The 54,517-nt window shown below is 66.2% G+C and carries 67 protein-coding genes (2 of these 67 running past the window's edge); 16 read left to right on the top strand and 51 right to left on the bottom strand.

Annotation, left to right across the window (positions count from 1 at the left end; all coding sequences use genetic code 11):
• Both ACIA48_RS05605 and ACIA48_RS05600 read right to left on the bottom strand, forming a co-directional pair.
• Positions 1-522, bottom strand: part of the annotated coding region (locus ACIA48_RS05605) for an amino acid adenylation domain-containing protein (protein WP_396728397.1) (this coding region is incomplete at its 3' end). Its footprint begins 8,367 nt before the window's first position; 522 of its 8,889 annotated nt are in view.
• A gap of 243 nt (positions 523-765) precedes the next feature.
• On the bottom strand, positions 766-1,704 hold the full coding sequence (locus ACIA48_RS05600; RefSeq protein WP_396728395.1) for a methionyl-tRNA formyltransferase: 939 nt from the start codon (positions 1,702-1,704) through the stop codon (positions 766-768).
• A 188-nt stretch (positions 1,705-1,892) separates the two neighbouring features.
• On the opposite strand from ACIA48_RS05600, the gene ACIA48_RS05595 reads away from it, so the two are divergent.
• From ACIA48_RS05595 to ACIA48_RS05580, 4 genes are all read left to right on the top strand, one after another.
• Complete coding sequence (locus tag ACIA48_RS05595; RefSeq protein WP_396728393.1) at positions 1,893-3,179, top strand: sensor histidine kinase; 1,287 nt, start codon at positions 1,893-1,895, stop codon at positions 3,177-3,179.
• Positions 3,176-3,820, top strand: a complete 645-nt coding sequence (locus tag ACIA48_RS05590; RefSeq protein WP_396728544.1) for a LuxR C-terminal-related transcriptional regulator — start codon at positions 3,176-3,178, stop codon at positions 3,818-3,820. The genes ACIA48_RS05595 and ACIA48_RS05590 overlap by 4 nt, the downstream gene beginning before the upstream one ends.
• Before the next feature lie 58 nt (positions 3,821-3,878).
• Positions 3,879-4,325: a nitroreductase/quinone reductase family protein gene (locus ACIA48_RS05585; protein ID WP_396728391.1), complete on the top strand. Its 447-nt coding sequence runs from the start codon at positions 3,879-3,881 to the stop codon at positions 4,323-4,325.
• 69 nt (positions 4,326-4,394) lie between these two features.
• Positions 4,395-4,826, top strand: coding sequence for a hypothetical protein (locus tag ACIA48_RS05580; protein ID WP_396728389.1), 432 nt, complete (start codon positions 4,395-4,397; stop codon positions 4,824-4,826).
• Between the two features lie 18 nt (positions 4,827-4,844).
• On the opposite strand, the gene ACIA48_RS05575 is transcribed toward ACIA48_RS05580, so the two are convergent.
• Genes ACIA48_RS05575 through ACIA48_RS05555 form a run of 5 tightly spaced genes read right to left on the bottom strand, consistent with a single transcriptional unit; the run spans position 4,845 to position 8,822 of the window.
• A complete protein-coding gene (locus ACIA48_RS05575; RefSeq protein WP_396728387.1) occupies positions 4,845-5,963 on the bottom strand; it encodes an NAD(P)H-dependent flavin oxidoreductase in 1,119 nt (372 codons plus the stop codon).
• 13 nt (positions 5,964-5,976) lie between these two features.
• Positions 5,977-6,789, bottom strand: a complete 813-nt coding sequence (locus ACIA48_RS05570) for an alpha/beta hydrolase (protein ID WP_396728386.1) — start codon at positions 6,787-6,789, stop codon at positions 5,977-5,979.
• Positions 6,790-7,821 carry an NAD-dependent epimerase/dehydratase family protein gene (locus tag ACIA48_RS05565; RefSeq protein WP_396728384.1) on the bottom strand — a complete coding sequence of 344 codons (1,032 nt, stop codon included), beginning with the start codon at positions 7,819-7,821 and terminating at the stop codon, positions 6,790-6,792.
• Complete coding sequence (locus ACIA48_RS05560) at positions 7,818-8,594, bottom strand: S-methyl-5'-thioadenosine phosphorylase (RefSeq protein ID WP_396728382.1); 777 nt, start codon at positions 8,592-8,594, stop codon at positions 7,818-7,820. The genes ACIA48_RS05565 and ACIA48_RS05560 overlap by 4 nt, the downstream gene beginning before the upstream one ends.
• A gap of 3 nt (positions 8,595-8,597) precedes the next feature.
• Positions 8,598-8,822, bottom strand: a complete 225-nt coding sequence (locus tag ACIA48_RS05555) for a hypothetical protein (RefSeq protein WP_396728380.1) — start codon at positions 8,820-8,822, stop codon at positions 8,598-8,600.
• Between the two features lie 69 nt (positions 8,823-8,891).
• Between ACIA48_RS05555 and ACIA48_RS05550 the strand changes: the two genes are divergently transcribed.
• The gene (locus ACIA48_RS05550; protein ID WP_396728542.1) at positions 8,892-9,761 is read left to right on the top strand and encodes a 1,4-dihydroxy-2-naphthoate polyprenyltransferase; all 870 of its coding nucleotides are present in this window, start codon (positions 8,892-8,894) and stop codon (positions 9,759-9,761) included.
• An 11-nt stretch (positions 9,762-9,772) separates the two neighbouring features.
• Here the strand turns inward: ACIA48_RS05550 and ACIA48_RS05545 are convergent, their stop codons facing one another.
• A complete protein-coding gene (locus tag ACIA48_RS05545) occupies positions 9,773-10,879 on the bottom strand; it encodes a DUF1214 domain-containing protein (RefSeq protein ID WP_396728378.1) in 1,107 nt (368 codons plus the stop codon).
• Complete coding sequence (locus ACIA48_RS05540; RefSeq protein ID WP_396728376.1) at positions 10,876-11,451, bottom strand: TetR/AcrR family transcriptional regulator; 576 nt, start codon at positions 11,449-11,451, stop codon at positions 10,876-10,878. Before ACIA48_RS05540 ends, ACIA48_RS05545 begins: the two co-directional genes overlap by 4 nt.
• A gap of 28 nt (positions 11,452-11,479) precedes the next feature.
• Here ACIA48_RS05540 and ACIA48_RS05535 point away from each other — a divergent pair, with 28 nt between their 5' ends.
• Positions 11,480-12,739, top strand: a complete 1,260-nt coding sequence (locus ACIA48_RS05535) for a sulfotransferase family protein (RefSeq protein WP_396728374.1) — start codon at positions 11,480-11,482, stop codon at positions 12,737-12,739.
• A gap of 12 nt (positions 12,740-12,751) precedes the next feature.
• Here ACIA48_RS05535 and ACIA48_RS05530 read toward each other — a convergent pair whose 3' ends face one another.
• Positions 12,752-13,117 carry an ester cyclase gene (locus ACIA48_RS05530; protein ID WP_396728372.1) on the bottom strand — a complete coding sequence of 122 codons (366 nt, stop codon included), beginning with the start codon at positions 13,115-13,117 and terminating at the stop codon, positions 12,752-12,754.
• A 54-nt stretch (positions 13,118-13,171) separates the two neighbouring features.
• Complete coding sequence (locus ACIA48_RS05525; protein ID WP_396728370.1) at positions 13,172-13,879, bottom strand: aquaporin; 708 nt, start codon at positions 13,877-13,879, stop codon at positions 13,172-13,174.
• Positions 13,880-13,918: 39 nt separating this feature from the next.
• On the opposite strand from ACIA48_RS05525, the gene ACIA48_RS05520 reads away from it, so the two are divergent.
• On the top strand, positions 13,919-14,689 hold the full coding sequence (locus tag ACIA48_RS05520) for a response regulator (protein WP_396728368.1): 771 nt from the start codon (positions 13,919-13,921) through the stop codon (positions 14,687-14,689).
• Here ACIA48_RS05520 and ACIA48_RS05515 read toward each other — a convergent pair.
• The gene (locus tag ACIA48_RS05515) at positions 14,667-15,077 is read right to left on the bottom strand and encodes a response regulator (RefSeq protein WP_396728366.1); all 411 of its coding nucleotides are present in this window, start codon (positions 15,075-15,077) and stop codon (positions 14,667-14,669) included. The genes ACIA48_RS05520 and ACIA48_RS05515 overlap by 23 nt on opposite strands.
• Before the next feature lie 116 nt (positions 15,078-15,193).
• On the opposite strand from ACIA48_RS05515, the gene ACIA48_RS05510 reads away from it, so the two are divergent.
• Entirely contained in the window at positions 15,194-16,783 is a 1,590-nt protein-coding gene (locus tag ACIA48_RS05510) for a DUF4118 domain-containing protein (protein WP_396728540.1), read from the top strand.
• Here the strand turns inward: ACIA48_RS05510 and ACIA48_RS05505 are convergent.
• Positions 16,772-17,806, bottom strand: coding sequence for an aminotransferase class V-fold PLP-dependent enzyme (locus ACIA48_RS05505; protein WP_396728364.1), 1,035 nt, complete (start codon positions 17,804-17,806; stop codon positions 16,772-16,774). The two genes, ACIA48_RS05510 and ACIA48_RS05505, sit on opposite strands and share 12 nt — an antisense overlap.
• Positions 17,803-18,111: a DUF4229 domain-containing protein gene (locus ACIA48_RS05500; protein WP_396728362.1), complete on the bottom strand. Its 309-nt coding sequence runs from the start codon at positions 18,109-18,111 to the stop codon at positions 17,803-17,805. Before ACIA48_RS05500 ends, ACIA48_RS05505 begins: the two co-directional genes overlap by 4 nt.
• A 48-nt stretch (positions 18,112-18,159) precedes the next feature.
• On the opposite strand from ACIA48_RS05500, the gene ACIA48_RS05495 reads away from it, so the two are divergent.
• Entirely contained in the window at positions 18,160-18,318 is a 159-nt protein-coding gene (locus ACIA48_RS05495; protein ID WP_396728360.1) for a hypothetical protein, read from the top strand.
• Here ACIA48_RS05495 and ACIA48_RS05490 read toward each other — a convergent pair.
• The 9 genes from ACIA48_RS05490 to ACIA48_RS05450 all read right to left on the bottom strand — a co-directional run bounded on the left by ACIA48_RS05490 (position 18,315) and on the right by ACIA48_RS05450 (position 26,799).
• Positions 18,315-19,451: a MinD/ParA family protein gene (locus ACIA48_RS05490; RefSeq protein WP_396728538.1), complete on the bottom strand. Its 1,137-nt coding sequence runs from the start codon at positions 19,449-19,451 to the stop codon at positions 18,315-18,317. The genes ACIA48_RS05495 and ACIA48_RS05490 overlap by 4 nt on opposite strands.
• A 14-nt stretch (positions 19,452-19,465) precedes the next feature.
• Positions 19,466-20,440 carry a c-type cytochrome biogenesis protein CcsB gene (ccsB, locus tag ACIA48_RS05485; RefSeq protein ID WP_396728358.1) on the bottom strand — a complete coding sequence of 325 codons (975 nt, stop codon included), beginning with the start codon at positions 20,438-20,440 and terminating at the stop codon, positions 19,466-19,468.
• Complete coding sequence (locus ACIA48_RS05480; protein WP_396728536.1) at positions 20,437-22,005, bottom strand: cytochrome c biogenesis protein ResB; 1,569 nt, start codon at positions 22,003-22,005, stop codon at positions 20,437-20,439. Before ACIA48_RS05480 ends, ccsB begins: the two co-directional genes overlap by 4 nt.
• Before the next feature lie 77 nt (positions 22,006-22,082).
• On the bottom strand, positions 22,083-22,832 hold the full coding sequence (locus ACIA48_RS05475) for a cytochrome c biogenesis CcdA family protein (RefSeq protein WP_396728534.1): 750 nt from the start codon (positions 22,830-22,832) through the stop codon (positions 22,083-22,085).
• 23 nt (positions 22,833-22,855) lie between these two features.
• Positions 22,856-23,449: a TlpA disulfide reductase family protein gene (locus ACIA48_RS05470; RefSeq protein ID WP_396728532.1), complete on the bottom strand. Its 594-nt coding sequence runs from the start codon at positions 23,447-23,449 to the stop codon at positions 22,856-22,858.
• Between the two features lie 14 nt (positions 23,450-23,463).
• Entirely contained in the window at positions 23,464-24,072 is a 609-nt protein-coding gene (locus ACIA48_RS05465) for a histidine phosphatase family protein (RefSeq protein ID WP_396728357.1), read from the bottom strand.
• Positions 24,069-25,385: a glutamate-1-semialdehyde 2,1-aminomutase gene (gene hemL / locus ACIA48_RS05460; protein ID WP_396728355.1), complete on the bottom strand. Its 1,317-nt coding sequence runs from the start codon at positions 25,383-25,385 to the stop codon at positions 24,069-24,071. Before hemL ends, ACIA48_RS05465 begins: the two co-directional genes overlap by 4 nt.
• Before the next feature lie 80 nt (positions 25,386-25,465).
• A complete protein-coding gene (locus tag ACIA48_RS05455; RefSeq protein WP_396728353.1) occupies positions 25,466-26,341 on the bottom strand; it encodes a DivIVA domain-containing protein in 876 nt (291 codons plus the stop codon).
• Positions 26,342-26,412: 71 nt separating this feature from the next.
• Complete coding sequence (locus tag ACIA48_RS05450; RefSeq protein ID WP_396728351.1) at positions 26,413-26,799, bottom strand: nitroreductase family deazaflavin-dependent oxidoreductase; 387 nt, start codon at positions 26,797-26,799, stop codon at positions 26,413-26,415.
• A 23-nt stretch (positions 26,800-26,822) separates the two neighbouring features.
• Here ACIA48_RS05450 and ACIA48_RS05445 point away from each other — a divergent pair, with 23 nt between their 5' ends.
• Complete coding sequence (locus tag ACIA48_RS05445; protein ID WP_396728530.1) at positions 26,823-27,203, top strand: nitroreductase family deazaflavin-dependent oxidoreductase; 381 nt, start codon at positions 26,823-26,825, stop codon at positions 27,201-27,203.
• Here the strand turns inward: ACIA48_RS05445 and ACIA48_RS05440 are convergent.
• Genes ACIA48_RS05440 through ACIA48_RS05420 form a run of 5 tightly spaced genes read right to left on the bottom strand, consistent with a single transcriptional unit; the run spans position 27,190 to position 30,850 of the window.
• Positions 27,190-28,551, bottom strand: a complete 1,362-nt coding sequence (locus ACIA48_RS05440; RefSeq protein WP_396728349.1) for a cytochrome P450 — start codon at positions 28,549-28,551, stop codon at positions 27,190-27,192. The genes ACIA48_RS05445 and ACIA48_RS05440 overlap by 14 nt on opposite strands.
• Positions 28,548-29,033: a pyridoxamine 5'-phosphate oxidase family protein gene (locus ACIA48_RS05435; protein ID WP_396728347.1), complete on the bottom strand. Its 486-nt coding sequence runs from the start codon at positions 29,031-29,033 to the stop codon at positions 28,548-28,550. The genes ACIA48_RS05440 and ACIA48_RS05435 overlap by 4 nt, the downstream gene beginning before the upstream one ends.
• Before the next feature lie 20 nt (positions 29,034-29,053).
• The gene (locus ACIA48_RS05430; RefSeq protein ID WP_396728345.1) at positions 29,054-29,365 is read right to left on the bottom strand and encodes a hypothetical protein; all 312 of its coding nucleotides are present in this window, start codon (positions 29,363-29,365) and stop codon (positions 29,054-29,056) included.
• 44 nt (positions 29,366-29,409) lie between these two features.
• Positions 29,410-30,006: a TetR/AcrR family transcriptional regulator gene (locus ACIA48_RS05425; protein ID WP_396728343.1), complete on the bottom strand. Its 597-nt coding sequence runs from the start codon at positions 30,004-30,006 to the stop codon at positions 29,410-29,412.
• A complete protein-coding gene (locus tag ACIA48_RS05420; RefSeq protein ID WP_396728341.1) occupies positions 29,993-30,850 on the bottom strand; it encodes an oxygenase MpaB family protein in 858 nt (285 codons plus the stop codon). The genes ACIA48_RS05425 and ACIA48_RS05420 overlap by 14 nt, the downstream gene beginning before the upstream one ends.
• Before the next feature lie 151 nt (positions 30,851-31,001).
• Between ACIA48_RS05420 and ACIA48_RS05415 the strand changes: the two genes are divergently transcribed.
• Together ACIA48_RS05415 and ACIA48_RS05410 are read left to right on the top strand one after the other, a co-directional pair.
• Entirely contained in the window at positions 31,002-32,375 is a 1,374-nt protein-coding gene (locus tag ACIA48_RS05415) for a wax ester/triacylglycerol synthase family O-acyltransferase (protein ID WP_396728528.1), read from the top strand.
• Between the two features lie 4 nt (positions 32,376-32,379).
• Positions 32,380-33,222 carry a hypothetical protein gene (locus ACIA48_RS05410; RefSeq protein WP_396728339.1) on the top strand — a complete coding sequence of 281 codons (843 nt, stop codon included), beginning with the start codon at positions 32,380-32,382 and terminating at the stop codon, positions 33,220-33,222.
• Here the strand turns inward: ACIA48_RS05410 and ACIA48_RS05405 are convergent.
• The 9 genes from ACIA48_RS05405 to ACIA48_RS05365 form a co-directional block, all read right to left on the bottom strand.
• On the bottom strand, positions 33,167-33,448 hold the full coding sequence (locus ACIA48_RS05405; RefSeq protein ID WP_396728338.1) for a hypothetical protein: 282 nt from the start codon (positions 33,446-33,448) through the stop codon (positions 33,167-33,169). The two genes, ACIA48_RS05410 and ACIA48_RS05405, sit on opposite strands and share 56 nt — an antisense overlap.
• The gene (locus ACIA48_RS05400; RefSeq protein ID WP_396728336.1) at positions 33,445-33,936 is read right to left on the bottom strand and encodes a DUF3093 domain-containing protein; all 492 of its coding nucleotides are present in this window, start codon (positions 33,934-33,936) and stop codon (positions 33,445-33,447) included. The genes ACIA48_RS05405 and ACIA48_RS05400 overlap by 4 nt, the downstream gene beginning before the upstream one ends.
• The gene (locus ACIA48_RS05395) at positions 33,933-34,325 is read right to left on the bottom strand and encodes a hypothetical protein (protein WP_396728334.1); all 393 of its coding nucleotides are present in this window, start codon (positions 34,323-34,325) and stop codon (positions 33,933-33,935) included. The genes ACIA48_RS05400 and ACIA48_RS05395 overlap by 4 nt, the downstream gene beginning before the upstream one ends.
• 20 nt (positions 34,326-34,345) lie before the next feature.
• A complete protein-coding gene (locus tag ACIA48_RS05390; RefSeq protein WP_396728332.1) occupies positions 34,346-34,762 on the bottom strand; it encodes a hypothetical protein in 417 nt (138 codons plus the stop codon).
• Positions 34,759-35,739, bottom strand: a complete 981-nt coding sequence (gene hemB, locus ACIA48_RS05385) for a porphobilinogen synthase (RefSeq protein WP_396728330.1) — start codon at positions 35,737-35,739, stop codon at positions 34,759-34,761. The genes ACIA48_RS05390 and hemB overlap by 4 nt, the downstream gene beginning before the upstream one ends.
• Before the next feature lie 23 nt (positions 35,740-35,762).
• A complete protein-coding gene (locus ACIA48_RS05380) occupies positions 35,763-37,418 on the bottom strand; it encodes a uroporphyrinogen-III synthase (RefSeq protein ID WP_396728328.1) in 1,656 nt (551 codons plus the stop codon).
• A 13-nt stretch (positions 37,419-37,431) separates the two neighbouring features.
• Positions 37,432-38,370, bottom strand: a complete 939-nt coding sequence (gene hemC, locus ACIA48_RS05375; RefSeq protein WP_396728326.1) for a hydroxymethylbilane synthase — start codon at positions 38,368-38,370, stop codon at positions 37,432-37,434.
• A 3-nt stretch (positions 38,371-38,373) separates the two neighbouring features.
• Positions 38,374-39,771 (bottom strand): glutamyl-tRNA reductase, encoded by a 1,398-nt coding sequence (locus tag ACIA48_RS05370; protein WP_396728324.1) that lies wholly within the window; start codon positions 39,769-39,771, stop codon positions 38,374-38,376.
• A 98-nt stretch (positions 39,772-39,869) separates the two neighbouring features.
• On the bottom strand, positions 39,870-40,127 hold the full coding sequence (locus ACIA48_RS05365; protein WP_396728322.1) for a glutaredoxin family protein: 258 nt from the start codon (positions 40,125-40,127) through the stop codon (positions 39,870-39,872).
• Positions 40,128-40,165: 38 nt separating this feature from the next.
• On the opposite strand from ACIA48_RS05365, the gene ACIA48_RS05360 reads away from it, so the two are divergent.
• The gene (locus tag ACIA48_RS05360; RefSeq protein ID WP_396728320.1) at positions 40,166-41,035 is read left to right on the top strand and encodes an HAD family hydrolase; all 870 of its coding nucleotides are present in this window, start codon (positions 40,166-40,168) and stop codon (positions 41,033-41,035) included.
• 49 nt (positions 41,036-41,084) lie between these two features.
• Positions 41,085-41,615, top strand: coding sequence for a MaoC family dehydratase N-terminal domain-containing protein (locus ACIA48_RS05355; RefSeq protein WP_396728318.1), 531 nt, complete (start codon positions 41,085-41,087; stop codon positions 41,613-41,615).
• Positions 41,616-41,651: 36 nt separating this feature from the next.
• Here ACIA48_RS05355 and ACIA48_RS05350 read toward each other — a convergent pair whose 3' ends face one another.
• From ACIA48_RS05350 to ACIA48_RS05310, 9 genes are all read right to left on the bottom strand, one after another.
• Positions 41,652-42,722: a lysophospholipid acyltransferase family protein gene (locus ACIA48_RS05350; RefSeq protein ID WP_396728317.1), complete on the bottom strand. Its 1,071-nt coding sequence runs from the start codon at positions 42,720-42,722 to the stop codon at positions 41,652-41,654.
• A gap of 39 nt (positions 42,723-42,761) precedes the next feature.
• Positions 42,762-43,838 carry an SDR family oxidoreductase gene (locus tag ACIA48_RS05345; protein WP_396728315.1) on the bottom strand — a complete coding sequence of 359 codons (1,077 nt, stop codon included), beginning with the start codon at positions 43,836-43,838 and terminating at the stop codon, positions 42,762-42,764.
• 29 nt (positions 43,839-43,867) lie between these two features.
• Positions 43,868-43,969, bottom strand: coding sequence for a 30S ribosomal protein bS22 (locus ACIA48_RS05340; protein WP_003402602.1), 102 nt, complete (start codon positions 43,967-43,969; stop codon positions 43,868-43,870).
• 170 nt (positions 43,970-44,139) lie between these two features.
• Positions 44,140-44,397, bottom strand: coding sequence for a helix-turn-helix domain-containing protein (locus ACIA48_RS05335; RefSeq protein ID WP_014209550.1), 258 nt, complete (start codon positions 44,395-44,397; stop codon positions 44,140-44,142).
• 139 nt (positions 44,398-44,536) lie between these two features.
• Positions 44,537-45,409 carry a pyrroline-5-carboxylate reductase gene (proC, locus tag ACIA48_RS05330; RefSeq protein ID WP_396728312.1) on the bottom strand — a complete coding sequence of 291 codons (873 nt, stop codon included), beginning with the start codon at positions 45,407-45,409 and terminating at the stop codon, positions 44,537-44,539.
• Positions 45,410-45,454: 45 nt separating this feature from the next.
• Positions 45,455-46,267: a thioesterase family protein gene (locus ACIA48_RS05325; protein ID WP_396728310.1), complete on the bottom strand. Its 813-nt coding sequence runs from the start codon at positions 46,265-46,267 to the stop codon at positions 45,455-45,457.
• Between the two features lie 17 nt (positions 46,268-46,284).
• Positions 46,285-47,130: a sugar phosphate isomerase/epimerase family protein gene (locus ACIA48_RS05320; protein ID WP_396728308.1), complete on the bottom strand. Its 846-nt coding sequence runs from the start codon at positions 47,128-47,130 to the stop codon at positions 46,285-46,287.
• Positions 47,131-47,158: 28 nt separating this feature from the next.
• Positions 47,159-48,283, bottom strand: coding sequence for a hypothetical protein (locus ACIA48_RS05315; protein ID WP_396728306.1), 1,125 nt, complete (start codon positions 48,281-48,283; stop codon positions 47,159-47,161).
• A 57-nt stretch (positions 48,284-48,340) separates the two neighbouring features.
• Positions 48,341-49,306 carry a hypothetical protein gene (locus ACIA48_RS05310; protein WP_396728304.1) on the bottom strand — a complete coding sequence of 322 codons (966 nt, stop codon included), beginning with the start codon at positions 49,304-49,306 and terminating at the stop codon, positions 48,341-48,343.
• A gap of 24 nt (positions 49,307-49,330) precedes the next feature.
• On the opposite strand from ACIA48_RS05310, the gene ACIA48_RS05305 reads away from it, so the two are divergent.
• Both ACIA48_RS05305 and ACIA48_RS05300 read left to right on the top strand, forming a co-directional pair.
• On the top strand, positions 49,331-50,116 hold the full coding sequence (locus tag ACIA48_RS05305) for a hypothetical protein (RefSeq protein ID WP_396728302.1): 786 nt from the start codon (positions 49,331-49,333) through the stop codon (positions 50,114-50,116).
• A complete protein-coding gene (locus ACIA48_RS05300) occupies positions 50,113-50,439 on the top strand; it encodes a YciI family protein (protein ID WP_396728300.1) in 327 nt (108 codons plus the stop codon). Before ACIA48_RS05305 ends, ACIA48_RS05300 begins: the two co-directional genes overlap by 4 nt.
• Here the strand turns inward: ACIA48_RS05300 and regX are convergent.
• From regX to mshA, 5 genes are all read right to left on the bottom strand, one after another.
• A complete protein-coding gene (gene regX / locus ACIA48_RS05295) occupies positions 50,436-51,122 on the bottom strand; it encodes a two-component sensory transduction protein RegX (protein ID WP_396728298.1) in 687 nt (228 codons plus the stop codon). The two genes, ACIA48_RS05300 and regX, sit on opposite strands and share 4 nt — an antisense overlap.
• 8 nt (positions 51,123-51,130) lie before the next feature.
• A complete protein-coding gene (locus ACIA48_RS05290; protein ID WP_396728296.1) occupies positions 51,131-52,318 on the bottom strand; it encodes a sensor histidine kinase in 1,188 nt (395 codons plus the stop codon).
• Positions 52,319-52,459: 141 nt separating this feature from the next.
• A complete protein-coding gene (locus ACIA48_RS05285; RefSeq protein ID WP_396728294.1) occupies positions 52,460-53,206 on the bottom strand; it encodes a phosphoglyceromutase in 747 nt (248 codons plus the stop codon).
• Positions 53,207-53,216: 10 nt separating this feature from the next.
• Positions 53,217-53,738 (bottom strand): YbjN domain-containing protein, encoded by a 522-nt coding sequence (locus ACIA48_RS05280; RefSeq protein WP_396728292.1) that lies wholly within the window; start codon positions 53,736-53,738, stop codon positions 53,217-53,219.
• Positions 53,735-54,517, bottom strand: partial view of a D-inositol-3-phosphate glycosyltransferase gene (mshA, locus tag ACIA48_RS05275; RefSeq protein ID WP_396728290.1) — the 3' portion only. Its footprint extends 546 nt past the window's final position; only the last 783 of its 1,329 coding nucleotides appear in the window; its start codon lies beyond the right edge, outside the window — the gene reads right to left on this strand; it ends in the stop codon at positions 53,735-53,737. The genes ACIA48_RS05280 and mshA overlap by 4 nt, the downstream gene beginning before the upstream one ends.

Raw genomic sequence — 54,517 nt, 5'->3', positions numbered from 1 at the left:
TTGATACTTGCGATCCGCGTCGCGGATCAGAGCGAACTCGGAGAAATCGACTTCGGTGGTAGGGGCGACTGATCCCGAATAGACCGCGGCGATGTGTCGAATGAGGTTGTTGGTGCCGAACCCGTCCACGAGCACGTGGTGCGTGCGCAGATAGAAGTACGACATGTCATCGGCGATCCGCAGCAACGCGAAGTTGGTCAGTCGATCGTTGACCAGATCGATCGGCTGACGATAATCGCGATCCATCCAGTCGCGCGCGGCTCCAACGGGATTGCTCTCGGCACGCAGATCGATGCAGAGCAGGGTCTCTGGGAAAGACCGGTCGACGACGAAGACGGGATCGCCGCCGACGAGCGACACTCGTGCACACGGCGTACCGAACCGAGCGGCCGCGGCTTCGCACGCGACCATCAACCTGTCCGCGTCGACATCGTGATCTATCGCGAGAAACCCGGCGAAGTTGTATGGAACTTCGGGCCGAAGCTGTTGGGCGGCCCATATCGACCGCTGAGCGGTCGTCAACGGTCCTAGCGTGTCCGGTTGGTTACCGTAATCGAGCATGATGAAAACGAACTCCCAGTTCTGGCCGCAATATCGGGGCCGGAAGGTTGAAGATGCTGCGGTGAATCAGCGCCCGCTCGAGGCGACGAGAGCTGGACCATGGCGGCCACCGCGATACTGCTGGTCAGCATGGTCGAAGGTCCTCTTGGTGAGCTCGGTTGGGGGACAGGGCTTTTCCGTTGCCCTGCAAGACTGGGCATCAAGCTAGGGTTGGTTGGTCAGGTAACCCCCGCGCCGAAAGAACTTGTCCGCGCTGTACTCGACCCCATCGGCGCAACGAATGCGGGTGATCACCAAGCCGCGGTGGTCGCCCCGAAAAGAGTTGGGACCGCACACCACGGCGCCGCCTTCCTCCTGCACGATCACCCTGCCTGCCGTTCCGCCATAGCGTGCTTCGGACACGTGAGCCTCGATGACCTCGATGGGCTCGCCCCGGTAGAAGGAGAACGCACGCGGATAGGGATCGGACAGTGCCCGCACAAACCGCTCGACATCCTCAGCGGGCCAGTTCCAGTCGATCAAGCTGTCGCGCTCCGAACGCTTGTGAAAGTACGTCCGTTCCGCCTTGTTCTGCGGCCGCCAGACCGCGGTGCCGGATTCCAGCAACGTCAGCGCCTCCGCGAGCACGGTGGGAATGAGGTCCATCCCTCGCAGGACCAACTCGGTCCCGGTGTCGTTCGGACCGATCGGCAACGAATGCTGCACAAGGATGTCCCCGGTGTCCAAGCCGTCGTCCATTCGGTGAACGGTCAGGCCGAATTCGGACTCGCCGCTGATCAGGGCCCACAGGACTGGGGAGAAGCCGGTCAGCTTCGGTAGCAGCGAATCGTGGAAGTTCAAAGTGCCGTGCGGCGGGATGCCGTAGAGCTCTGCGGGCATCTTGTTGTACCAACTGTTGACGACGATGACGTCGGGCTGGGCACGACTGACCAGGTCGATGGTCTCGCCGTCCACCCGCTCCGTGAAATGCACCGAGATGCCGTGCTCACGGGCGAGGTCCTCGACTGGCGCCGACCAGATCGCTTTGTATGACTCTTTGCTGACTGGGTGGGTGACTGCCAGCAAAACTTCGTGGTTCAGATCTATCAACGCCTGCAGAGTCTTATAACCCCAGGTCTGGTACCCGAAGAACACGATGCGCACTACTCGAACCTCCTGATCTGGGCTATGCCTCAGTGCTGCGCATCGCCTCCAAATAAGGGATCTTACGTTAGCCTTTCCTAACTTTCGACTCGCAGGCCCGGTCGGCCAGCCATGGGGGGACAGCCCTACCGTCGATCGGGCGGCAAACCGGATGGGTCGAGACACCGGGCGTGCTTAGTGTGAACGACATGACCGCTGCATCCGCGCAGCCAACGCGCATCGGACTGCTGCGCACCCTCGTCGGCGACAGCGGCTACCTCCTCAGCGGATTCCCCCTCGCGGTCGCGAGCTTCAGTGTCATCGTCACGGGACTGTCGGCCGGAGTGGGCCTGCTGATCATCGTCGTCGGATTGCCCGTTCTCACCCTGACCGTGCTCATCGCGCGGCTGTTCGCCGATATCGAGCGCTTCCGCGTTCCCGCAGTTCTGCGCCGGCCCCGCACCCGGCCCACCTACCGGACATCGCAAGCGGGCCAAGGTCTTTGGAAGCGCATCACAACACCGCTGACGCAAACTCAGAGCTGGCTCGATATTGCCTTCACGCTCCTGATATTCCCGATCGCGGTGTTCACCTTCTGCGTCGTCGTCTCCTGGTGGGCGGTGGCGATCGGCGGCACATTGACCGTCGCGTGGGACTGGAGCATTCCGCGCGGCCCGGACAATCAATCGCTCGCTCAACTGATCGGGCTCGGCAACAGCGCGTTTGCACGGATCGGCTTCCAAACTGTCGTCGGCCTGATCTGCCTGATCACGCTTCCCGCAGTGGTTCGCCTCTGCGCTCTCACCCAGGCCGGGTTCAGCCGCATGCTGCTCACCGGCATCGCCGAGATGCGCGAGACCATTACCGTGCTGACGGACCAGAAGGCCGCCGCGGTGTCCGCGGAGGCGACCGCGCTACGAAAGCTGGAGCGCGACATGCACGACGGTCCGCAACAGCGTCTCGTCCGGTTGGCAATGGACCTGGGCCGGGCCCAGCAGCAGTTGGACAGCGACCCCGAGGCGCTGCGGAGCACCCTTGCCGAGGCCGTCGACCAGACCCGCGAGACGCTCGACGAGCTACGCGCGCTGTCTCGAGGTATCGCGCCGCCGGTGCTCGCCGACCGCGGCCTGCCCAGCGCCCTGGCCGCCTTGGCCGGGCGGTGCACCGTCCCGGTCGAATTGCTGGTCGACGCTGATCTCGGCATGCCGAGCGGCCGGCTCGACGCGGCCGTCGAGAACACCGCCTACTTCACCGTCTCCGAAGCGCTCACCAACGTCGCCAAGCACAGCGGCGCGACGAACTGCTGGGTGACGGTCGCCAACGGCCCCGAACGGTTGGCGGTACAGATCGTCGACGACGGACGCGGCGGTGCGCACGTCGCCAAGGGGCACGGGCTAAGCGGGCTGGCCGATCGGGTGCATTCCACCGGAGGTGCACTCACCGTCGTCAGCCCGGCGGGTGGACCGACCGAGATCAAGGTGGAACTGCCGTGCTGAGAGTGGTGGTCGCTGATGACTCAGTCCTGTTGCGGGAGGGCCTCGTTCGGCTCCTGACGGAGAGCGGCCACGAAGTGGTCGCGGCGATCGGCGACGGACCATCACTGGTGGATGCCATCGAGCGGCACACTCCGGACATTTCGGTGGTGGACGTCCGGATGCCGCCGTCGCACACGGATGAGGGGCTGCGGGCCGCCGTCGAAGCCCGCCACCGCATACCCGGATCCCCGGTGCTGGTGCTGTCGCAGTACGTCGAGCTCTCCTACGCCGACGACCTGCTCGCCGACCGGGTCGGTGGTGTTGGCTACCTCCTCAAGGACCGCGTCGCGGCGGTCGCCGAGTTTCTCGACGCGCTGGAGCGGGTGGCCTCCGGCGGGATGGTGCTCGACCCGGAGGTCGTATCGCAGCTGTTGGTCCGGCGTCACCGCGACGACCCGCTGAAGGCGCTGACGCCGCGGGAGCGGGAGGTTCTCGCGTTGATGGCCGAGGGCCGGTCCAACATCAACATCGCCCGCACCCTCACCATCGCCGACGGCTCGGTGGAGAAGCATGTGCGCAACATCTTCACCAAGCTGACGCTTCCGCCGGACCTTGAACAGAATCGCCGGGTTCTCGCGGTCCTCGCCTACCTGAGCGGCTGACCTGCGACTTCAGCTTCGTAGCTAGTTTTTGAGTGATCACTCAACTATGGTCACTCACATGACCACAAAAAGTGCTGACAAGGCACGACGCAAGTTCAAGTTCGAGCGCAACCTGGGCCGCGTCGTGATGAACCCGATGGTCGCGGCGCTCGACCGGCTCGGCATCCGCTCGTCATTGGTCGTCGAGCTCGAGACCATCGGCCGCAAGTCCAAAGAACCGCGACGGGTGCCACTGGCCGGCCGAATCGACGGCGACTACCTGTGGGTCATCTCCCAGCACGGTCGCCGGGCCGGCTGGGCGTACAACATCGCCGCCAACCCGAACGTGCGTGTGCGTATGAACAACGAGTGGCGCACCGGCACAGCCACTTTCGAACCTGATGACGACGTGCGCGCCCGCGCCCGTAGTTTCGGCGGCGGCGGCCGGTTCGCACAGTCGGCGACCGCGCTGACGATGCGCGCAATGGAGAGCGACCCGATATCGGTTCGCATCGCGTTGGACTAGACGACGGTCCGCCGTTTCACGCCGACCGGGATGGGTAGTCCCACCGCGTCGGCAAAAATCGGAGGAACTGTGAACAAGCAAGCACGAACAGCGTTCGCTGTGTTCGGCGGCGCGGCCGCGATGGTGTTGGCGGTTGGCTGCGGCGGTGGCGACGAAGGTGACTCGACCAGCACCACCAGCACCACGTCGGAAACGACGTCGGCGACGACAACTATGACAACGACGGCGCCGGCACCAGCGCCGGCCCCGGGTGGCACCGGCACGGTTCCCGGTGGACCCACTGGCGGCGGCGGAGCCGACGGTGGCGGCGGCGCGATACCCGGTGGTCCCACGGGCGGCGGCGGTCCCGGCGGTGGCGGCGGCGAAATCCCCGGCGGCCCGACCGGTAGCGGCGGTCCCGGCGGAGGGAGCGGATCGATTCCGGGCGGCCCGTCAGGCGGCGGTGGTCCGGGCGGCGGCGGCGGTTGCGTGCCCGGTGTGGGCTGCATCGAGGTCCCGTAACCCGATAGCCTCGTTGACTTAGTCCGGCAGTGAGTTGCTCAGCCGTTCCGTCGCTGACAGGTAGTCCTCGATGAACTCACGCACCACCTCGCGTGCAGGCTTCACCTTGTTCATCAACCCCACACCCTGCCCGACGAAGTAGGTCGCCAGCGCCTGCGCGCCCGGATGCCCCTGCGCCGCAAGCACGTCGATGCGTCGGATCACCGGTTCGGCCACCATTGACTGCAGCGGCAGCGGCAATGTCTTGTGGCCGCCCTCGGTGGGCTGCCACGCGTCGGTCCAGTCCGAAACCAGCTGCCGCGCAGGCTTTCCGGTGCGGCCCGTGGAACGGATGGTGTCGCGTGACGACGCCGCGAGAAACTTCTGCACCGTGTGCGGCGCTGTCTCGGCCTCCTCCGTCGTCAGCCACACCGAGCCGGTCCACGCTCCGTCGGCGCCCATCGCAACGCAGGCGGCCATCTGCTTGCCGGTGACTATCCCGCCCGCGGCCAGCACAGGTACCGCGCCCTCGATTGCCTCGATCACTTCCGGAATCAACACCAGCGTCGTCACCTCGCCGCAGTGCCCGCCCGCCTCGGTGCCCTGCGCGACGATCAAGTCCACGCCCGCCTGCACCTGCTTGGCCGCATGCTCCTTCGCACCGACCAACGCGGCTACCGGAACACCGTTGCGCTTCCCCGCTTCGATCATGTAGTCGGGCGGCACCCCCAGCGCGTTGGCGATGAGCTTGATCGGATGGCTCATCGCGACCTCGAGCAGATCCTGGCCGGTATCCCCGGACAGGAACGACGGGCCCGTGCGGACCTCCGCCTCGGGCTCGATGTCGTGCTTGGCCAGCAGCTCCGCGATGAAGGTGCGGTAGTCCTCGGGAATGCGCGACGCCAACTCGCCCCGGCCCAGCTTCTCCCCCTTGCCCTCGAACTTGGCGGGCACGATGAGGTCGAGGCCGTACGGCTTACCGCCGACGTGGTCGTCGATCCACGACAGTTCCTGATCGAGCAGCTCCGGGGTATATGCGGTGGCGCCGAGGACACCGAACCCGCCGGCATTGGTCACCGCGGCAACCACGTCACGGCAGTGGCTGAACGCGAAGAGCGGGAAGTCGATGCCGAACTGTTCACAGATTGCGGGCTTCATCCCACCAGTATTACTAGGTGACACCGGTCGCCGACAGAAACTCTTGGATCTCGGCGATCATCTGCGGTCCGTCGATGAGCGCGGGGTCGTTGTGGCCCGCCCCCGGCACCACCACGTACCGCTTGGGTCCGTTGGCCGCCTCGTACAGCCGCCGGCTCAGCGACTCGGGCACGATGTCGTCGCGGTCCCCCGCGATCACCATCACCGGCGCGCGCACCGACGAGATTCGATCGATCGACGGGTACCGATCCATCAGCAGCCACCGCACCGGCAGCCACGGATAGTGCATCGCGCCGACGTCGGGCAGCGAGGTGAACGGCGACCGAAGCACCAACGCCGCGGGCGGCGTATCGACGGCAAGCCCGACAGCGACTGCCGCGCCGAGGGATTCGCCGAAGTACACGATCTTGTCGACGCCGGGCTGCGCCGCCAGCCATGCCCGGGCGGCCCGGGCGTCGGCTGCCGTTCCGTCCTCCGATGGCCGGCCCGGATTGCCGCCGTAGCCGCGGTAGTCGAACAGCAACACCGAGAGGCCGATCCTGTTCAGTGCCGCGGCCAGATCGATCCGGCCGGACCGGTCGCCGCCGTTTCCGTTGCACACCAGCACCGCGGGGCCACCGCCTGGCACGGGGAAATACCAAGCACCCAAACGGATTCCGTTGCTGTCCAGGACGACGTCCTGACCGTTGGGCAACACCGTTGCCGCGGGCGGAACCGGCCCGGGCGACGGGAAATAGATCAACCGCCGCTGCTGCGACCACGCCAATGCCAGCAGACCTGATGCCACGAGCGCGACGATAGCGACTACCACCGCGAGGCGCTTCATCTATGCCCGCAGTGGCGCGAACGCGAACTCGCGCAGGCCGTCGCGGGGGTCGACTGCGGCGCGAAAGCCCAGTACGTCGGCGGCGCGGGTTGGGTCGGCGACGATGTGGCGGACGTCGCCGCTGCGGTACTGCCCGGTGACGACGGGTGCCGCAGCGCCGCGCACGTCGCACAACTCACTGGCCACCTCCATGATCGAGATCGGCCGCCCCGAACAGACGTTGAACGCGTCGAACCCGTCGAGTCCGGATTCGACGGACGCCACATTGGCCGCAGCGATATCGTCGACGTGCACGAAGTCGCGCATCTGGCCGCCGTCTTCGAAAACCCGTGGTACATCGCCGGATTCCAGCTCCGAGCGGAAGATCGCGGCAACACCGGAGTACGGAGTATCGCGCGGCATGTGCGGGCCGTACACATTGTGATAGCGCAAGGCGACGACCGCGCCGCCGCTGGCTTCGGACCACGCCAGCGCGTAATGCTCCTGCGCGGTTTTGCTCGCCGCATACAGGCTGCGCGGCCGCAGCGGTGCGTCCTCGGCGACCAGCTGCCAGGTGACCGTCGCACCACAGACCGGGCAGCGATGGTCGAACACCCCGGCGTCGAGGTCGGCCCGCGAGCGGGGCAGCGGGTCGATCGGTCCGTGCTCGGCGCAGTCGTAGCGGCCCTGGCCGTAGACCACCATCGAGGAGGCAAGCACCAGCCGCCGGCAGTCCGCGGCGAACATCTCGGCCAACAGGACCGAGGTCCCGAAGTCGTTGTGGCTGCCGTACGACGGCGCGTCGGCGGCGTTGACCCCGGCGCCCACCACCGCAGCCTGATGACACACCACGTCGACGCCCTCCAGCAGCGGCGCCAGCGCCGACCCGTCCCGGATGTCGAGCACCCGGCAGTCCGGCGGCGGCTCGGCGCCGGGGCCGTGCGCGGCGGGCAGCATCGCGTCAACGGCGACGACGTCGTGGCCCGCGTCGCGCAGTGCGGCGTCGACCCGGGTTCCGATGAACCCGGCCGCACCGGTCAGCAGAACTCTCACGGCAGATCGAAGGGAAGTTGAACACCCTCGTGCGGCAGGCAATGTGTACAGGTCCGCTCGAGCTCAACCTGATCGATCGCCTCGTGCACGAGCTTCTTGAACGGCACCAGATTGCGCTCGAATTCGGCGAAGACGTCGACCGCCCGGACCGCGTTCGCACTGTCGATCCCCGCGTCCACATCGGTCACCAAAGCGATGGCCGCATAACACATTTCGAGCTCACGGGCCAGGACGGCCTCCGGATATCCGGTCATGTTGACCAGGCTGAACCCCTGGCCGGCGAACCAGCGGCTCTCGGCCCTGGTGGAGAACCGCGGCCCCTGCACCACCACCATCGTCCCGCCGTCCACCACACCGGGCAGATCGGCGACGGCGGCACGCAGCGTCGGGCAGTACGGGTCGGCGAAGCCGACGTGGATGCCGCCCGAGTCGAAGTAGGTGTCCTCGCGGCCGCTGGTGCGGTCGACCAGCTGATCGGGTACGACCATCGCGCCCGGCCCCAGATCCGGAGTCAGACTGCCGACCGCGCACGGGCCGAAGATGCGCCGCACACCGAGCGCGCGCAGCGCCCACATGTTGGCGCGGTACGGCACGGTGTGCGGAGAGAATTCGTGCCCGGAGCCGTGCCGCGGCAGGAACGCCACCTCGTGGGCACCGACGGCGCCTACGGTGATCGGCGCGCTCGGCTCGCCGTAGGGGGTGTCCAGGTTGATCGCACGGGCGTCTGAACCGAAGAACGAATAGAACCCGCTGCCACCGATGACTCCGAGCAAGGGCTAGTCGCCCGGCGTTTCGTCCTCGACGGCCGACTGCTGCGAAGCGCGCTTCGCTCCATCGCGGATCTCGAATACGTCGGTCGCGAAGCTGCCGATGGCGTTTGCAACGTCCTTGACCGCGGTGGTGATGATCGAGGCCACGTCGCCGACGGTTGCCGCGCCGGACTCGACGATCTCCTGCACGGCGTCCTTACGGATCTCCGTCTTACTGAGTCGGTCCTCCATGTGCTCAGTCTGCCATGCGTGCGCCTGCCGGGCCGATGGGCGAGGGGAACCACCGTGCAAGACTTGTTCGTGGCCAGTTTCGCGCAGTGGGTGGAGGGCGCCCGGCCAAGGACGCTGCCCAATGCGATCGCACCCGTCATCGCCGGTACCGGTGCGGCGGCCTGGTTGCATGGGTGGTGCTGGTGGAAAGCCCTGCTGGCGATGGTCGTCGCCGTCGCGATGATCATCGGCGTCAACTACGCGAACGACTACTCCGACGGTATCCGCGGCACTGATGACGTACGGGCGGGGCCGCTGAGGCTGGTGGGGTCGAAGGTGGCCACCCCGCGCGCGGTGCTGACCGCCGCGATGATCAGCCTTGCCATCGCGGCCATCGCCGGACTTGCGCTCGCGTGGTTCAGCGCCCCGTGGCTGATTCTGGTCGGCGGGCTGTGTATCGCTGGCGCGTGGCTGTACACGGGCGGTTCGAAGCCGTACGGCTATCTCGGGTTCGGCGAGGTCGCGGTGTTCGTGTTCTTCGGACTCGTCGCCGTACTCGGCACGCAGTACACGCAGGCGCTGCGGATCGACTGGGTCGGCGCGGCGATGGCCGTCGCGATGGGCGCGATGTCGTCGGCGGTGCTGGTGGCCAACAACCTGCGAGACATCCCGACCGACAAGGAATCCGGCAAGATCACGCTGGCCGTGCGGCTCGGCGACCCGCGCACGCGGCTGCTGTATCAGGCGTTGCTGGCGGTCGCGTTCACACTGACGCTCGTGCTGATCCTCGCGACGCCGTGGGCCGCCGTCGGCCTGGTCGCGCTGCCCCTGGCGGTACGTGCCGCAGGCCCGGTGCGAAAAGGGTTCGGCGGCAAAGACTTGATTCCGGTTCTGCGCGACACCGGACTGACCATGCTGGTCTGGTCGATCGCCGTTGCCGCGGCGCTGTTTTTTGGGTGATTTCGGCGCGGCTATCCGACGCTCGTCGGCGCCTCCGACACCTTGACCAGCGCCACCTCGGGTCTCGCCGGAACCTCGTCGGACAGGAACCAGCGGAACGCGAGGTTTCCACGTGGATAGTCAAGCGTGGTAATCGAATTCGGGTGCTCGGTCATACCGCGTGAGATGACGACAGTCACCGATCCATCGGCGTTGGGGACGGCCGAGTAGCCGTTGACCGAGCTGCGTGCATCGGCGACACCCGGCGTCGCCATGAATTGGTTCCACACCACCAGGTTCCAGAATCGGCACGACGGCGGCCGGTGAGTGACGACGAGCGCCTCGTCGTCTTCGAGCACGAAACTGCCGTAGGCATAGCAGGCGTCACGTGCCGACCAGCCGAAGTTCGCATCCGGCACCTGGTACGGCTCGGCGAATTCGTTTGCGGTCGAAGAAATCTCGTGTCCAAGCGTGTGTTGGTCCTCACTGCGAACACCGACCGCCAGCGGCAGGATCGCGAACATTGTGCGCAGCCACGCGGCACTGGAGCGCAGCGCGGTCGCCGTCTCCGCGTCACCGTGCCGAAACGGATCGGGTGCGTCCAGCGCCTCGATCTGCCACCTCACCGGACGCCCGGTCTGCGGATCGCCCTGGTAGTCGCGCGTCATCAGAACCGCCGCGTCCGGCGTCGGCCCGAAGTCGAAGGAGAAGTTGCCGTCGTCGTCGATATCGAGATCGTCGTCGCGCAGGATCGCCACGATCCGGTCGGACCACGCGCCCGGCGACGGCTCGTTGTAGGCGGTCACCGAGAAGTAGACGCTATCGCCCTTGTTCCCGCTGATTCGATAGCGCCGAGTCGGATCGACCGGGCACATGAAGTAGTAGGCGTCGGTGTTGTCGCCGCCCCACCGGCGGTCGGGGCGAAACGGCGAATTGACCTCCACCCACAATGGCCGACTCGGATCGGCGAACAAATAGGTGTCGAACGCGACGCCCAGCGTGGTCGCCAGCATGCGGTAGCCGTCGGCGATGTGGCGGTCATCGCTCACCGCGCGGTCGCCTTCGAGGAAGGTGCGGTCAAGGCCGCCAAGGGTTTCGAGCAGTTCACGCCAGGCCGCCGTGGACTCGTGCTCCGTCATGAGCTGATCCCTCTCGTGATGAATTCGGCGGTGCGGTCCATCCACGCATCGTCGAGCGTCTCCGGGTGAGTGATGAGGGCAAGGAAGATGATGCCCGCGAGTGCATCGACCACATCGCCGGAACGGACGTCGCGACGAACCTCGTCGCTTTTGCGTGCCGTTTCCAGCCACGCGTCGAGCCCGTGGGACAGGACGTCGACGAACCTATCGAGCAGTGCGGCGTGCAGCGTGGGATCGACGGCCATCTCGGCGACCAGGCCCGGCAATGCCGCCAGGGCGGCGGGAGTGGTCAGGAGGGCGAAGGTCCTGGCCATCATCTCTCGCACGTCGCCGAGCGTGGTTCCGGTCGAAGGCAACTCGGTGTACTCGGTGACCGGGAACACCGCCTCATGGACGAGGTGTGCCTTGCTGGGCCATCGCCGGTAGATCGCCGGCTTGCTCGTCCCCGCACGCTTCGCGATCGCGTCGACAGACAGCGACGCGTAGTCGGTCTCGCCGAGCAATTCGGCCGTGGCCTCCAGAACCGCACTGTCGATCCGCGGATCGCGGGGTCGACCAATTTCCACCATCATTATGGAACTCACAGTAACATAAGTTGCCGTGACTGACGCCTCAGCTGATTCCGTGCCGCCCACAGTTCATCTGGACGACCTCGCCGAGCCACGCTTCTCGGCGGAGGCCGAACCGATTCGGCAGATGATGGGCTCGATGGCGGCCGACTGCCCGCTCGACGCAAAGGTCCTGCACACCAAGGCCGCCGCTGAGACCGGACTCGACGATTTCGGCCCCGACGACTACCGCGAACGCCTCGACGTGTATCTCGATGCGCTGCACGATATTCCGGGAATGCACGACGCGGGCATCGTTAACTTCCACGCCCAATTGCTCCAGTGGCTGAAGAACAGGCTGCTACTCACCGACCTGTTGACCCGCCACCCCGAGATCCACGACATCGAACTCGCGCCGCCGGTAGTGATCGCGGGCCTGCCCCGCACGGGCACCACACACCTGCACAACCTGCTGGCCGCGGCGCCTACTTTCCGCACCATCCCCTACTGGGAGAGCAACGAACCCTTCCCGCTGCCGTCGGAAACAGGCATCGATCCCGATCCCCGTCGCACTCGGATGGACGTCGCGGTGGAGGTGATGAACCTCGTGATGCCCCACTTCGCACTGATGCACGAGATGACCACCGACCATGTGCACGAAGAGATTCAGCTGCTGGCCAACGACTTCTCGACGATGCTGTTCGAGACCCTGGGCTACGTGCCGAAATGGCGGGACTATTACCTGTCTCATGACCAGACGTCGCACTACGAGTACCTCGCCACACAGCTGAAGGCGCTGCAGTTCCTACGCGGCGGGCGACGCTGGCTGCTCAAATCACCCCAGCACCTCGAGCAGCTGCCAGTACTGAACTCCGTTTTCCCCGGCGTGATCGTCGTTTTCACACACCGCGACCCAGTGCCCGTCGTGCTCTCGATGCTCGCGATGCTGACCTACAGCGCGCGCATGCACTGCTATCCAGTACCGGTACCCGAGATCGCGGCGACATGGATCGATCGCCTCGAGCTGATGCTCAACGCATTGGTGCGCGACCGCGCAGAACTACCACCGGAACGGTCGATCGACGTCCGCTTCGACGACTTCATGGCCGACGAAATGGGTGTGGCCGCAGAGATTTACGAGCTCGCCGACGAGCCGCTGGGAGACGATGCACGGAGCGCGATCCAGGGTTACCTGGGCGGACACCAGCGTGGCAGGCTCGGCCGCATCGCGACGTCGGCCGAAATGTTCGGCCTCGACGAGAACGACATGCGGGCCCGGTTCAGTAAGTACTCCGACCGCTTCCTGGCGTGACGATCGACCACGTCAGCCCGCCGACGTCCCCGTCCAGTACTCGACGACACGACCTTCGGCGATCTTGAGCATGTCGTTGCCCGTGAACCGCTTCGGTCCGTCCGGCGCGGCCCCCGTACCGATCCAGCGCGCCGCCAACATGTCCCCGGAGACGAATGGCTCGACTTCGATGACGAACTGCAGATCGGTCAGCATCGACCTGGTCTTGTCGACCATCGCGTGCAGTTCGTCGGGACCGTGGACCTCACGGTCCGGCCAATGCCCAACGAAATCCTCGGACACGAGGTCGAACGCCACTGGCTGGCCCGCCCACAGCTCGTCCATCCAGCGCCCGTAAAGCTCTTTCGCAGAGATCACGCGCTCTTTCGTAGAAGACATGCGGTTTTACTACCCCGTCGCCCGCGAAACTATGCGCATTTGCTGTGACCCACGTCACCCATCGTAATAGGCCCACCACCCGAAGGTCAGGAAGACGAGGCCGGCCACGAATCCGGCGACGACTTGGCCGACCAGATACACCCAGATCGTCGGCCAGGCCAACACACCGGCTGTCAGGACGTGCAAGGTGGACGCCGCGTGCAGTGCACCCGTCGACAACGCCGCCAATCCCACCGCACCGACCACAGCCCCGATGCCGACCGCGACGTCGCATGCCGACCCAGCCCTGGACTGGTCACTGGTCGCGAAACCGAGGACGGAATAGGTGATCACGAATGCGAACGTCAACTCCGCCACGAACACCGCGACCAATATCGGATCGCTCACGGTGAGCTGTGCCTCATTGATAACCCTTGTTGGATCGGCGATTTCGCGCACCACCACCGCGGCGAGCGTACCGCCGCCGAGCTGGGCAAGCCAGCGCACGGCGGCGGCACGCATCCCGATCCTTCGACGCATCAGCACCGCGAGCGTCACGGCGGCGTTGAAGTGGCCGCCGGTGAAGTGACCGACGGCGTAGATCAGCACCATCAGAACCACTGCGATGCCGAGCGCGGGCAGCGGCCACGGACTCAGCACCGCCGCCCCCGCCGCGGAAACCAGCGCGAACGTGCCGACCGCCTCGCCCGCGGCGCTCGTCAGCCGTCGCCCTGCAGTGCCGGAAACCGGTTCGCGGGTGGACGGCGAGGGGAGTTGGTCCATGTTCTGCCACCTTGGCCGTCCACGTCCACCGCTGTCTCCATGGCTGTCTGCCAACCGCACTTGCCCGCCATCCCGACCGCGGAATGCCTGCTAGCTGCATTGTCGGTGCGCGTGCCATGCGGTGTGCTGGTGGCGGTGGCAGTACAGGAAGCCGAAACGGCTGGGGTTCGCGTGATCATCGCCGACGACGACGTGCTGCTGCGCGAAGGGTTGGCCAGTCTTCTGGATCGGTCGGGCTATCACGTGGTCGGACAGGCCGCCGACGCCGTCGAGCTGCTGGCGCTGGTGGTCGCGCACAGACCGGATCTGGTGATCGTCGACATCCGCATGCCGCCGACGCACAGCAGTGAAGGACTCGACGCGGCGAGCGCGATCCGTGCCGAGTCACCGGACACCGGCATCCTCGTGCTCTCGGCTCACGTCGAGGTCGACCACGCGATGGAGCTGCTCGGTGGAGACCGCGCGATCGGTTACCTGCTCAAGAGTCGCGTCACCGATATGGGCGACTTCCTCGACACGCTCGCACGCATCACCAGGGGCGCGTCGGTGGTGGATCCCGCGGTCGTCGCCGAACTCCTGTCGACCCGCCGACGCAACGACCCACTGGGAGCGCTGAGTTCGCGAGAGTTGGAGGTGCTGGCGCAGATGGCCGAGGGGCGCTCCAACGCCGGTATCGCCCGACGGCTCTGGGTCACCGAGGGCACCGTCGAAAAGCACGTCCGAAGCATTCTGGCCAAATTGGATCTACCGGAAACCGGCGACGATCACCGCAGGGTTCGTGCCGTCATCACCTTTCTGGAGGCTCGCTGACCGACTGGTCTTCAGCCGAATAACCATTTCGATGTCGAAATACCAAATCCACGATCGCCCGAGGCGACAACCCGATCTTCGGCAGGAACCCCACCGCGGCACTGTCGGCGATCAGCTCAGCGAGGTCCTGCTCCGCGTGGGCCGAGATCAAGATGACCGGCGACGGATGCGGCACTCCGCTCGCACAGAGCTGCTCGACGAGATCGAATCCGCTCTCCTCACCGAGGTCGACGTCGACGAGCGTGACGTCCGGCCGCAGATCCACGTAACACCGCAGACCGTCGGCACTGTTCGACGCGAGGCCGACCACGGCGATACCGCCGCGTTCGAGCATCCCGAGCGCGGCACAGCGGAAGCTCCGACTGTCATCGACGATCAGGCAGCGCATAGCCGAACCCGCAGCAACATTCCTTCAGTGTGCCTAACAAATCGCGATTTCCGCATTGCGGATAACTGGAATTCACCCGGCGCCGTATACGTTTGCCAATCCATGGTGAGGAAGTGATGACGCCCCCGGCGAAGGTGCGGCGCCGAACGCCGGCCTCGCTGGTCGGCGGATTGCTCTCCGTCCTCGTGCGGCCGACGACACCGCCGCTGAGCCTCGGCATCATCGTGGCGCTCGCGTTCATCGCGGCCGAAACTCTGCTGGTTTACCGCCTCAAGCAGGTCGGCCCCGAGGCCTACGGAGCGATCTTCCTGCTCGGCGTCCTCGTCATTTCGGCGGGTTGGGGCTTCGGCCTCGCACTTGCGACGTCGATCGCGAGCGCCGTCGTCTACTTCTACTTCCATGTCGAGGACTCCGGGGTGCTGTTCCCTGACGAGGCACAGGATTTCGTGGCACTGCTGGTGTTTTTGCCCGTCGCGCTGTCGGCCAACATCCTGGGCAGACTGGCCAGGCTACGAGCCATCGAATCCGAACAGCGCCGACACGAGGCGGATGTCGCCGCGTCGGTCGCGAGCGCGCTCGCCGAACAGCAGGCCGCGTTGCGGCGGGTGGCAACGCTGGTCGCGCGCGGGGTTTCCCCGGCAGAGATCTATCCGACGGCGGTGACGGAGCTCTCGCGGGGCCTGCGGGTCCAGAACGTCACACTGCTGCGGTACACGCAGGAGGGTGCGCACGTCGTGGTCGGCGCCCGAGATGAGAACGATGACCCGATCCTGCCTGAGGGCGAGTACCTGCCGTTGGAGGGTGACAACGTCGCGGCGCTGATGTACCACACCCGTGCGCCGGCACGGATGGACAGCTACGCCGGTGCCACAGGCCCGACGGCGGCGCGTATCCGCAGCCTCGGGCTGAAATCCGCGGTGGGCGCCCCGATCATCGTCGACGACCGCATGTGGGGCGCGTTCATTGTCGGGTCGGCCAACGACGAACGGCTGACCACCGACACTGAACATCGCATCCGCGACTTCGCCTATCTGATCTCCATCGCGATCGCCAACGCCGACACCCGCGCCGAGCTCACGGCCTCGCGCGCACGCATCGTCACCGCGGCCGACCAAGCCCGCCGGCGCTTCGAGCGCGACCTGCACGATGGTGCGCAACAACGCGTCGTCTCGCTCGGCCTCGAGGTCCGCGGTGTCGAAGCGTCGGTCCCGCCCGACCAACCCGCGCTACGCGAACAGGTGGCGCGCATCAACGACGGGCTCACCGCGATCGCCGCCGACCTCAGGGAGATCTCGCGCGGCATCCATCCGGCGATCCTGTCCAGGGGTGGACTCGGACCCGGCATCAAGGCGCTGGCACGCCGGTCGACGGTGCCCGTCGCGCTCGATGTGAACATCGACTGTAGGTTGCCCGAGCACGTCGAAGTGGCGGCGTATTACGTTGTGGCAGAAGCACTGACCAACGCCGCCAAACATGCCCAGGCGTCGGAGATCAGCGTGCGCGCGACCACCGACGGAGGCGATCTCCACTTGGACATCAGCGACGACGGGGTCGGTGGGGCGGTCGTCGGCGGCGGGTCCGGATTGATCGGACTCAAGGACCGAGTCGAGGCGCTCGCCGGCCACCTCGACATCCTCGGACCGCCGGAGGGGGGAACGCGACTGAGCGCGACGATTCCGCTCGGCGCCGAACCGTTACGACCGTAGTGCGTCGAGCAACCGGTCCAGGTCGTTCTCGTTGTTGTACAGATGAAAGCCCACCCGGATCGCGCCCGCGCGCACGGACGCGCGGATGCCGGCCCGCTGCAGCGACTCCGTCGCACCCTCGATGGGAAGTGAGACGATCGCCGAATCCTGCTGCGGCAGATCGAGTTCGGTGCGCAGGCGGGCGGCGAGTCCGAGGCAGTGCGCCTGCACCGTGTCGCCGTCCAGCGATGCCAGCCACGGTATCGCGAGCCCGGCGCCAAGGACGCTGAACCATGCGGGTGACAGATCGAACCGCCGCGCATCCTCGGCCAGCCGGATTGGTAGCCCGTAGATGGTCTGCCACGGCGCTTCGCCGGCGTACCAGTTGGCGGCGTGCGGCGTCATGGCGCGACTCACTCTGTCGCTCAACGAAAACCATGCCGTACCCCGCGGCGACAGCAGCCACTTGTAGACCGCAGCGACCGTGACGTCAGCCCAGTCCAGATCGAGACGCTTCCACCCGAGGGCCTGGGTGATGTCGATGACCGTCACCGTGTTGGTGCCTGCGACGTGGTTGCGCAACGCGTCGACGTCGAGCACCGCACCGTTTGCGGACTGGACAAGGCTCACAGCGACGACGTCGAAATCGGCTGCCGCGGTGACCAGTTCGTCGGCGGGCAGCTCGGTGACGGTCACCCCGCGGCCCGTCTGTGCGGCGAACGGAAAGGTGGTGCTGGTGAACTCGCCGGGCAGCGTGAGCACCCGAGCGCCGTCAGGGACGGCCGCGGCCACCAGTCCCAAAGCGGACGAGACGGTGCTGCCCATCGCCACCGAGTCGACGGGAACACCGGTCAGCGCGGCGTAGCCTTGGCGTCCGGCGGCCACGTGCTCATCGAACGACGGGACGTCCATCGTTCCGCTCTGCCACTTGCCGATGCAGTCCAGCAGCGCGTCGACGAGAAACTGTGGTGGCAGGCCGTAGGTGGGCGAGTTGAGAAATCCATCGGCCCCGTGGAATTCAGCGCCGAACACTTCCCGCGTCATTGCGTGGGAGGTTCATCGCCACGAAGTCGGGCCTGCAGTTGTTCGCGATCCTTGCGGCGCCGCTCGTCCAGAAGCGCGATGCTGGCGGTGGCGCGACGGCGCAGCGGGGCGAACATCCAGATGCCCAGCGGCAATGCGATCACCATGGCGAACAGCAGCGCCACCACGACCGGAAAGTCCCTCACCCCCAGCAAGTGCCCGGCCCCCACGATCATCGCGGTGATCGCGACAACGAGCAGCAACCTGGCCAGGGCATATAGCACCAGGTCTGCTACGAGGCGAGATCCGGGCCGATTGTCAGACACGGGCCGAGCCTACCGACGGCGCGTATATTCAGAGCAAGGAGGTTTGTTGTGGTTTACCTGTTCGCGATTCTCGTTTTGGCCGCCCTGGTCTACGTGGGCTTTCGGCTGATGCGCGCGAACGCGACTCGTCCGCGTCCGCGCACCATCGGCCCGGATGACGATCCCGAGTTCCTGCGCCGGCTCGGCCCGGAGGGCAAGCCCCGCTAGTCGCCGCGTTGCGTACGGGGGAAGCCCGCCGCGACCACCGCCGCCAGTTCGAGCAGCGCTTCTCGAGTCTCGGGCTTCAATCGTTCGAGGCTGATTTCGGCGCCCTCTTCCAGGTGTGGATCGAACGGCACTTGCAACACCGCGCGGCACCGCCGACTGAAGTGGTCGACGACCTTCTTCATATCGACCTTGCCGGAACGCGGCCGCACGGCGTTGATCACCGCGATGGAGTCGCGCACCAGTTCCTCGTGCCCGTGGGCGTCCAGCCAATCCAAGGTGGCCGATGCGCTGCGGGCGCCGTCGACCGATCCGGAGCTGATGACGATGAGCGCATCCGCCTTGGCCAGCACCGCAGCCATCGCCGAATGCATGAGGCCCGTACCGCAGTCGGTGATCACCAGGCTGTAGAACCGCTCGAGCACCTCGAGCGTGCGGGCGTAGTCGTCGGAGCTGAACGCCTCGGACACCGCGGGGTCGCTCTCCGACGCCAGCACCTCCAGCCGGCTCGCGCCCTGCGAGGTATATGCACGCACGTCGCTGTAGGCCTCGATCCCCTCGGCGTCGCGCAACAGGTGACGGACCGTCGCCGGCGTCTCCAGCGGCACCTTCTGGCTCAACGTGCCCCGGTCGGGGTTGGCGTCGACGGCGATGACGCGGTCGCCGCGGACCGACGCCAGCGTCGCCCCGAGCGTCGCGGTGACCGTCGTCTTGCCGACCCCGCCCTTCAGCGACAGGACCGCGATGCGGTGACAGCCGCGAAGCGGCCGCTGCGCCTGGGCGATCAGGCTGTCACGGTGGAGGACCTTCGGGCTCTCACCGACATTGATCAGCTTGAACGACGCCAGATACAGCCACTTGCGCCAGCCTACTGACGGAGCCCGCTTGCGCTGTCCGAGCAGCGCCACAGTCGACAGATCCAGAAACGGCGGCGGATCCTCGGCCGGCGACGCCGGGGTGGCCGGAAATGGAGCGGCCGGCGGTGCCGGCGTCAGCGGCAACCCGGTCGGTGGCGTCGGTGCGGTCCAGTCCTGCGGCACGTCCACCGCCGGGTCCGAAAACCGATTCTGGCCACGAAATCCTGGGAATGCTGTTGAGCCAGAGGAGTTTTTAGGTGCGCTAGCGTCCGTATCCAGCTTCTCGTCCCCTTCTAGCCGACTCCGGCGTACGAGTGCAGTCCCACGGTCACGAGGTTGATGAAGAACAGATTGAACACCATCGCGATGAAGCCCGCGACGTTGATCCACGCGGCCTTGCGGTCACGCCAGCCGGCGGTCGAGCGGGCATGGAGATAGGCGGCATAGATCACCCAGGCGATGAACGACACCGTCTCCTTGGGGTCCCAGCCCCAGTAGCGGCCCCACGCCTCTTCCGCCCAGATCGCGCCGAAGATGACACCGAAACCGAACACCGGAAACGCGAAGATCGTGGTGCGATACGCGATGCGATCCAGCGTCTGCGCGTCGGGCAGTCGGCCGATGACGCGGGCGACGACACCCTCGCGGTCAGGCTCCCCCAACTTCGACATCTTCAGGAGAAACAGAATGCTCGCGACACCGGCCACGAGAAAGACGCCCGAACCGAGGCTGACCACCGACACGTGGATCGGCAGCCAGTACGACTGCAGCGCGGGCATGACCGGTGCAGCATGGGTGTACAGCCACTTGCCGGACACCGTCAGCAGGATCAGCACCGGCGCGAGCACGAACACCCACAGCGCGCGGAACTGGGGGCGGCGTAACACGACGGCGGCGGCCACCAGGCCCGAGAAGCACGTCAGGTTGATGAACTCGTACATGTTGCCCCACGGCACTCGCGCCGTAGCCATACCGCGTAGCACGATGCACACGAGCAGCAGGCCGATCCCGAGATAGGTCAGAGCCAGCCCGGCCCCGCCGATCCGCTCGTCGACGCTGCGCCGGGGTTGCTCGACCACGATGCCGGGCCCGCCGCCGCCATGACCGACACCTGCGCCCACCGCTTCACGCTCGATGATCTTGCGGCTTCGGCTGTACGCCAATTCGATCGCGAGAAGGAGCAGGGCGCCGACGAGCACCACGACCGACGAGGTGAAAGCCCAGTCCGAATAACGGGACAGGCCGATGTCGACGTGGTCGGTGTTCATGCTCGCTTGGTCTTCATGTCAGATTCCTCTCGCTGCGCATCGTCGGCCCCGGCTAACAGGCGCTCGGTCAACCGCTCGAACTCGTCGCCCCAACCTGAGTTGTCGGTACGGGCCAGCCCGCCCAGCTCGACGCTCACGGTACCCGGCCCAGCGGGGGCGATCCGAATCCAGATCCGTCGTCGCCGCACGACGAGGGACACCAGCAGACCGGCCATCATGGTCAGCGCGAACACCAGCACCCAGATCTGGGCCGGGTCGTGTGACACCTGCACGTTGATGAACGGCACCGCGCCGTCGAACCGCACGACGGTGCCGTCATCGAGACGGGTGGACTCGCCGACGCCGAGGTTGACCCTGGCCTTCTTGGTGAGCCGGTTCTGCTCGATGAGGCGTGGATCGAGGGTGAACAAGGACTGCGGCCTGCCGGTGTCCAGACCGCTGTCGCCCTTGTAGATGTCGATGGCGACGGCCGGATCGTTGGGCGCGGGGAAACTCGACGACAGCAGACTGCCGTGCAGCAGCTCGGTTGGCGCGAACAGTCCCTGGATGGCGATCTGGTTCTTGCGGCGCTCGCCGGCATCCGGATAGGTCCCTGCCGGCGGGTCGAAGCGCATGGCACCCGAGGACAGCATCGTGATCTGGTCGTCGGGCCGCCACTGCAGCGTCTGGGTGCGGGTCTGGCCGTCGGGAAAGGTGACGGTGAAGGTCGGGGCGTAGCCGTGGCCCTGCAGGTAGATGCGATCGCCGCCGATCCGCAGCGGATGGTTCACTTCCAGCCGGTAGGGACGCCAAGTGTCCGAAGTCAGGTCCGCTCCGGCCTGATAGTCGATGTTCGCGGCGAACGACACCGCCTGTCCACTCGGCAGATAGTCGGCCTGGAAGTCGTTGACCCGCAGGCAGATCGGATGCAGTGAGGTGCCGTCGACGGTATTGCCCGCGCGGAACGAGTCGAATGCCGCAGGTGATGCCGAGCAAAATCCCGGCCCGCCGTCAGCGACGACGATGACGTTTCCCTCGTAGCCGAACAGCTTGCCGGCAGCCACCGCGACGAGAAGACCGAGCAGTGAGAAGTGAAAGACTATGTTGCCGAATTCGCGCAGATAGCCCTTCTCAGCGGATATCTCGGTGACGCCGTCGTCGCGGACGTTGGTGACCTTCCGCCAACCCCGTAGCCGGCCGGTCATCGTCGCGGCCAGCGCCTGTGGTTCGCCGCTCACCTCGGCAGCGTGGTGCTTGGGCAGGCGGCTGAAGTTTCGCGGCGCGGCCACCGGGATCGCGCGCATGCTGCGGACGTGCTCGATCATCCGCGGGGTCAGGCAGCCCACCAGCGAAATGAACAGCAGCACATAGATGGCCGTGAACCAGAAGCTGGAGAACACGTCGAACGCCTGCACTCGATCCAGCCACGGGCCGATCGTTGAATGCTCGGCGATGTACTGCGCGACCTTGGCCTCGTTGAGGTTTCGCTGCGGCAACAACGCACCCGGGATAGCGGCGAGCGCCAGCAGGAACAGCAGCACCAGCGCGGTGCCCATCGACGTCAAGGTGCGCCAGGTGTTGCGCATCAGCGCGAACAGACGCGAAAACCCCCTGAAACCGCCATTATTAGGGGCTTTCACGTCTTCTCGCGCGGCCGTGGTGCTCATATCGGCAGGGTCACGTCGCTGACGAAGGCATCACGCACCCAGGACACGAAGTCGCCCCACAGTCCCGTGACCAACGCGATGCCGACGACGATGAGCAGCACTCCGCCGAAAATCTGAATGCCCCGCGCATGTGTGCGTAGCCAGGCCATCCCCTGGACGGCACGCGCGGAGCCGAAGGCCAACAGCACGAACGGTATTCCCAGCCCCATGCAGTAGGCGATGACCAGCGCCACGCCCCGCCACACGTTGACACCGTCGGTCGCCGAGGCCACGGCGATCACGCCGGTCAGCGCGGGGCCGAGGCACGGCGTCCAGCCGAGCGCGAACACCGCGCCGAGCAACGGAGCACCGGCAAGTGTGGAGAGCTGACGCGGCGCGAACCGGGTGTCGCGTTGCAGCACCGGGATGAAGCCGACGAACACCAGACCCATGATGATGGTGACCACGCCGCCGATACGTTGCAGCAGAAGCTGATTGGTGATGAGCGTCGTCGTCATGCCTAGAACCGCGACAGTACCGAGCACGAATACCGCGGTGAACCCGGCGACGAACAGCGCGGCGGCCCCCGCGACACGGAGCCGCGCCGTGCGGACCGCGACGGCCCCGGGGCCGTCCTCCACGCCGACGACGGCGGCGAGGTACGACAGGTAGCCCGGCACCAGCGGCACCACACACGGCGAGGCGAACGACACCAGCCCGGCGAGTGCGCTGACGAGGAAGGCCAGCAGAACCGGACCACCCGCCATCAGCTCGTCGATCTGATCGAGACTCACGTGCCGCCCTTGCCCGGCTCTGGCGCTTCCGCGGCCAGGCGTTCCACGACGGGTTGCAGGTCCTCGGCGAGCAGTTCCCGCAGGAACACCGCGGCGACGCGGTGTTCGCGGTCGAGCACGACCGTGGACGGGATGACGGTGGTGGGGTACCTGCCGCCGAACGCGATCATGGTCCGCATCGGCGGGTCGTAGATCGACGGGAAGGTGATCTTCCGGTCGACGATGAAATCGGTTGCGGCTTCACGGTTGTTGTCGCGGACATCGATGCCCAGGAATGCGACACCCTGCGCGCGCGTCGCGTCGTACACCTGCTGCAACTGGGTGATCTCGGTGCGGCAAGGTCCGCACCACTGCCCCCAGACGTTGATCACGACGACCTTGCCCGCGAAGTCGTCGAGCGAGATCGTCTTGTCCGGGTCCATCAGGTCCGGCCCGGACAACTCGCCGGGGCGGCCGCGCTTTTCGGGCGGGTCGTAGAAGATGTCGGTCTTACCACCGGGGGCTACGAACTCGAAGGTGCCGCCCTGGGCGACGGCGTCGGTACCGGTGGAGCAGCCAGCGAGCGCGACACACACCGCGCTCGCCAGCATGGCCACGAACAACCTCACTGCCCGGCCAGCTCCGAATATCCCCAGCCGACGAGAGCGTCGTCGTGGAAGTAGAAGGACGTCAGCGAGGCCAGGTTGCATAGCCGACGAGTCGGAAAGTGATGCAGATTCTGCTTCGTCATCGCGCGCCGCAGCGTTTCGACAGGCAGTTGATGGCTGACGCACACCGCCTCGTGGCCGGCCCCCTTGAGGCGGGCGCGCTCCAGCGCAGTCGTCATCCGCTCGGCGATCTCCTGGTACGGCTCACCCCACGACGGCTGTCGCGGGTTTCGCAGGTGCCACCAGTTCTTCGGATTGCGCAGCGCACCGTCGCCCGGCGATACCCGCTGACCCTGAAAGATATTCGTCGACTCGATCAAATCGCCGTCGGTGTCGATGGGTAAATCGTGAGCCGCTGCGATCGGCGCCGCCGTCTCCTGTGCGCGCTCCAACGGAGAGGCCACGACGTATATCACGTCGCGGTCCGCGAGCCAGTCGGCGACCGCCTGCGCCTGGGCGCGACCCCTCTCCGAGAGGTGGTAATCCGGCAGCCGGCCGTACAGGATCTTCTCCGGGTTGTGCACTTCGCCGTGGCGCATCACGTGGACGATCGTCTTTTCCGTCATGCAGGTGGTGTCGCTTCCGCTGCGGCACGCGCGGCGCCCGGCAAGGCGGCGGCAATGCGATCGAAGGCATCGTCATCCAGAGCGCTTGAGACGAACCAGGTTTCGAAGGCGCTGGGCGGCGGGTAGATGCCCGCGTCCAGCAGCCCATGGAAGAAGGCGGGAAAGCGCCACGTCTCCGATTCGCGCGCCGAGGCGAAGTCGGTCACCGGCTGGTCGGTGAAGAACACGCTGAGCATGTTGCCCGCACGCTGAACCCTGTGTGCCACACCGGCTTCGGTCAGCGCGGCGGTGAACAGGCCATCGAGGCGCTCGGCGTTGGCGTCGAGTGCCGCGTACACGGCGTCGTCGGCTGCCCGCAGCGTGGCCAGTCCGGCAGCCATCGCGACCGGGTTACCCGACAGCGTGCCCGCTTGGTAGACGGGCCCGAGGGGGGCCAGTCGTTCCATCACCTCTGCCCTGCCGCCGAACGCGGCGGCAGGCAGGCCACCGCTCATCACCTTGCCGAAGGTGAACAGGTCGGCGTCGACGGGATCGACTCCGTACCAGCCTGATCTGCTGACGCGGAACCCGGTCATCACCTCGTCGGAGATCAACAACGCGCCGTGCTCGGCGGTGACGCGTCGCAGCGCCGCGTTGTAGCCGGGCAGCGGCGGGACCGTGCCCATGTTGCCGGGGCTCGCCTCGGTGATGACACAGGCGATCTCGTCGCCGAACTGAGCGAAGATGTCCTCGATCGCGGCGACGTTGTTATAGGGCATGACAATCGTGTCGGCTGCCGCGGCCCCGGTGACACCCGGCGACGAGGGCAGACCGAGCGTCGCGACGCCCGAGCCGGCGTCGGCGAGTAGCGCGTCGCTGTGCCCGTGATAGCAGCCGGAGAACTTGATGATCTTCGCCCGGCCCGTGTATCCGCGGGCCAGTCTGATTGCGCTCATGGTGGCCTCGGTGCCGGAGTTCACGAGGCGGATCCGCTCGACGGGGGCGACACGACCGATGATCTCCGTGGCGAGTTCGGTCTCCGAGGGGGTCGGGGCGCCGAAGGACAGTCCGTCGGCCGCGACGCGCTGGACGGCCTCGACGACGGCCGGATGGGCATGACCGAGGATCATGGGCCCCCAGGAGCACACCAGGTCCACGTATGTGTTGTCATCGGCGTCGGTGAGCCAATAACCGCTGGCCGACCTGATGAACCGTGGGGTGCCGCCGACCGAGTTGAACGCCCGGACCGGGGAGTTCACCCCGCCTGGGATGACGGCACACGCATCCGCGAACAGCGCAGCGGAAGCCGCCGTCGCTGATGAGGTGCTGCGCATGGCCACCAGTGTCCCAGCCGGGTCCAATCGGTCAACTACAGGGTGTAGTGGTTCGATGCGTCACTGCCGTTGGATGAGCGTCAGAATTCCCACTTGAACCGCCAGGCGAGCCCCGCCACGAGCAAGCAGACAACGCCGATCCCGACCCCAATGGGGTTCCATTCGGAGTGGCCCCAGTAAAGGGCCGAGGGCACACCGACCGTCAGGCCGAAGGCCAGAGGCGTACGCCAGGTATTGCGGCCCGACCCGCGCTCGCTGAAGAAGAGCAGCAGGTGTTCGCCGATGTTCTGCGGCGTCTCCTCGTCGGCTAGTTCGGAGGTCAACCCGAAGGTTTCCGTAAGCGTGAGCCAGTCCTGCTCCAGGGCAACGTAAGCGGGCTTCTTCGACTTGGGTCTCTTGCGCCACACCCCTACTCTCGCGTGCGGTGTGATGGCCACGGCCTCCATACCGGGTCCGACCAAGATCAGGTTGGCCCCGCCGCTGTACTGCCCCGGTTTTGCGGCCACCTCCGCCAGCGATACCGAGGCAATGAGCTCATTGCTTGCCAGGTCGATCACCCGGACAGCGTTCTTGTCCAGATCGATCGCACGGACCGGTATACGCGGGTCGTCCCAGCCGCCGTACGGATAGAGCAGGCAGCGGACCGGCTTGTCCGGGCCTCGACCCGGCAGCGAGCCGCTCAGGGCGATCTTGACGCGGTCCAAAAACAGGTCGACCTCGCCCTCGTTGTAACCGAAGCTGCCGAAGGGCGGCTCGGAGAACGCCACATTGCGCAGTTCGGCCTCAGTCACACCGCCGCGTGCGCCTGGATCTCGCAGCGTTGCCTCGACGCGGACGAGAAACGCGTCGACCTCGTCTCGGTGGTATGCGCCCTGGCTGCGAGATGCCTCCGAGAACACCACGCTGTGGACGTGCTCGGGAGTGATCCCGCCACGTTCTGGCCCCGTGATCTGCATGTCGACCTCGATCCCTTCGCGACCCCTCTCGGGCGAGTCCACATCGTGGAAGTGGCTACCGATCCCAATGATCAGCCTTTCGGCGTCAGGGCGAAGACCGGGTGATCGGCGTCAGAGGGCAGCCGGCGCCAGTAAGCCTCGACGACCTTGCCTGCCAGTGGCCGATAAACAGCGATGACCGGTCCGCGCTGCGCCACCGGTATCTCAGTGGCGAGGTACTTCCGCTCGCCGACAACGACTTCGGGAATCGCGCGGACGTTTTTGACCCACTCCGACTCACCGCGGGTCGACACGAGGTACTTCACCCCGTCCACCTCGGGCACTACCACCGGAATCCTCTGCAGTCCCTTACTGACGCGTTTGGTCACGGTCAGAGTCTGGCTGCCGCCGACACCGGTCGCCATCGCGATCCGGTTGAATATCGCGGCGGTGAACCATGGAGGCTTGAGGTATGCCATCACCAACGAGTTTGATGGTTGGCATGCAATTGCCGCAATGGCTGGCGCGGTTCAATCGTCACGTCACCAATCCGATCCAGCGACTGTGGGCGGGCTGGGCGCCGACGATGGGCATTCTCGAGCACGTCGGGCGTAAATCGGGCAAGCGGTACCGGACACCGCTGACGGTCTTCTCGACCGATGACGGACTGGCGATCCTGCTGACCTACGGTCCGGACCGGGACTGGCTTAAGAACCTCGCCGCGGCAGGCGGCGGCCGAATGAAGCGTTACGGCAAAACGTTTGAGCTGCGCGACCCGCGCGTCATGCCCAAGGCCCAAGCGGCACCGTCGGTCAACGGCCGGTGGCAGCCGATTTTCGCGCGGCTGCCGTTCGAGCAGGCGGTGCTGCTCACCCGCGCCTAGGGGCGACGAGCGCGCGGATGGGTCCCTTGGCGACGGTGGTGAACGGCACCTCGCACGCGAAGTCCTTGTCCACCGAGCTGACCTTCATCGCCCGCACGATGGTGGCGAGCGCCAGCGTGGTTTCCAGCCGCGCGAAGTGTTCCCCGATGCACGGGCGTCCGCCGCCGAGGAACGGGAGGAACTGCCAGCGGTCGCGGGCCTTGACGTTCTCCGGGCTGAACCGGTCGGGGTCGAAGTCCCTGGGGTTGGGCCACAGCGTCGGATCATGGTGCAGCGCATAGATTCCGACGGCCACGAGACTGCCTGCCTCGACGCGGTACCCGTTCACCGCGATGTCGCGTGTCGCCAGCCGTGCGACACCCGCCGCCGGCGGGCACAGCCGCAGCGCCTCGTGCAGCACCTGCACGGTGTATCCCAGCGCGGGCACGTCGTCAAAGGTCAGCTCCCGATCGCCGATGGCCGCTGCCTCCGCGGCCACGCGGTCCTGAATGTCGGGATGGTGGCCCAGGATCCACAAGGAATAGGTGAGCGCGGTCGCGGTGGTGTCATGGCCGGCGAGCATGAAGATCAACAGGTCGCTCGAGATGTCGTCGTCCGAGATCGGCTGCCCGGTCTCCGGATCGGTGGCCGCGAGCAGAGCCTGCACCAGCGGTGCGTCCCGGGTCGGGTCCGCTCGGCAGGCCCGCACCATCTCGTCGGTGATCGTGCGCATCTTCAGCACCGCGGCGCGGGCGCGGCGGCGGGCGGGTGTCGGCATCCATCGCGGTGCGCGAACCGGCCGCAACGCGCGGTCGGCGGTGTACGAGGACGCCACGTGCATGCAATCGGCGATCGTGTCGGCACGTTCGTTGAGATCCACACCCAGGACCGAACGGCCCAATGACTGCATGGCGATCCGCCGACACTCCACATCGAGGTCTACCTCGCCACCCGCAACCCACCGGTCGACGAAATGCTGTGCAGCCCTGGACATGTGACCGCCGAAGTTTCGGACGTTGTGCTTGGTGAAGACCGGTTGCAGCGCTCGCTTGCGAGGCCGCCACTGTTCGTTGGGCAGCACGAAGAGACTGTCCCCGGCCATGTTCCGCACTTCGTCATGGATGACGCACCGGTCCGACGATGCGTCGCTGCGTCCCAACACATCACGCATCGCTTCGGGCGACATCACCGCGACGATCGGCGGCATCAGGCTCTTCGGGCCGAACTGGATCCGGGTGATCGTGCCACCGGCATCACGGATGACTTCCTGGCCGGTGTCGAGCCTGCGCACCAACTTCACGAGTTGCCGGATCGGCAGCGGGTTCTTCGGCACCAACGGAAGGGTGCTGACGTCGACAGTGGAGGTCATTCCGCACTCCAGAGCAGCGGTGCGCCTTCGCCTTTCATCATGACTGTTCCGGCCATGACCCGCAGCCGATAGGGGGCGAGCCGCAGTGCGGCGAAATCGTCGGACGTGGGTCCGTCGGCCCACTGCGGGATGATCCGTGGGTCATAGCCCACGGGGGCGGGCGCATTCGCGAATTTGTCCCAGACCGCGGTGCGGGTCTCGTCGTCGACGTACCACTCGACGAGGCACTCTGCGCTACAGGTGTCCTGGGATGGGGCCCAGTAGTTCAGCGACATCTGCGGGTGTACGGCGAGATGGGCCTTCTTCACCGGGCTCGGCACCGTTGCGATCCAACCGAACAGGTCGGTGCCGTCCCACTCCCAGATCGGATGCAGGACGCGGCTGCGAGGATGGCCGTTGGCGTCGACGGTCGCGGCCGACGCCCAGACGATCGAATGGGCCATCTCGACAAAAGCGGGCGCGATCTTCTCGAGAGAGGTCACGCCGGAACTGTAACGCGGCGCTACTGGTCCTGCTTTTTGCTCTCGTCGCTGAACTTCGGGTTGCCGTCGTCGTCGACCCACTCGTTGACCGCGGTGCCGGACACGGCCCCGTCGGTGCCGGGCATCGTGATAGTCGGACGTTCCTCCTCGTAGTCCTTGCGCATCTCCTTGGCTTTCTCTTTGTGCTCGTCGGTGACCTCCGGCTTCTCGGTGGGTTCCGGCGGGTCCGGCGCATCGACGACCTGGTGGTGCTCGTCGGTTTCCGGCTCGACGTTTCGTCGCTCTTCGGTGCTTTTCAGCTCATCGGTGTTCTGGCTCTGTTCGGTGCTCATGGGTGATGACTGCCCGATGGTGTGATCTATCAAACAGAGGTTTGCTAAACAGTGACAACGGTGCGCAGAGCGGCGGGCAGGCTAGGCAGGAAATGCTGCGTGGCGAAGGCGCGGATGTCGTCGGCGCTGTCCAGCGGCTGGGCGCTGGGCAGCAGTAGCACCATCGCGGCATAACGCAGAATCGTGTCGGCGAATTCGTTGACGGCCTGCTCGCCGATCCGATCGGCGAATCCGGCCGGGAAGATGACGCGCAGGGCTTCGGCCATCCGGACGATCGCGGCGCCGTGGTGCTGGCCGGCGAGCTCGAGGACCAGCGCTGGTTCGTCTCTGATCATCCGGTCGAGCACGCGGTGTCTGCGGAACTTCAGAATCGCCAGCGTGAACGCTTCTACGTAGAAGTTCGACTGCGGGCCCGCCTGTTTCAGCTCGCGTGCGATGTCGGCGAACAGCGTCACGTTCTCGCGTTCGATGACGGCGGCGATCAGCTCGTCCTTGTTGCGGAATCGCCGGTAGATGGTCGTGCGGCTGATCTTCGCGCGCCGCGCGACATCGTCGAGCGCGACCCGGCGGAACCCATGCTGTTCGAACTCGACGACGGCGGCATCGAGGATGGCTTCTGTCGTGGAGTCAGCCCCTGGCATAGCCAGATTGGGCGAACGTGTTGTAGCGCAACCGCATTGGCAGATGATCCCACATCCAGTTCACCGGCCGGGTGCGCCACAGCGCGGCGAAGCGCTGATATCGGCGTTCTTGACGCTCACTCCACGGCAACCCGAGCAGCTCCCTGGTCCGCGGCGGCATGCCGCCGGTGGTCAGGAACGCGGCAACGGGATTGAAGACGGGCGCGAGCACCCGCCACAGTGCCGGCGAGACTCCCTTGGGGCGCGGGAAGCCCTTGGTGACATAGCCGACGCCGTACTTCGCGGTCGGATGGGCCACGACGATCTCGTCGATCATCCGGTTCCAGTACCGCTCGAACTCGTCGTAGTCGGCGGGCATCGGCCGGTCGCTGACGCCATAGCGGCGATACCAGGTCTTGGACTCGAGGTAGATCTGCTCCTTCTCGGCATGCGTCAGTCGTTTGACGAACGTGTCGGCGAAGTAGAGCACCTGCTCGACGAACGTCGCGTGGGCCCAGAAGTAGGTCTCCGGATCGAGCGCGTGGTAGCGGCTCCCGTCAGGCATCTCACCCTTGATGTTGGTGTGGAAGTCGCGAACCCGGGTGCCCTCGTTGTCGTCGTCGGCGCCGTAAACGGTCATGAAGATCGGCGGCAGCGAGCGCTTCACCCGCGCCGCGGTGTCGGCAAAGAACACCGAGTGGTCCAGCACGCCCTGCCCTAGTTCGGCGAGCATGTTTTGCAGGACGGCGGGCCGAGGGCCGATCAGGTACATCCGGTTGTCCCCGAAGTACCGCCAGACCAGCGAGTTCGGACCCAAAGGCAAGGCATCAATCGTCTGTTCGGCGTTCTCGGCCAGATCGGTCATGTGAAACAGTGTTACAAATTTCGAACTTTGTACCAACTGCTAACGGGTGTGACTCCTGTCGCACTTGAACGCGGTCACAGGCATATCGTCGGAAGCCTCTGCTTTCAACAGTGAAGGAACGCCGGTGGTCAAGCGTCTGAGTCCGCAGGACATGCTCTTCCTGTACGGCGAAACTCCCAGCTCGATGATGCACGTCGCCGCGCTGATGCCGTTCACCCCGCCGGCCGACGCGCCCGCCAACTATCTGCGTCAGATGTTCGAGGACACCAGAGACCTCGAAGTCGTCGAACCGTGGAATCTGAAGCTGTCGCATCCGCGCATGCTGTTTCGGCCGGACCAGTCGTGGGTGGTCGACGACAAGTTCGACATCGATTACCACGTCCGCCGGTCGGCACTCGCGAGTCCGGGCGACGAACGCGAACTGGGCATCCTGGTCTCCCGGTTGCACAGCCAGAACATCGACTTCACCCGCCCGCCGTGGGAACTGCACTTCATCGAAGGGCTCGAGGGCGGACGGTTCGCGATCTACATGAAAATCCACCACTCGCTGGTCGACGGTTACACGGGGAACAAGATCCTCGAGCGAAGCATGTCGACCGATCCGTCGCTGCGAGATCAGCCGTTGTTCTTCAACGTCGGACCGCCCTCGCGGAAGCGCTCCGAAACGCCGAAGCCGTCGCGCAATCCTGTCGTGAGCCTGGTCGGCGGCGTGCTCGGCGGCGCTCTCGGAGGAGCGCAATCAGCGGTCAACGTCGGAAAGGCGTTGTACAACACTCAAATTCGCAGCGACGACGGATACAGTCAAATAACCAACTCGTTCCAGGCTCCGCATTCGATCCTGAACAAACACATCAGCCGCAATCGCCGGTTCGCGACGCAGGTCTACCCCTTTGAGCGCCTGAAGAACATCGGCGCCAAGCACGACGCGACCGTCAACGACGTCGCCCTCGCGATCATCGGCGGGGGACTCCGGGCGTTTCTCGATCAACTCGACGAATTGCCCGACAAGCCCTTGATCGCATTCCTGCCCGTCAACATCCGACCGAAGGACGATGTCGGCGGCGGGAACGCGGTCGGAACGATATTGACCACGATGGGCACCGACATCGAGGACCCGGTCGAACGACTGCACGCCATCACCGCGTCGACGAGGGCGGCGAAGGGCCAGCTGCAGAACATGTCACAGACCGAGGTGCTGGCGTATACCGCGGGACTGATGGCGCCGACGGCTTTCCAGCTCGCCAGCGCCATGACCGGCGTCAGGGGACCGTTGCCGTTCACGTTCAACCTGTGCGTCAGCAACGTTCCCGGACCGCGAGAGACGTTGTATCTCAATGGAAGCCGACTGGAAGCCACCTATCCGGTGTCCATCCCGATGCACGGCATGGCACTCAACATCACACTCGAGAGCTACGCCGACACACTGAACTTCGGATTCATCGGCTGTCGCGACGCCCTGCCCCATCTGCAACGCCTCGCCGTGTACACCGGCGACGCGCTCGACGAGTTGGACAAGCTGGCCTGAGCGGATGCCGCTCGTCACGCGGACACTTGACCTTTCGACCCGTTACTTCTGGCGCCTCGTCGGTAGGCGAGTCGCGATCGCGGGCGCCGATCGCTGGCTGGACTCACCGACCAACGCCATCGAGGCCCGCGGCGACAACTGGCTCGACGTCCTCGACGCGGCGGGCCGGGTTCGCGCTCCGGATCCCGGCGACGGGCTATTGGCGACGTTCGCGGCGCTCGACGGCCCCGACTTCTCGTCCGCGAACGTCGACGAGAAGGTGCGGGATTTCTACGAGCACACCGCATCGTGGCGAATGGAGGTTTGGTCGCAGTGGAACACGTTGTTCGCGCCTGGCGGTGAGCTGATCGCCCGAATGTGGGGACGGCGCGTCGAGCAGCTCGCACTGCCCGTGGAACCGCTGTCGGTCAGCAGGGGCATGGCGAGCTCGGTGCGCATCGTCGACGACACAACCGGCGACCGCGCCGGCGCTGCCTGGCTGCGAACGCTGAAGTCCGACGGGTCGAACGTATACAGCGGTTTCTACCGGGTCAGCCAGCTGCCCGGCATCGACCAACCGCACGTTCATGTCTCGTTTCCGCTTGAGAGCGGCAGCGTCCAGGTGTTCCTGACTCCGCGCGCCGACAACGACGGATCCTTCTGGTTGCATTCTCGCTCAGAATCTTTCGGCGCCGACGGCGCGTATGCCGTTGTCCGGTTCGGCGACGACTGGTACGCCGCTCAACCTCCGCTGCGCGAGACATTCCACGTCTTCGCCGACGAGGACGGCGTCCTACGGACCGACCACTGGCTCAAACTCGGCCGTTGGCGGGCACTCCAACTGCACTATCGACTCGAGCGCGATTAGCGCGGCGCAACCGCGCCACCCCCAGCACCACCAGCACCCCCGCCACCGTCGCCAGCAGCAGCGCCAAACTCAGCAGGGGCGCGCTGTAGACCACGGAGGTGGTCATCGGCTCACCCTCGATGATCGGCGGCACTTCGACCGACGTGACCCCGGCCAGCCAGCTCAGGACACAGCCGGCGGCCGCAGCGAATGCCAGCACCAGCAGAACGACGGCGCGGACCTTCACGAAGCGGGCTCTGGCGGAATGCGTTCCTCGACCAACCGGGTCAGTTCGGTCCGCAACCGTTGATGCTTTCGGGCCCACGCCTGGGCTCCACGGTCGTTGGTCAGCTTGAGGCCGATGCCTTTGCGCCCGCGCGGCACGCCGGTGAGTTCGCCGAGCGCGCGCGAGGACTGCCATTTCGGCGTTTCGGGGCCGGTGGCCTCGGGATAGATCCGCACGATGTCGTCGATGCTGATGCGTTCTTCGCCCTGGCGCAGATGATCGGGCGTCAGTTCCACCGAGGTGTGGATCCGCGCCGCCTTGACCTGGATCCATAGGAACCCCGTCACGAGGACGAAGAAGATGCCCGGCACCAGCCACTGGATGCCGTATCCGGCCGAGAGTTGAATCAACGCCATCGCGATTCCCGCGGCGGGACCCGCCAGGATCCACCACCAGGTGGCGCCCGGCTCGTAGAACAGGATCTGGGGCGGTGTGCCGGTATCCGTCACTTCGCCTCGTCTTTCTGGTCGTTCGCGAACCACTCGAGAGCAGGCGGTCGCATCATCAGAACAGCGCCGACCATGGTCAGGATCATCAGGAGAAGCCATATCGGCCCACGGCTGTACAGCGCGAACAGCGCGAGGATCACGACCACCGCCAGCGAGAGCGCTATCGCCGCGCGACGGAACCGTTCGTCGCCAAGGCGGGCCCGTCCGGCCAGAAAGCCCAGCCCGAGACCCGACGCGGCGAACAGCGCGCCCATACCGCGGAACAGCGACGGAAGGGCGTCCGGCGAGAAGGCCAGCAATAAACCGAATGCGACCAGCAGCACCGCGGCGGCCGCCCAGCACCAGAATCCGGCGGTGACGACGCGCGGTCGCGACTGGGGAGCTGTCATGGTCGGGCCAGCCTAGCGCTTCACCGCGTGAAGAACGCGTGGGCGTCCTTGCGGTGCAACAGGAACACACCACCGGCGATCAGGACCGTCCCGAGGATGCCGCTGACCGCGTAGATCATCGCCGCGGCGGTGGGCCGTTCGACCGCGAACAGGTTGCTCGCGACGTACACGATCGTCGCCACCCCGCCGCCGGTCAGCACCGTGCGGGCCCATCGATAGCCGTGGCGCATCAGGACCTGGAAGGTCAGCACGACCACCGAGAGGATCACCACGAAAAGTATCGACAGCGCGAGCACGGCAGTCGGCAGCCGGTGGTTCGCCGTGGCGACCAGATCGATGATGTGGCCGATGACCAACAGCGGTAGGGAGGCCACCCACAGCCAGAATCCGGTGTCGACGTCCACCGGCGGGCCTTTCGGCTCGACCGACTCGGTCACGCCAGCCAGCCGGCGACGTCGGCCGCCCAGTACGTCAGGACGATGTCGGCGCCGGCTCTGCGGATACCGGTCAACGTCTCCAGCGCGACGGTCTGCAGATCGATCCAACCGTTGGCGGCCGCGGCGCAGATCATCGCGTACTCCCCCGAGACCTGATAGGCGGCCACCGGCACAGGCGAGATATCGGCGGCCGCACGAACCAGGTCGAGGTAAGCCATCGCCGGCTTGACCATCACGATGTCGGCACCCTCGTCGATGTCGAGTTCCACCTCGTGCAGGGCTTCGCGGGCGTTGCCCGGATCTTGCTGATACGTGCGCCGGTCGCCACGCAGGCTCGACGACACCGCCTCGCGGAACGGACCATAGAAACCCGACGCGAACTTCGCGGCGTAGGCCAGGATCACGGTGTCGGTGTGCCCTGCCGCGTCCAAACCGTCGCGGATCGCGGCAACCTGACCGTCCATCATGCCGCTGGGGCCGACAACGTGTGCACCTGAATTCGCCTGTGCAACAGCAAGTTCGACGTAGCGGGTATTGGTGGCGTCGTTGTCGACCCTGCCGGTTGCGTCGAGGACGCCGCAGTGGCCGTGGTCAGTGAACTCGTCGAGGCAGGTGTCGGCCATCAGCACCGTGTCCTCGCCAAGGTCCTTGGCCAAGTCCCGCAGCGCAATGTTGAGGATGCCGTCCTCGGATACGCCGATCGACCCGCTGGCGTCCTTGTCCTCATCGCGTGGCACGCCGAACAACATCAGACCGCCAACGCCCGCGGCGACCGCGTCCGCGGCGGCGCGGCGCAACGATTCACGGGTGTGCTGCACGACTCCTGGCATGGACGCTATCGCACGCGGCTCGTCGATGCCGTCGGCGACGAACATCGGCAGCACCAAATGCCTTGGCTCCAGCGAGGTCTGCGCCACCAACCGACGCAATGCAGGTGTCGACCGAAGTCGACGGGGTCGGTGACGTGGGTACGCCATGCAAACCACCTTCTGGGTTGCGGCTAGCGGCGACGACTCTTCTTACGCGGCGGTGGCAGCGCACCCTCGGCACGCAACCGGGCCGCATGCTCGGCGAGCGCCTCGACCAGCGGACCCACGGCCGCAACCTCCGGCTGCACGTCGACGCGCAGACCGAATTCCGCTGCGGTCTCAGCGGTCTTGGGGCCGATGCACGCCACGATGGTGCGCGCATGCGGCTTGCCCGCGATACCGACGAGGTTGCGCACCGTCGAGCTCGAGGTGAAGCACACCGCGTCGAAGCCGCCGGTCTTGATCATCTCGCGCGTGTGCGCCGGCGGCGGGGCCGCACGCACCGTGCGATACGCGGTGACATCCTCGATCTCCCAACCACGTTCGCGCAGACCCTCAGCCAGCGTCTCGGTGGCGATGTCAGCGCGCGGCAGCAGCACCCGGTTCACCGGATCGAAAACATCGTCGTACGGCGGGAACTCGTCGAGCAGGCCGATCGACGACTGCTCGCCGACAGGCACCAGTTCGGGGTTGATACCGAAGGCGCGCACCCGATCGGCGGTCGCCTGTCCGACGCACGCGATCTTCACACCGGAGAACGCGCGGGCGTCGAGGCCGAACTCGTTGAACTTCTCCCACACCGCACGCACCGCGTTGGTGGAGGTGAACACCACCCACTGGAACCGGCCGTCGACAAGGCCCTTGACCGCACGCTCCATCTGCGCGGGGCTGCGCGGTGGCTCGACGGCGATGGTCGGAACCTCGATCGGCAATGCGCCGTGGGACACCAGCTTTTCGCTCATCTCGCCGGCCTGGTCCTTCGTGCGCGGCACCAGCACAGTCCAGCCGTACAGGGCGCGACTCTCCCACCAGTTCAGCTTCGCACGGTTAGCGACGGTCTTACCGATCGTCACGACCAGCGGCCCGGCCAACGGGCCCGCGGGCTCAGTGCCGAGCACTGCCTTGTCCAGCAGCCCGGCCAGGGTCGTTTCGATCGAACGCTGTTGGCACGTCGTGCCGTTCGCGGTCACCACGGTCTGCGTGCTGTCGGCCAGTCCGTACTCGATCAGCGTGCGCGCCGCGTCGGGCAGATGGGATGCGGTGGCGTGCAAGATCAGCGGGCCAGGTGCGGCGGCCAGCGACTCCCAGTCCACGTCGCCGCGGACGTCGGCCACGGTGTGCGCCGACCCGAGTGGCAGACCCGCGTACGTGGGTACCGCGGTGGTGTCGGGCAGGCCCGGCACGATCTCGAAGTCCAGATGCGTCTTCGCCAGCGCCGTCACCTCGGCGATCACCGCATCCACCGAAAGCGGATCGCCTGCCACCAGACGTACGACGTCGGCGCCGGTGCGGGCTTCGGCCGCCAGCGTCTTGGCGACCTCGGCCGGATCACCCAGCGCCGGCCGGATGTCGGGGCCGCCCGGAATGGCCGGGGCCGCAACGTCAGCCGACTCGCCGTCGGTCTTCGGGGCTTCGGCGGGTTCAGGACCCGACGGCGGCGGCAACTCAGAACCCGCAAGGGCGAGCACCGCTTCCGGCACGTCGGGGTCGGTGAACACCAGGGCGGCGTTGGCTAGCACGGTGCGGGCCCGCGTCGTCAGCAGACCCGGATCACCCGGGCCCGAACCGACGAACGTGATGCGGCCCGGCTTGGGCTTGCGCCCGCGCCCGCTCCCTTGGGCTGTCATCTATCACTCACCTCTATAGCTCTTCGCGTTCCGCCATGAGCTCGCGCGCCCCGAGTTCGAACAGTTCGTCGGCCACCGAGAGCCCCAGCTCCCGTGCCCGATCGGTGGTCCCGACCCCGGACGCACGGATCACGTCGGATCCGTCCAGCGTCGCCACACAGCCGCGCAGCGACACCTCTTCGAAGACATTGCCGTCCTCGTCGATGGACTCGACCACCTCGGCGATCGCACCCACCGGCGCGGAACAACCCGCCTCCAGTGCGGCGAGCAGGGCTCGTTCAGCGGTGACCGCTGCGCGGGTGTCGGCGTCGTCCAACTCCGACAGCAGCTCAGCGAGCTCGGCGTCGCCTGCGCGGCACTCGACCGCGAGGGCTCCCTGAGCCGGTGCTGGCAACATCTGCACCGGTTCCAGAGTCTCGGTGACATCGGCCAGCCGTCCGATGCGGGCCAGACCCGCCCGGGCGACGACGATGCCGTCGAGATCACCATTGCTAACCCTGTTCAACCTGGTGTCAAGGTTGCCTCTTAGGGGGCGGATTTCCAAACCGAGACCCAGTGCTCTAAGCTGTGCCGCCCGTCGCGGGCTCGACGTCCCGATCACCGATCCGGCCGGCAACTCCCCCAGGACCAGGCCGTCCCGGGCCACCAGGGCGTCGCGAGCGTCCTCTCGCGGGGGTATCGCAGCGATCTTGAATCGTTCGTCTTGCGCAGTCGGCAAATCCTTGTAGGAGTGCACCGCCATGTCCACCCGGCCGTCATCGATGGCCTCTCGCAGTGCGGCGGTGAACACGCCGATCCCGATATCGGCTACCGGAGCGTCGGACCGATCACCCTCCGTCGAGATGATGACCAACTCGGCGGCATGGCCTCTGCCTTCGAGCGCGTTTTTGATGTGACCGGCCTGGGTGGTCGCCAACAGACTGCCACGGGTGCCTATGCGAATTACAGTCAAGCTCTACTCGGTCTTGTCGAGATCGGTTGCCGCTGCGGTGAATTCGTTGCCTCCGGCAACGGTGGTGAATTCGTTGCCTCCGGCAACGGCGGCAATTTCGCCCGCCGCTACGGCGTCCACCGCCTGCTGGTCGAGCTCGAAGAGCTCACGCAGCGCCTCGGCATAGCTGTCGCCGCCCGGGGCACTCGCGAGCTGCTTGACCCGAACCGTCGGGGCGTGCAGGAGTTTGTCAACGACCCGTCGCACCGTCTTGGCGACCTCGTCGCGGTGGGCCGCTTCCAGCCCGGGGAGCCGGTTGTCCAGACGCAACAGCTCGGCCTCGACGACGTCGGCGGCCCGCTGGCGCAGGGCGGTGACGGTGGGCGTGACCTCGGCCATCCGCTGTCCCGACAGGTAGTTCGCGACCTCGGCGGCGACGATGGTGCGGGCCGCCTCGGTGTCGGACGCCGCGGCGCGCGCCGAGGGCTCGCGCTGGATCCTGTCCATATCGATGACGTAGACGTCGGGAAGACCGGCGACGGCGGGATCGACGTTGCGGGGCATGCCGAGATCGCAGATCACCAGCTGTTTGGGCATCTGGCCGTGCGCGAGGCCGCGGTGGACGTCGGCCAGCGACACCACCGGACGCACAGCGCCGGTGCAGCTCACGACAACATCGGCGTCGGTCAGGGTCGGCGTCAGGTGGTCGAACGGGAACGCGTCGGCCACGACGCCGAGTTCACGGACCTTGTCTGCCAGCCGCTTCGCGCGGGGCAGCGACCGGTTCACGATGTGGATACGCTCGACTCCGGCCTTGACCAGGTACTTGGCCGCCAGCGAACCCATGGAGCCCGCGCCGATGACGACCGCGCTGCGGCCCGCCAACGAGCCGAGCTTGGCGTCGGCCATATCGAGCGCCACCGACACCACGGACGCGCCCGCGGCGTCGATACCGGTTTCGGAGTGCACCCGCTTACCGACGGACAGGGCACGCTGGGACAGTTCATGCAGCGTGCGGCCGACGGTGTGGTTCGTCTCGGCGGTCGCGTATGCCCGGCGCACCTGGCCGAGGACCTGCTGTTCGCCGATCACCGCGGAGTCCAGTCCGCTGGCCACCGCGAACAGATGCTCGACGGCAGCCTCGGCATAGCGCACGTAGGCGTATTTCGTGAGGTCGTTGAGACCCATACCGGAGTGCTCGGAGAGCACCTGACCGATCACCGAGAGCCCGCCGTGGAACGCCTCGACGACGGCGTAGACCTCGACACGGTTGCAGGTGGACAGCACCATGGCCTCAGTCACCAGCGACGACTGCAGGACCTTTTCGACGATCTTGGCCTGTTCGGCCTCATCGGTGCTCAGTTGCTCGAGGACGGACACCGGCGCGCTGCGGTGCGAAACCCCGAAAAGCAGCACGCTCACGGCTTGTCCACCACACCTCTCCCCGTCGCTTCGCTCGCCCCAGGAACGTCACCCACGGTAGTCGTTGACCAGCTGGGCTACCAAATTTGCTCGACTCTTTATCGATCCCTCAGATCCGCCCGCAACCTGGGCTCATCGACTTCCCAATAGCTGTGCTCAACGCCGTCGAGCAGCACCACCGGCAGCCGATCGCCGAACTCCGCCCGTAGCGCGGGGTTCCCATCGGCCGCGGCCGCGTCGACGTCGGTGACCGTCAACGAGAAGCCCAGCTCCTCGGCCAGCTCGCCGAGCCGCGCCGCGGCCTTGGTGCAGATCGTGCAGCCGGCCCGTGTGAGCAGTTCCACGCGCCTTCCCATGACGCAAGTATCTCCGCTCGGTGACTTAGGCTGAATTCGTGTCCGACGCCGACGATCAGTTGCTCGCAGGTGAGGCCAGCGCGGGTGCTGCAGTGTTCGACCTGGACGAGGGAAGCGCACCGCTCGCCCCGCCGCCCGATCTGACCGCGGCGGCGTTCTTCGACGTCGACAACACGCTCGTGCACGGGTCGTCGCTGGTGCATTTCGCGCGCGGATTGGCCGCGCGCAAGTACTTCACCTACGGCGATCTGGGCCGATTCGCCTACGCCCAGGCCAAGTTTCAACTGCTCGGCCGGGAGAACAGCGAGGACGTCGCGGCCGGTAAGCGGAAGGCGCTCGCGTTCATCGAGGGGCGGTCGACCGCGGAATTGATGGATCTCGGCGAGGAGATCTACGACCAGATCATCGCCGACAAGATCTGGCCGGGCACTCGCGCATTGACGCAGATGCACCTCGACGCCGGCCAACAGGTGTGGCTCGTCACCGCGACGCCCTATGAGCTGGCGGCCACCATCGCCAAGCGGCTCGGACTGACCGGCGCGCTCGGCACCGTCGCCGAATCGGTTGACGGCGTGTTCACCGGCCGGCTTGTCGGCGACATCCTGCACGGCGCCGGTAAGGCGCATGCGGTGCGGGCGCTGGCGATCCGCGAGGGCCTGAATCTGCGGCGCTGTACCGCCTATTCAGACAGCTTCAACGACGTGCCGATGCTGTCGCTGGTCGGCACGGCCGTGGCGATCAATCCAGATGCCGACCTGCGTGATCTGGCGCGGGAGCGCGGATGGGAGATCCGCGATTTCCGCACGGCGCGCAAGGCCGCGCGCATCGGCGTGCCATCGGCGCTGGCATTGGGCGCCGCCGGCGGGGCGTTGGCGGCGATCGTGTCGCGCCGCCAGGATGGCCGCTGAGACCAGCGCTGATAGGCTCGCGCCGCACATCACGAGACGAAGAGACACCATGGCTATCGCTGAAGACATCATCGGAACCCACTACCGGTATCCCGACTACTTCGAGGTCAACCGGGAGAAGATCCGTGAGTTCGCGCGTGCGGTCAAAGACGAGCACCCGGCGCACTACACCGAGGAAGGCGCCAAAGAGTACGGCCATGACGCCCTCGTCGCGTCACTGACGTTCCTGGCGGTGGCCGGCCGTCGAGTGCAGAACGAGATCTTCAATCACTTCGACGTGCCGATCAACATGGAGCGGGTGCTGCACCGCGACCAGAAGCTGGTCTTCCATCGGCCCATCCTGGCCGGCGACAAACTGTACTTCGACTCCTACCTGGATTCGGTCATGGAATCGCATGGCGCGATCCTCACCGAGATCCGCGGCGAGGTGACGGACGCCGAGGGCAAGCCGGTCATCACCAGCATCGTCACGGTGATGGGCGAGGCCGAGGTCGACGAGGCCGACGAGGTCAGCGCACGCATCGCTGCGGCGCGGGACGAGGCCATCGCGAAGATGGTTGCTAAGCAAAGCTCTAAGTAGAGCTAACCGAAAAGCAGAGCGCGCGAAGCGAATTCCTTATCCGAAGAACGCGTTTCGCCGGTTCGCCAATAGCTGATAGAGCGTCTGCTGGATGGTTTCGCGCACGTGGTCCGTCAGTTCGAAAGTCACCATCGGATCATCGGCGGCCGCTTCGTCGTAATCGGACGTGTAGATCGGCTCGCCGAACTGGATGTGCCACTTCGACGGTAGCGGCATCAACCCGACGGGTCCGGCCAGCGGGAACAGCGGAGTGACGGGGAAGTACGGCAGCCCGAGCAGCCGCGCCAGCAGCTTGACGTCGGCCATCATCGGATAGATCTCTTCAGATCCGACGATCGAGCACGGCACGATCGGCGCCTTGGTCCGCAGGGCCGCCGAGACGAACCCGCCGCGACCGAACCGCTGCAGCTTGTAGCGGTCCTTGAAGTGCTTGCCCAAACCCTTGTAGCCCTCGGGGAAAACGGCGGTGAGCTCCCCGGCCGCCAACAGCCGGTGCGCATCGGAGGTGCAGGCCATGGTGTGGCCCGCCTTGCGCGCGGCCTGCCCGACGACGGGCATGTCGAACACCATGTCGGCGGCCAGCAGACGCAGGTCGCGATTCGTCGGGTGGTTGTCGTGGACCGCCACCGACGTCATCAGCCCGTCGAAGGGCAACACCCCGGCATGGTTGGCAACCACCAAGGCGGCGCCGTCCACGGGCAGGTTCTCGATGCCGCTGACCTCCACCCGGAACCACGACTTGAACAAGACTCGCAGCAAAGGCAAGAAGATTGCGTTATTGAGGTGGGAGTCGAAGCCGAACTCGTCGACGCTGTAGTCGCCCGTCATCCGCTCGCGGATGAATTCAGCTCCCGCTGCGATTCGTTTGGCGAGTTCGGACGGTGTGTCGTCGGCGCCCGCGCCACCCGACGCGGCGCCGCGCACCTGATCGATCTCGCGGACGACTGCGGCGATCTGCTCAGCGGAGGCGTGGGGACCGCTGTCGGAAAGTACGGACGGATGTCGGCGCGAACTTTCCGCACGCGCCGCGGCGGCCCTCCGCTGGGCCGTCGACCGACCCGAATTGGAATGCAGCGGAATGACTTTGGCTTTTGACTCGCCCGCCACCTTCGTACCTTCTCCCCGACCCGATCCGAACTGTTGCTGTTATCTTCCCCACCGCTGCGCCATCGAGACGGCGCGGCTCTCCATTGAGCGTACCCATTTAGGGTCGATGATCGGAGTCATCCCGCGACCTCTCACGTAATCATCAAACGCTTCCAAGGTTGTCCACTTCGGGCTGTAACCAAGGTCATTACGCATTCGTGTCGTATCCATGACCCGGCCGTAGCTCAAGTAGTCGAGCTGCTCACGATCGACCTCAGTGTAGCGAGTTGCGCGCGACAGCGAATCCACAGCGGAGAGTGCGGACCGCGGTACCGGCAGCGGTAGCCGGCCGGCGCGCCGGATGGCCTGGCTCATCATCATGATTCCCGAGGCGCCGACGTTGAACGCGCCGGACTTGCCCGCCATGGTCGCGCGCTCCAACGCACCGAGCGCGTCCTGCTCGTGCAACAGCTGCAGCCGCGCGTCGTGACCGATGACCGTCGGCACCACCGGACCCGCCAAATACCGCGACAGCGCGGTGTCCATCGCCGGACCGATCATGTTGGCCAGCCGCAGGATGGTGACCGTGATGTCGGGCCGACGCCGGCCCAGACCGCGTGCGTAGCCCTCGATGTCGATGCTGTCGCGCGCGAAGCCCTCGCCCGGTGGCCTGCGAGCACTGTTGTTCTCGGTGAACAGGACGGGATCGTGTGGATGCGAGCCGTAGACCTCCGACGTCGACTTCACGATCACCCTGCGCACCGTCGGCGCCTTCTGACAGGCCGCGAACAGCTGGATCGCGCCCATCACGTTGAGCTCTTTGAGCACCGCCCGGCCCCCGGCACGGGGAACGTAGGACGCCGCAGCGGCGTGCACGACGGTGTCGACCTCGCCGTTGCGGATGACCTTCGCGATGAACGGGTTGCGGATGTCGGCGCGCACGAACTCGGCGCGGCCCATCCGGCGCAGCAGATCCTTGCTCGGCGCGATGGCGTCGACGGCGATGACGTGGTTGATCAGCGGGTTCTGGGCCAACCGTGCCGTCAGATACCCGCCGAGGAACCGGCACGCGCCAGTGACAAGCACGACTTTCGGGTAGTGGACGGTGTCGTCTTGCGAACGACCCTCAGAATCCATCCGGTCAGCCTAGCGACCAAGCGCGAGAACTACTTGCCGAGTTTTCTGCGCTGGACCCTGGTGCGACGAAGCAGCTTGCGGTGCTTCTTCTTCGACATACGCTTACGCCGCTTCTTGATGACTGAACCCATGAACTCCGCTATCTAGATGATGTTTGTGCACTTCCATGCACCACGCTTTATCTGTGCGCTCCGCGCACGTGACTCGACCCGCTACCTTACCTGGGCGGTCAGGTTAGCGAAAAACGCGTGGCCATGAACAAGCAGGGTCAAGCGGTGTGGGGCGACCGGAGACCAAACGATCAGCCTGCGTCGAAGTACGAGCTTTCAAGCATGTCGTGCACTGCCTTGGCGTGCACGCGGAACGAGCGGCCGACACGCACTGCGGGCAACTCTCCGTTGTGCACCAATCGATATACCGTCATCTTGCTGACCCGCATCAGGCTGGCCACTTCCGCAACGGTGAGAAATTGAGCACGAGGCGGCTGGCCGTCGGACGCACCGCTGTCCCGCTTGCCGCTCGCCGAATCACGACCCGATGGCCCGTTCATAGACGTCATCGCAACCCATTCAGTTCAGGCACGAGCAGTTCCAGCAGCTTCCCCACCGCTGGCACCAACCCGTGCTTACACGAGGAGAATAGCGTGGCGTGTGGGGTTACTGCGACGGGTGTGGGCTAATCAATTTGAATTGATTGAATTACTGAGATGTAATTCCTAGCTGCTCAGACCGGGTTTTTGCGGCTTCGACCGCGGAAGCTACGGCCGCCCGCAAACCGCCCCTTTCGAGTTCTCGCAGTCCAGCCGCGGTGGTACCCCCGGGCGAGGTAACTGTCGCGCGCAGCTGCGCGGCCGTAGTGTCGATCGCCGTCCCCAAAGCCACATCGCCGGATGGCTGGGCCTCATCGAGCCGCTCGAGCAGCATCGCGGCCGAACCCGCCATTGTTTGCACGACGAGATCGGTCGACACCGACCGCGGCAGACCCGCGGCCACGCCCGCATCCACCAACGCTTCGACCATCAGGAAGAAATACGCCGGGCCCGACCCGGACACCGCGGTGACGGCGTCGAGCTGCGACTCCGGCACCGTGAGGACCCCGCCGACCGCGTCGAAGATCGACGACACCTCCTTGAGGTGCTCCTTGGTGGCGAAGCGGCCGGGTGCCAGGGCACTCACGCCGCCGCCGACGACGACCGGCGCGTTGGGCATCACCCGAACGACCGGCGACCCCGCGGGCAGCTTGTTCTCGTAGAACGCCGCCGTGACACCGGCCGCGACGGTCACGAAAACCTTTTCGGCAGTGTCGGTTCCGGCGTTGGCCGCAGCGTCGGCGATCTCGGCGACCAGACCCTCGACGTCGAACGGCTTTACGGCGACGATCACGTATGTCGCGGTGTCTACCGCATCGCCGACGCCAGTGACCAGCACCGAGTACTTCTCAGCGAGATACTTCGCGCGGTCTGGGTACTTCTCGGCGACCACCAGGTCCTTGACCTGCCGACCGGCGCGCAGCATGCCCGACAGCAGCGCCTCACCCATACTTCCGCCGCCGATGATCGCGATTCTGGCCATGCGGGCAAGCATTGCAGACGGCAGCCGGCTACTGCGCGCGCGGCGTCACGCAGCGGGCGGCACCAACGCCAGCTGGCGGCTCTGCACGACGATGTGGCCTTCGCAGTCGACGACGATGTGGTCCTCGTCGAACCAGTCCTGGCCGATCTGCACCGTCGTACAGAGCACCCGCAACCAGCCATCGGCAGGCAGCGCCCGCAGATAGGCGGTCAGCTGGACGGTGGGCGCCCAACCGAACCTGTTGACCCCGAACGTCACCGGAGCCGACACATCGCCGCACAGCAGCGCGAACAACACGTCGGGGGCCACCCCCTTCGGGCGGACCCAGTACTCGATCACCGGGGGGCCGCCGTCGGAGCGCGGCTCCATCGTCGTCAGCGACGGACGGATATCGCAGCCGTGCGCCAGATGGACGATGTCGGCCATCCGATGGCCGGGCCCGATCGGTTCCAGCCCGGGCGGCGGGTCCGGTTGCATCAGCGGGATGACGGGATTGACCGACAGCAGCGGCGGCACATGATGCTCGGGGTCGCCGAGCGTGACCGCCACTCGGACCGCCGTGCGATCGCCCTGGCTCAGCTCGACGTCGATCAGGCTCACGCGACGGCCGCGCTTGCGCACGGTCGTATGCACCCGCATCGAACCGGGATCCGGCGCCCACAGGAAATTGCCCGAGATCGCGATCGGTTGGACATCCCCGGCGTGCTCGGTACGCGCGGCGTTGGCGCACAGCGCCAGCATCGCTCCGCCGTGCACCTTGTCGCCGATGGTCCAATGTTCGTTCAGCTCACCGTCATACACGCCGTCGCCGGCACTCGTCAGCGCCATGGCATCGGTGAACAGGGTCGAGCTCGGCATGTGAGTCCTTACGTCGGTCAGCGCAGCAAGTTGGCGCGAGCGAACTGCAGCGACTCCGCAAGTAGCGCCTCGCGCTCGCTGGCCGACCGCGCCCCCGATGTCGTCACCTCAAGGATCACATGACCGGAAAAGTTGCTTGCCGCCAGCATCTCGCAGACCTCGACGGTCGGCTGGGTTCCGCGGCCAGGCACCAGATGTTCGTCGGCGGACGCGCCGCTGCCGTCGCACAGATGCAGGTGCACCAGGCCCTCACCCATCCGGTGCGCCATGTCGAGGGCGTCGGTGCCCGCGGTCGCGGTGTGCGACAGGTCGAGTGTGTAGTGGGCGTGCTTCCCGTCCAGCGGGTCGTAGGACGGCGCGAACGCCGAGATGCCCGGTCCCGGCTTACCCCCGCGCTTGCGCATGCGCTCGATCGACGTCTGGCCCGCGCCGAAGAACCGGTCGGCGCGGAACGGGAACATGTTCTCCACCGCCACCATCACATCGCTGGACGCCTCGAGCTCGGCGACCTGATCGGTGAATCCCTCGGCATATCGGCGCTGCCACCGGAATGGCGGATGGACGACGACGGTCTGCGCGCCGAGCTGCTCGGCGGCCCGCACGCTGCGCTCCAGTTTCGGGATCGGATTGGCACCCCACACGCGCTGCGAGATCAGCAGGCAGGGCGCGTGTACCGACAGCACCGGCATCTCGTAACGCTCCGAGAGCTCGGCGATGGCATCGATGTCCTGGGAGACGGTTTCGGCCCACACCATCAGCTCGACGCCGTCGTAGCCGAGGGTCGACGCGTACTCGAAAGCCGCCTCGGTCCTCAGCGGGTAGACCGAGGCCGTCGAAAGACCGACCTTGATTGCGGGGCGCACGTTGTCTATTCGGCGGCGGTAGTCGCCGTCAGCCCGACTGCAGCAGCGCCAGGGGTCCCAACGTGACCAGGGCCCCCACCGCCACCGCGATCAGCGTGCTGCCGATGTCCTCGGTTTTGCGCACCACCCGCACTCCGACGACCAGGCCGAGAATCACGAGAACCGACAACACCAGGGCAACGATGTTGTTCCACTTCCACAGCTGGTCGAATGCGACGAACAGGCCGGCTCCGAACGCGACCGCCAGGACGCACTGCCCCACGATCCACACACCGTGCATGAACGACGACATGGCCTTCGGCTGGGCGGCCTCGGCTTCATGGTCGGGAGCGTCGAGGTCGATGTCCTCCGGACCAGCCGACGTAGCACCGCGGGCCAGGTCGTCGGCGACAGTTTGGCCGCCGAACAACGCACCTGTAGCGGGGCGCGGATAGGACCGAGTGCTGTCGGAGTCCTTGGCTCCAACATCTGGGTCCTCGAGGTCGCCGACCGAGTCCAACGCGTCCACGTCGTCGTCGGATTCGGTCTCCGACCAGTCGAGGGCGGTGTCGTCGTCGACCGGGTCCGGGTCGGGGCTCATCTCCTCGGCGTCCACGAGCCCGCCGAACCGGCGCGGCGCGTAGCTCGAGCGGCGTGGTGGCGCGAAGAAGTCCACGTCGGCGTCGGTGTCGCGCGCCTCGATGTGCGCGGTGTAATCGGAGACCGCGTCGGCGTAATCGTCGTCGGTCTCGTCTTCGGTCGATTCCGGGGCTTCGTCTTCGACGCCCGGGCCACCGTCTACGTCGTCTTCGACGGAGTCTGCTTCGACCGCTTCGATCACGGTGGTGTCCTGGTGATCAACGGCGCCATTGCTCGATGCCGAGCTGCTCAGCTCCTCCGGCTCGACAGCCTCGACCTGGTCTTCGGGCTCCTCGACGGGCTGATCTGCCACCGGCTGTTCGACGGTCTCTTCAACGACAGGCTGTTCGACGAGGTCGCGATCGGTGACGATGGGGATCTCACCGGTCAGCTCGGCGACGGAGATCGAGTCGGTGTCGCCGCGACGGCGCCTACGGCGGCCCCCGACCGGCGGGGCACCGATGGTGCCATTGCGGGCCAGCAACTCCGCGACCGAGATCGGTCGCGTGCCTTGGCTGTCTTCAGGTCCTGTCATTCGTCTCTCGCCTCTGGGCCCCTGGTTTCGGTGCCGTGTGAGCCTCCGGTCTGCTGGTCAGCGTCGCTGGACGGATGTCTCCACCAAGGCTGTTCCATCAGCCTCGCTGTCGAGTTTCCGCAGAATCAGCCCTTCTCGCAATGCCCAGGGACAGATATCCACGCTTTCGACGTCCAGAGCCTTCATGCTCGCCTCAGCTACCAAGGCTCCGGCCACAATCTGCGGCGCCCGCTCGGCGCTCACCCCTTCCAACTCTGCACGGTCAGCAGCGGTCATCCTAGAGATGAATGCTATGAGCTGCCTTAGACCGGTGGCCGTCAGCGTCCGCTTGACCCTCGGACCAGCCCCGGACGGGGCCGCGCCGGTCAGTCGCGCCAGCGACCGGAATGTTTTCGAGGTCGCCACCGCCAGGTCCGGGTTGCCCGCTTTGAGCATCTCGGCGCCGGCGTCGGCCAGCTCGGTGGCCAGCCAGTCGCGCAGCATGTTGACGCGACGGCGGCCAGGCGGATCGTCGGGCAGCCATTCGCGGGTCAACCTGCCCGCACCGAACGGCAGCGACAGCGCCACCTCCGGCTCCTCGTCGACGCCGTTGGACAACTCGAGTGAGCCGCCGCCGATGTCGATGTTGATGATGCGTCCGGCGCTCCAGCCGTACCAGCGGCGCACCGCCAGGAACGTCAGCCTGGACTCGTCGACCCCGCTGAGCACCTGGAGCGCGACCCCGGTCTCGGCGTGAACCCTGGCGAGCAGTTCTTCTGAGTTCTTCGCGTCGCGGACAGCCGAGGTGGCGAAGGCCATCAATTCGGCGCAGCCCGAACTCGCCGCGATCTTGGAGAACTCGTCGAGGGTGCCGATCAACTTGTCGGCACCCTTACGAGTCAGCTTGCCGTTGTTGTCGATTGCCTCGGCCAGGCGCAGCGAGGCTTTCGTGGAACTCATGGGTGTCGGGTGGCCGCCTCGACGCGCGTCCACCACCAACAGGTGGACGGTATTGCTGCCGACATCCAGTACGCCTAATCGCACTCATACACGGTAATAGGTTTACCGTTGAATACTGTGAGCGCATCGCATCCCGGAGAGGTTGAACTCGACTTTGCCCGTGAGTGGGTGGAGTTTTACGACCCTGACAACCCTGAGCACTTGATCGCGGCGGACATGACGTGGCTGCTGTCGCGGTGGACGTGTGTGTTCGGCACGCCCGCCTGTCAGGGGACTGTGGAGGGCAGACCTGATGACGGGTGCTGCAGCCACGGCGCGTTCATGTCCGACAAGAACGACATCGCCGAACTCGAAGAGGCGGTCAAACTCCTGACCGACGAGGATTGGCAGTTCCGCGACAAGGGGCTCGGCAAGAAGGGCTACCTCGAAATGGACGAGTACGACGACAAGCCCAACCTACGCACCCGAAAGTACAAGGGCGCCTGCATCTTTCTGAACCGTCCCGGTTTCCCTGGCGGTATCGGGTGCGCACTGCACTCGAAGGCGCTCAAGATCGGCGTCGAACCGCTGACGCTCAAGCCTGAGGTCTGCTGGCAGCTTCCGATCCGCCGCACCCAGGAGTGGGTGGAACGACCCGACGGCACCGAGGTGCTCAAGACGTGGATCACCGAGTACGACCGCCGCGGCTGGGGCGAGGGCGGCGAGGATCTGCACTGGTATTGCACCGGCGATCCGAACGCTCACGTCGGCAAGAAGCAGGTCTGGGAGTCCTACGCCCCCGAACTCACCGAACTGCTAGGCGAAAAGGCCTACGCCGAGCTGGCCGCAATGTGTAAGCGGCGCAGTGCGTTAGGGCTGATTGCAATCCACCCCGCGACCCGCGCAGCAGAATGACTGATTCAGTCGGCTCTTCGCGCGAGCGCTCATCGCTGTTCTTCTTCCGGCTGACGCCACCGCGCGCGGATTTCGCACAGACGATGACGCCCGCCGAACAGCAGGCGATGGCCGCCCACCAGGACTACTGGCAGCAGCTGCTCAGCGACGGCCGAGTGGTGGTCTACGGCCCCGTCGCCGATCCTGAAGGCGTGTGGGGGTTGGGAGTGCTGCGCGCCGCCGACCGGGCCGAGGTCCTGGCCATCGCCGAACGCGATCCGTCAGTCACCGCTGGTGTCAACACCTTTGAGGTATTCGAAATCCTCGGCGGAACTACGGGTTAGCCCTCCAGTTTGTAGCCCAGACCGCGGACCGTGACCAGGTGTACCGGATTCGCCGGGTCGGCCTCGATCTTCGACCGCAGCCGCTTCACATGTACGTCAAGGGTTTTCGTGTCGCCGACGTAATCGGCACCCCATACCCGGTCGATGAGCTGCCCACGGGTGAGCACCCTGCCGCTGTTTCGCATCAGGTACTCGAGCAGGTCGAACTCCTTGAGCGGCAACGTGATCGCATCACCATTGACCGAAACGACATGGCGCTCGACATCCATGCGCACGGGCCCGGCCTCCAGCACACCGTCGCCGATTCCGGCGTCGTCGCTATCGCTGCCGCGACGCAGCACCGCGCGGATGCGCGCAATCAACTCCCGCGCCGAGTACGGCTTCGTGACGTAGTCGTCGGCCCCGAGCTCGAGCCCGACCACCTTGTCGATCTCGCTGTCGCGCGCCGTCACCATGATGACGGGAACGCTTGAGCGCGAACGCAATTGCTTGCAGACATCGGTGCCGCTCATCCCCGGGAGCATGAGGTCCAACAGGACGATGTCAGCACCGGCCCTCTCGAACTCAGCCAGGGCCGACGGCCCGTCGGCCACTACCGTGGCCTCGAAGCCCTCCTTGCGCAGGAGAAAGGCCAGGGGATCGGCCAAGGACTCCTCGTCCTCCACGATCAACACGCTGGTCATTTGTCTAGCTAGTCCTCTCGTTCGACGTGCACTTCTAGGTCATCGTCACCCTGGGGATACGCCGGAATCGACAGGGTGAAAGTCGATCCCGTTCCTGGTTGGCTCCACAGCCGAATGGATCCGTTGTGGTTGGCGGCGACATGTTTGACGATCGCCAGTCCCAGCCCGGTGCCGCCGGTGGCCCGGGACCGCGCCTTGTCGACACGGAAAAACCGTTCGAACACCCGCTCCTGGTCCGCGCGGGCGATGCCGATACCCCGGTCGGTGACGGCGATCTCGATATTGTCGCCGCGGCGACGCCTGCTGACCGAGACCGCGGAACCATGGGGCGAGTACGCGATCGCGTTGGACACCAGGTTGGCGATCGCGGTCACCAGCAAGGTCTGATCGCCGAGCACGCGGAAGCCGGTCGGCGCGTCGGTGGTGATCGCGATGTCAGCGTTGTCGGCGGCCACCTTGTACCGCGACAGGGCCTCGGCCACCACGGTGTCGACGTCCACGGCCTCCAGATCTGGCAACGGTTCGGCGCCCTGTAGCCGTGACAGCTCGATCAGCTCGCCGACCATGTTGGCCAGCCGACCGGACTCGGTCAGCATCTTCTCGGCGAACCGGCGCACCGTCTCGGGGTCGTCCGCCGATGCCAGCACGGCCTCGGCGAGCACGCCCATTGCGCCGACGGGCGTCTTGAGTTCGTGGCTGACGTTGGCGACGAAGTCCCGGCGGGTTGCCTCCATGCGGGCGTGCTCGGACTGGTCGTCGACGTAGACGACCGCGAACCGGCGGTCCTGCTCGGTCAGCAGGCGAACGTGGCCGCGGACCGACAGTCCCGAGCGGCCGGTATGGGCGCGCTTGCGCGGCGACAGATCGACCTCGCCGTCCTCGCCCGTGGCCAGCGTGCGTTCTGCCGCCAGCCAGGCGCGATCGTCCAGCAATCGATCGCGGACCAGGCCCAGTTCGCGGGCCCGGTCGTTGGTGTAGACGACGTCACGGTAGGTGTCGACCACGACGATTCCGACCGGAGACTGCGACACGATATGGGCGAGCATCTGCGACACGGTGATGCCGGTCTGCGCCGTCGCCCGCCGTTGCCTGCGCGCCATGAGCCGAGGTCCCAGCCCCGCCCCGAGCGCCACGCCAATCCCCAGGGTGAGCACTGCGACGAGGGCTGCCAGCAGCGTCGTCGATACCACACTCACGCGAAAATCGTACGCATCCGGTGAACGTCATCCCAGCAGCGTGCGGCCAAATCGGGACAAGTCACAGAAGGAATCGCCGAAATTCGGACCCCGGCTTCCCCCTGTTAACCCTCCGTTTGCCAGGCCGCTCCGTCGCGTGGCCTACTTCGCGCCCTGCGCAGCAACTGCGGCCGCACCCGCCGCCGCGGCCTCGGGGTCCAGGTAGGTGCCGCCGACGATCGTGGGCTTGAGATCGGAGTCCAGGTCATAGCGAAGCGGGATGCCGGTCGGGATGTTGAGTCCGACCACGTCTTCGTCCGACATTCCGTCCAGATACTTCACCAGCGCGCGCAGCGAGTTGCCGTGGGCTGCGATCAGCACCGTCTTGCCGGCCTGAAGATCAGGCACGATCGTGCCCTCGAAGTACGGCACGAATCGCTCGACGACGTCCTTCAGACATTCGGTCAGCGGCCCACCGCCGATATCGGCGTAGCGCGGGTCGCGGTCCTGGCTGTACTTGCTGCCGGGCTCGATCGGCGGTGGCGGGGTGTCATAGCTGCGCCGCCACTTCATGAACTGATCGTCGCCGTACTTTTCCTTCGTCTCGGCTTTGTTCAGGCCCTGCAGGGCGCCGTAGTGGCGCTCGTTGAGCCGCCAGTCGCGGTGCACCGGGATCCAGTGCCGGTCCGCGGCGTCCAGCGCCAAGTTCGCGGTGGTGATCGCCCGGCGCAGCAGCGACGTGTACAGCACGTCGGGCTGGCGCTCGAGGTCCTTGATCAGCTGGCCCGCGCGCAGGCCTTCAGCGCGGCCTTTCTCGGTGAGGTCGACGTCAGCCCAGCCGGTGAACTGGTTCGACGCGTTCCATTCGCTCTCGCCGTGACGCAGCAGGATCAGCGTGGAGTCTCCCATGCCGAAGAGACTAGTCGGAGGCGTCCTCATCGTCTTCGTCGATCAGGTGCGCGAACGCCTGCAGGTTCTTCAGCGACTCGCCGCGAGACACCCGCCACTCCCACTCTTTCTGGATGGACGAACGAAAACCCAACTCCAGCAAGGTGTTGAAGTCCGAGTCGACGGCCTCGAGCACCTGGCCGAGAATCCGGTCGATCTCATCGGACGTGACCGATTCCAGCGCCATTCGGCCGACCAGATAGATATCGCCGACGTTGTCGAGCGTGTAGGCGACGCCGTAGAGACGGCGGTTGCGTTTCAGCAGGAAGCGGTAGACACCCTCGTGGTTCTCGTCGGGTTTACGGCAGACGAACGCCTCGACGCGCACCGAGTGTTCGCCGATGGACAGGATGGTGTTGGTCTTCAGCCGCCGCTCGCCGGGCAGCTCGACGATGATGCCCGGCAATCCGCCGGCCGCGCCTTCATGGCGGGTGCAGACGAGGTCGTTTTCCTTGCAGGCCTGTTCGATGACGTCCTGCGCGTTGAGGGTCACGCGCGCACACCGCGCCGAATCGTGAAGCGCCGGACACTGCGCCGCGCCGCCCCGTCCTTGCGCTGACGGGCACGGTAGTCGGTCATTGCGCGTCCGTAGCTGGTGAGCAGCGCGTCGACGGTGCTGGCCCACGAGAACGTGGCCGCGTGCTCGACGGCCGCAGCGCGCATCGTGTCGGGTCCCCTGTCCAGTAGTGCGTCGATGGCCTTCGCCCAGTCGTCGACGTCGTGGCCGTCGACCAGCGTTCCGGTGACGCCGTCGCGCACGGCGACCGGCAGCCCGCCGACAGAGGCGGCGACCACCGGAGTGCCGCAGGCCTGCGCCTCGATGGCGACCAGCCCGAACGATTCGGAGTAGCTCGGCACGGCAACCAGATCGGCGGCCCGGTAGACGTCGACGAGGTGTTCGCGCGACTGCGGCGGCAGGAATGTCACATGCGCGGTGATACCCAATTCTTCGGCCAACCGAATCAACACCTCGGGTGCGGCCAGCCCGCTGCCGGACGGCCCACCCGCGACGAGCACCCGCAGCGCGCTGAACCGGCCGGTCAGCTTGGCGGCGGCACGTAGCAGTACGTCGGGCGCCTTCAGCGGTTGGATCCGTCCGACGAAGGCCAGCACCTGCTCGTCGGGGTGAAGCCCGAGCGCGGCGCGCGAGGCGGCCCGATCACCGGGCGTGAACAGTTCAAGGTCCACTCCGGGATGCACGACGTCGATACGCAACGGATCGGCACTGTGCAGCGAAACAAGTTGGCGCGCTTCAGTTTCGGTGTTGACGAT

The sequence above is a fragment of the Mycobacterium sp. NPDC051804 genome (genome assembly GCF_044452905.1).
Lineage (GTDB): Bacteria > Actinomycetota > Actinomycetes > Mycobacteriales > Mycobacteriaceae > Mycobacterium.
This window is presented reverse-complemented; position numbering and strand designations above follow the sequence as displayed.

Bases quoted from the DNA above. Each gene is read 5' to 3' on its own strand.
- ACIA48_RS05595 (WP_396728393.1), top strand. From the start codon at position 1,893: ATGACCGCTGCATCCGCGCAGCCAACGCGCATCGGACTGCTGCGCACC.
- ACIA48_RS05585 (WP_396728391.1), top strand. From the start codon at position 3,879: ATGACCACAAAAAGTGCTGACAAGGCACGACGCAAGTTCAAGTTCGAG.
- ACIA48_RS05575 (WP_396728387.1), bottom strand. From the start codon at position 5,963: ATGAAGCCCGCAATCTGTGAACAGTTCGGCATCGACTTCCCGCTCTTC.
- ACIA48_RS05570 (WP_396728386.1), bottom strand. From the start codon at position 6,789: ATGAAGCGCCTCGCGGTGGTAGTCGCTATCGTCGCGCTCGTGGCATCA.
- ACIA48_RS05555 (WP_396728380.1), bottom strand. From the start codon at position 8,822: ATGGAGGACCGACTCAGTAAGACGGAGATCCGTAAGGACGCCGTGCAG.
- ACIA48_RS05545 (WP_396728378.1), bottom strand. From the start codon at position 10,879: ATGACGGAGCACGAGTCCACGGCGGCCTGGCGTGAACTGCTCGAAACC.
- ACIA48_RS05540 (WP_396728376.1), bottom strand. From the start codon at position 11,451: ATGATGGTGGAAATTGGTCGACCCCGCGATCCGCGGATCGACAGTGCG.
- ACIA48_RS05530 (WP_396728372.1), bottom strand. From the start codon at position 13,117: ATGTCTTCTACGAAAGAGCGCGTGATCTCTGCGAAAGAGCTTTACGGG.
- ACIA48_RS05525 (WP_396728370.1), bottom strand. From the start codon at position 13,879: ATGGACCAACTCCCCTCGCCGTCCACCCGCGAACCGGTTTCCGGCACT.
- ACIA48_RS05520 (WP_396728368.1), top strand. From the start codon at position 13,919: ATGGCTGTCTGCCAACCGCACTTGCCCGCCATCCCGACCGCGGAATGC.
- ACIA48_RS05515 (WP_396728366.1), bottom strand. From the start codon at position 15,077: ATGCGCTGCCTGATCGTCGATGACAGTCGGAGCTTCCGCTGTGCCGCG.
- ACIA48_RS05510 (WP_396728540.1), top strand. From the start codon at position 15,194: ATGACGCCCCCGGCGAAGGTGCGGCGCCGAACGCCGGCCTCGCTGGTC.
- ACIA48_RS05505 (WP_396728364.1), bottom strand. From the start codon at position 17,806: ATGACGCGGGAAGTGTTCGGCGCTGAATTCCACGGGGCCGATGGATTT.
- ccsB (WP_396728358.1), bottom strand. From the start codon at position 20,440: ATGAACACCGACCACGTCGACATCGGCCTGTCCCGTTATTCGGACTGG.
- ACIA48_RS05480 (WP_396728536.1), bottom strand. From the start codon at position 22,005: ATGCGCAACACCTGGCGCACCTTGACGTCGATGGGCACCGCGCTGGTG.
- ACIA48_RS05475 (WP_396728534.1), bottom strand. From the start codon at position 22,832: ATGGCGGGTGGTCCGGTTCTGCTGGCCTTCCTCGTCAGCGCACTCGCC.
- ACIA48_RS05470 (WP_396728532.1), bottom strand. From the start codon at position 23,449: ATGCTGGCGAGCGCGGTGTGTGTCGCGCTCGCTGGCTGCTCCACCGGT.
- ACIA48_RS05465 (WP_396728357.1), bottom strand. From the start codon at position 24,072: ATGACGGAAAAGACGATCGTCCACGTGATGCGCCACGGCGAAGTGCAC.
- hemL (WP_396728355.1), bottom strand. From the start codon at position 25,385: ATGCGCAGCACCTCATCAGCGACGGCGGCTTCCGCTGCGCTGTTCGCG.
- ACIA48_RS05455 (WP_396728353.1), bottom strand. From the start codon at position 26,341: ATGCAGATCACGGGGCCAGAACGTGGCGGGATCACTCCCGAGCACGTC.
- ACIA48_RS05450 (WP_396728351.1), bottom strand. From the start codon at position 26,799: ATGGCATACCTCAAGCCTCCATGGTTCACCGCCGCGATATTCAACCGG.
- ACIA48_RS05445 (WP_396728530.1), top strand. From the start codon at position 26,823: ATGCAATTGCCGCAATGGCTGGCGCGGTTCAATCGTCACGTCACCAAT.
- ACIA48_RS05440 (WP_396728349.1), bottom strand. From the start codon at position 28,551: ATGACCTCCACTGTCGACGTCAGCACCCTTCCGTTGGTGCCGAAGAAC.
- ACIA48_RS05430 (WP_396728345.1), bottom strand. From the start codon at position 29,365: ATGAGCACCGAACAGAGCCAGAACACCGATGAGCTGAAAAGCACCGAA.
- ACIA48_RS05425 (WP_396728343.1), bottom strand. From the start codon at position 30,006: ATGCCAGGGGCTGACTCCACGACAGAAGCCATCCTCGATGCCGCCGTC.
- ACIA48_RS05420 (WP_396728341.1), bottom strand. From the start codon at position 30,850: ATGACCGATCTGGCCGAGAACGCCGAACAGACGATTGATGCCTTGCCT.
- ACIA48_RS05415 (WP_396728528.1), top strand. From the start codon at position 31,002: ATGCTCTTCCTGTACGGCGAAACTCCCAGCTCGATGATGCACGTCGCC.
- ACIA48_RS05410 (WP_396728339.1), top strand. From the start codon at position 32,380: ATGCCGCTCGTCACGCGGACACTTGACCTTTCGACCCGTTACTTCTGG.
- ACIA48_RS05395 (WP_396728334.1), bottom strand. From the start codon at position 34,325: ATGACAGCTCCCCAGTCGCGACCGCGCGTCGTCACCGCCGGATTCTGG.
- hemB (WP_396728330.1), bottom strand. From the start codon at position 35,739: ATGGCGTACCCACGTCACCGACCCCGTCGACTTCGGTCGACACCTGCA.
- ACIA48_RS05380 (WP_396728328.1), bottom strand. From the start codon at position 37,418: ATGACAGCCCAAGGGAGCGGGCGCGGGCGCAAGCCCAAGCCGGGCCGC.
- ACIA48_RS05365 (WP_396728322.1), bottom strand. From the start codon at position 40,127: ATGGGAAGGCGCGTGGAACTGCTCACACGGGCCGGCTGCACGATCTGC.
- ACIA48_RS05355 (WP_396728318.1), top strand. From the start codon at position 41,085: ATGGCTATCGCTGAAGACATCATCGGAACCCACTACCGGTATCCCGAC.
- ACIA48_RS05345 (WP_396728315.1), bottom strand. From the start codon at position 43,838: ATGGATTCTGAGGGTCGTTCGCAAGACGACACCGTCCACTACCCGAAA.
- ACIA48_RS05340 (WP_003402602.1), bottom strand. From the start codon at position 43,969: ATGGGTTCAGTCATCAAGAAGCGGCGTAAGCGTATGTCGAAGAAGAAG.
- ACIA48_RS05335 (WP_014209550.1), bottom strand. From the start codon at position 44,397: ATGACGTCTATGAACGGGCCATCGGGTCGTGATTCGGCGAGCGGCAAG.
- proC (WP_396728312.1), bottom strand. From the start codon at position 45,409: ATGGCCAGAATCGCGATCATCGGCGGCGGAAGTATGGGTGAGGCGCTG.
- ACIA48_RS05325 (WP_396728310.1), bottom strand. From the start codon at position 46,267: ATGCCGAGCTCGACCCTGTTCACCGATGCCATGGCGCTGACGAGTGCC.
- ACIA48_RS05315 (WP_396728306.1), bottom strand. From the start codon at position 48,283: ATGACAGGACCTGAAGACAGCCAAGGCACGCGACCGATCTCGGTCGCG.
- ACIA48_RS05300 (WP_396728300.1), top strand. From the start codon at position 50,113: ATGACTGATTCAGTCGGCTCTTCGCGCGAGCGCTCATCGCTGTTCTTC.
- regX (WP_396728298.1), bottom strand. From the start codon at position 51,122: ATGACCAGCGTGTTGATCGTGGAGGACGAGGAGTCCTTGGCCGATCCC.
- ACIA48_RS05285 (WP_396728294.1), bottom strand. From the start codon at position 53,206: ATGGGAGACTCCACGCTGATCCTGCTGCGTCACGGCGAGAGCGAATGG.